This is a genomic window from Cuneatibacter caecimuris (assembly GCF_004216775.1).
Lineage (GTDB): Bacteria > Bacillota > Clostridia > Lachnospirales > Lachnospiraceae > Cuneatibacter > Cuneatibacter caecimuris.
On the sequence record NZ_SGXF01000007.1, the window covers coordinates 57,672 to 115,342 of the forward strand.

Genomic DNA, 57,671 nt, shown 5'->3' on the forward strand with positions numbered 1-57,671 from the left:
CCCCCTGGAGCACAGAAAGCCCAGTTTCCATTTCCAGAGATAGCCCGCTGCCGCATTGCTGTACGCTCAGAACCGGCGCAGGGTCTCTCCGCACCACATGGACCTTCCTGTTTTCGCCGTTTTCTTCCACAGTTACAGTCCTGCCTTCAAAACAGGGCAGAAACTCATCGGCATTGGATCGATTCAAAGGCAGGCAGCGCAGCTGCGGAAGGCGGCTGCTCCCTTTTCCTTCTTCCAGGCACTGACGCCAGGACACCAATGTTTTAATAAGCAGCTCTGCCGCCGGCCAGTCTTTTGCATGAAAAAATTCTTTTTCATGGCGCACTGAAAGCTGGCGTCCGTACTCTGTCTGTCTGTGATATAAGCAGTTATCCGCAAATTCCAGTAAATCCTGCACCACGTATTTCTTTTTTCTGCCGATTTTCAATTCCGCCGACCACTGACGGCGGCGCAGATGGATGACCGGGTCCAGTTCCACCGGTTCCGGCTCCTGTTCTGCCATGGCCCGGCTGAAGGCCTGGCGGGAATACTGTTCCAGCATCTGCCTGGCCGCCGGAGTGGTGGAGACCTCCGCAGTAGCTCCGTTATATCTTTTCAGGTAGGCAAAAGCCGCTGCCACGCAATGGGGGCAAAGCCCTCTTGCAGGGATAAAATCCGGACAGCTGCAGGCTGCTTCTGTCATCCTGTCCCCCGAGAGTTTTAGCCGGACCCTGTAATCCTCTGATTCCGCCTGCAGATTGATTTCTCCTTTCCAGAAGCTATCAGTTCTGTATAAACGGACGCGCCCCTGTTCCCAGAGGCGCCTTCCCTTTTGATAACTCTGAAAATCGGCGGCCATAGACTGAATATCCTTCGTCTCCAAAGACATCCGATTCTTCCTTTCTGTTACATCCTGTCAGGCGCAGAAAATCCCAGCAGGTCAATGGATTTTTCCAGCACCTGTTTTGCAAGACAGATCAAAGCGATATATCCGCTCTGGCGGTCTCTGTCCTGTTCTGCCAGGATTTTTGTTTCATGATAAAAACTGTTAAACGTGTTGGACAATTCATAGATATACGCGCACAGTTTATGGGGAGCCAGCTCCCGATAGACCTGATCCATCACATCCCCGAATCTGGCCAGCAGAAGCATCAGCGCTTTTTCGCTGCTGTTCACCGGCTCGCGAAGCTCGGCCCGCTCAGGATCTCCGCCGATATTTTCAGCATACTTGCGCAGAATAGATTTTATCCGGACAATAGTATACAGAATATATGGACCGGTATTTCCTTCAAAAGCAGTGAAGCGATCTACATCGAATATATAATCCTTAGACGCCTGATTGGACAAATCTCCGTACTTCAAGGCGGACAGGGCAATTTTCCCGGACATCTCCCAGGCCTCCTGCTCATCCACAGTACGGTTTTCCTGCACCTTATCATAAACCGCCTGAGTGATCTCTCCGATGAGAGTCTCCAGCCGCATCACGCCCCCCGCCCTGGTTTTAAACGGTTTCCCGTCTTTGCCGTTCATGGTGCCAAAACCAAGAAAACGCAGCTCTGTCTCGTCCGGCACAATGCCCGCCATCTTGGCACAGCGGAATACCTGGGTGAAATGGAGTTCCTGACGTTTATCCACCACATACAGCACCATGTCCGGATCAAACAGTTCTTCCCGTTCCACCAGCGTGGCCAGATCTGTGGTGGGATACAGGGTGGCCCCATCAGACTTCACCAGCATACAGGGAGGGATCTCCTTGGTATCGGATTCCTGTTTCACATCCACCACAAGAGCGCCCTGGCTCTCATGGGCCAGGCCTTTCTCCTTCATCCTCTGAATCATGCCAGGAATATAAGGCTGGGCGTCGCTCTCTTTTTTCCAAATGTCAAAAGTCACATTCAGCTTCTCGTAGTTTTTCTTCAGATCCTCAACGGATACCCGCATAATGTGTTCCCAGAGAGCCCAGTATCCCGGCTCGCGGTTCTGCAGGCGGAAGGTAGCGTCATGGGCACGTTTGGCGAAAACTTCGTCCTCCTTGGAACGGGCGCTGGCCGCGGGATAGATTTCTTCCAGTTCAGATATGGTGAAAGGCGCTTCTTTGGGATATTCGCCCCTATAGTTCTCATCAAAATAAGGCAGTTCCGGCTGGCGGTCCTTCAGTTCCTCAATAATCAGCCCCATCTGCAGGCCCCAGTCCCCCAGATGCACGTCACCGATCACCTCGTCCCCCATAAAACGGCAGATCCGCTTCAGACTCTCACCGATTACGGCAGAACGCAGATGTCCCACATGCAAAGGCTTCGCCACATTTGGCCCGCCGTAATCCAGCACCACTTTCCTGTGACTGTCCGCAGGCCCGCAGCCCAGCTTGTCCGACTGGGCTATTTCCGACAAATAGGAAACCAGATAAGCGCCGGACAGTTTTAGATTCAGAAAGCCAGGTTTCACTGCGCTCACTTCAGAAAACATCTCCAGCTTTTCCAATTTTTCTAATACTTCTTCTGCAATGACAATAGGGGCTTTATGATAGGCCTTGGCCGCTGCCAGCGCGCCGTTGCACTGATATTCGCAGAGATCCGGGCGGTTGGACAGGGTCACTCTTCCGTACCGCGCCTCATATCCGGCGTCGGCAAATGCAGCCTGTACCTGCGCTCCGATCAAGTCCAGAATCTTTTTCATTTCACTTCCTCCTAAAAATATGCTGATATAATATCATAGCACAAATTTTTGTTAATTTCCAGCAGAAAAAGTGAGTTCCGGGTTATTGTTTATTATCTTGCCTGCACTGATTTCGCGGCATACAATAGATATAACGGGACAATTAGCCGGTCTTAGTTTCCTGGAATAGGCTCTTCAAGAATGACTTCGTACTTGTTTTTTGCCTCTTTGTCCGGCATATTATAGTTAGAAAGATGGTGAATTTTATGAATTACGGATATATTCGGGTATCCAGCACAGACCAGAATGCAGACAGACAGCTGGTTGCTCTCCGAAAAAAAGGCATCCTCAAAAAAAATCTTTATACAGATCGGCAATCCGGTAAAAATTTTAACCGACCTAAATATCAGCGGCTGATTCAACGGCTAAAACCAGGGGATTTGCTGTATATTCTGAGTATTGACCGGCTAGGCCGAAATTACAAAGAGATACAGGAACAGTGGAAATTGCTGACCCAGGAAAAAGGAATTGATATCTGTGTACTGGATATGCCATTGCTGGACACCCGCCAGGGCAAAGACTTAATGAGAACGTTTATTGCAGACTTAGTGCTGCAAATTCTATCCTTTGTAGCCCAAAATGAAAGGGAAAATATACACAAACGCCAGGCGGAAGGAATTGAAGCCGCTAAGGCAAGGGGCGTAAAGTTCGGCAGGCCAGAAAAAGCTGTGCCAGAAGATTTCGCCCATCTTGTCCAGGCATGGAAAAATAATAAACTTCCACTTGAGGAAGTTTTGAAACGATGTAATATGAGCGAATCAACCTTTTACCGAAGGCTGAAGAAGTTTTAAAATCAATAATCCTGTCATAATGTGTACATTTTGACAGACACATATATATCTTACATTATACTCTTGAAAGCTCTTTAAATCAAGTAACTTTAGAGAATTATATCCATTTTTATCCAAGTCTATTTTTGAATTTCTATTATATCCTCTGAACCAGTTATGTCAAAATGTACACCTTTTGATTACGGAAAATATCATTGGGGAAGGAGGAATGACAATCTCTAGAGAATCATGTTTTACATATCTGTGATGATTTTGACAGAAGAAATCTCAAGCTGACGCGGAATAAATAATTAATAAGTATACAGCGAATTTGTTGCTTCGCTACAACAATGATGAAGAGGCATTTAAAAGTGCTGCAGAATATCTTTGTAAAATGTCCGATTATTCTTACAAGGTCTCGGGCCGCAAATTATACCAGCAATATAAACAGGAATTGACAAAACTGTACGCTTTAAAAACCCTTTTTGAAAATGCGGGAGCCGGCGCTGAATTTTCTGGAACGCAGATATTAAAAACGCAAAATTTCTACGCATCGTTGCCGAAGAAAATCGGCAGACATATTATAGCTGGGAAGTTGATACATAAAAACGTAATTATTTGATAATCGGCAACGCGCAGCTCTGTAATTAACTACATAATGAAACAAATGGTCAGCAAGTAACTAGTCAGATTGCTATGCAGGGAAATCGAGGTAAAAAGTATGAAATATACAAAAATATTTTTGTTTGCATTTTTGCTGTTATTATGTATGCTGCCAGCCTGCGCGGGGCAGGAAAAATCATCTGATATGAATAGGAACAAAGTATCTTCTCCGTCCGGGATTTCGGAAAAGACGCCAGCCTACCGGTATGATTTCTTATCTCAAAATGTTATCCTACGTAACGAGAATTATACAGATATTTTATGGGCTGATGCTATTCCCGAAAATGAACGGGAAAAATGCGGTTTCTGGCCTATAACAAATTCAGAAGAATGTTGGCAATATAAAACAATGGTATTCCGCATAAATGGAATACATATTGTCAGATATGATTCAAAGGGATCCAGGAAAGAATTGTTTAAATCAGACGGAGACTTAAAGCTGATTGCATGCGAGGATAATTCTCTCTATTTTTACAATTATAACTATGACACGAAAATGGAAAGCTATTACCGCATCAATGATTGTCTCTCAGATGGCTACACCATTGATTGTATTGCTGAACTCCCCACAGCTTCTGATACTGAAGATAATCTAAATAAACCAATAATAAAAAACGGCGAGTGGATTTACTTTTTATATACTGATCAGCCGGGGGAATCTCTGGAGTGGTACAAAAATCCAGAGATATGGCTGTACAGGCTTTCAGAAAAAACAGGAGAAACAGAACGGGTGGAATCTGTCTTTCGCAGCATGGTTTCCCAATGCCAGTCTATTTCAGATATATCCCAGCAGGGCGACATTTTGATTCTTGAAGGGGTGCCTCAGAACGGTAACCTCAAAGACTTCAAGAATCGTTGTTCTTTTCTCTATGATTATAAAAAGGACGTCTGTACATTGCTTTGTGATTCAACGATGGCCAGCAGTGATTGCATGATTGTGGACGAGGTTTATTATCATCGCCATATAAAGGAACAGGACCAAACGGTAACTATTGCAAAAAAAGTGATGAATAGCTCCGATGATTGTATTAGTTTCAATACTCTACTGAGTAAAAACACAGCTGCTGCTTCCTCGATATCAAATCTTGACGTGTACGGAAACAGTATTATTTATTTCGCTTACTCTTCTGTTCCTTTTCATAGTGATGGGGCTGAATCATGGTATGGATGCTGCGCTGATATATCCCAGGAAAAGACTGCACTTGAATTTTTATCTATCTTTTCGAAACCCGTGTACTCTTATTATAACGGTATTATATATATGTACATAAACGGAGCTGTCGTATATTCCGATGCCGTAACCCCCGGAACGTGGTATGATACGGGTATCCGTTACGCATCTATTGATTATGGTCAGGCTTTTTTTGAACAGGAACAAGGAAAAGTATATTTTGTAACCGTGGATGCTAATAAAGTTTCTGCACTTAAACCTGGAGAAGATATTACAAGTATAAATTTGAATGATGTTTATAAAAGCACTTTGATCGAACTTGATTTTTCTGTCGGAATTCCGGCAGATTCACCTATATTTAAACCTAATGCCGCTGTTCTTGCGCCGGTTAACAGGAATGGTACAAGGGTGATAACATCCGACTGGCATGATGTCAAGGACATTTATGGGAATTACTATTCTCCGGATTATGACAGTCATAATAATCCGGCGGGACCTATTCAGTTCATGCCGGTTTCAGGGGAAAATAGGTCCATTCAGTACGAAACAAATGAAAAATACAAATACATGTCAGGGATAATTGGTGTATCGGAATGGTCTCTGGCAAGCGGACAGCTTAAATTTTATGCAGATGAGAACCTGGTTTATGAAACCCCAATTATGCGCAAAGAATCTGCGCCCATCGTCTTTTCCATTGATATTAGTAACGCTAAAACAGTTACTGTGGAAGCAGTTTCAGAGGATGGATATTCAAGTATGTCTGCGGTAACCAGTGCTGAGTTGATATTAGACGATGTAATTTTCCATGATCTAGATGTATTTCCTTATAATCGTTGGCTGAAAAGTGAAATGAGCGAGTCTGAAAAGGACGTAACTGAATCGCCTGACCCTATAGAAGAATCGATTTATCTGGACCGCGGTTCGCTTAATACAGCCTTAACGGAATATACATGGGAATCTATTGGTTATCGTCTCAGCGATACATGGGATTTCAAATTCTATGACACAGGGCAGTTTAGCGGAACAAATGCCGCAGGTGCAGAACCTATCAGAGGAACCTACGTCTTAGAAGGAACCCTGTTATCTCTGCTGTATGAGCCGGGGCAGGAAGCATCCGAATATAGATATGATGAAACGCAGCAGGCGTTTATAAGCACAACAGATCAGACATTGGTTAAGCAGGATTATATGGACGAGTCGGGGATATACCATGAACCTGTATATGAATACAGAAAACTCGTGCCTCAAAAATGATGATTGCTTTACAGCATAAGGAGAAGAAATGAAAATAACAAAATTTGGGATTATCTTATTTATGGAGATTTTGACCGCATCTGTTACAGGATGTGCTTCAAAAGAGACAGGATCTGTACAGGGCATCAGAAACAGTCAATCCCCTTGTTAATATATTGTGTTTGTGGATAAAATGGAGGACTGTTCTGCAAAGAACTTTTGCATGATCACCGGATATACAGGAACAGAGGAAAACATCATCATTCCGCCTGGAATCGATGGCATGCCAGTGAAATGAAGGAGGTCAATTAAATGAAATGTAAAAAGTGTACGTATGAGAACGTGCCTGACGCCGATTTTTGTGTACAGTGCGGAGAGCCATTAGAAAAACCGCGATTTTGCAAATACTGCGGATCTCTCATTCCATCCAATGCCTGCTTTTGCCCAAATTGCGGGAAAAATTTAAACGGACAACAGACTGCGCCGGGCCCGCATGACTTCACAGATAAACAACCAACGGCCCATAAAAACAGGTTTTCGTTTTTGATGTTCGTATTTTTTGTATTATTAATAATTTCCGCGTTTGGAAAATGGATAACAGTACCTTCACAAAACCTATTAGGATACGAGTACATACATGAATCCTCTTACAGTTTATACGAAATTCCCAATTATTTGAAAAAATTAGAGGAAATAACTTTTGGATTGGCTGATTTTACGGATATTTCTGCTGTATGTAAATCTTTCGCAATCTTAAACACAGCAGCGGCAGTCCTTTTACTGTTATCAGCTTGTCTTTTCTGGAATAAAAAGAAGGCGTATAAATGGATTGGTCTTAGCTCATGCGCACTGTTTTTTTGGACGTCTGCCTTCACCTACATTTTAATATCGCAGCCGAACAGAAACATACAAGGGGGGACTTACGGCGATCCCACCCTCCTCCAGCCTGCCCCTTTTTTATATGCTACCTTTATAATGGCAATCGCAACAGCGATTGTGCTGTTTGCCGTAAGTTTTAATATATCAAATAACAAATCAAATGTAAAATCTCACGCAGCATATAAGCTGGGGTTTAAAGACACGGGAACTGCTCTTTTTAAGGGTTGGGAGGTTGTTGTTTTATTAGGGTGTATCATAGGCAATAATTTTTTGGTAGCCTGGAGATTTTCTGACTTTGTCTCATATGGTTGTCAGTCTGTTACATGGCTGCATATTTTTGAAAGAATCCTCCAAATACTATTTTCTGTATGGATCCTGCTTATCCTGCATCCCGCAGTGCGGGCAGCCTGGAGAAACGGCAAGCTGCAGGAACGCAGGCTGTATATCTCCACACTGGCGTTTTGCGGGGCTTCTTTAATCGTATACCTCGCAGCCTATTATCCTATTCTCTTGGACGTTAATGCAACGGCTCTTTTGGGACTTGTTTTCATTCTGACAATTGGCGGTATTATAGTCCGAAAAGAAAGAAAATGCAATGGTACAACTCCCTCCGAAAAACCGGCGCCGCATCCCTTATTGCGAATGTCCGCAGTTTTGTCAGGTGTTGCGATTATTGAGATCATCCTTCTGTTTGTATGCTGCCGCAGATTGACATCTGAAAAGTACTTTTTCTATAATATGCTGTCTATAATGTCCTTACCGATTCTTTCGCTTTGCTTGAACATAAGTTATCTTTTGAAAAAGGAAAGAAACAGCACATTAAAGTATTTTATTACTCCTTCAGCATATCTCTCGGCTATGCTGCTGAATATTCTGGGCATTATATGCTGTTTATTGGCCTCTGGTAATGGCTGGAATTTTCCTGAAAAAGCTGAGATTCTGGTCATTTTAATTCCATTACTCATCTCCTGTATTCTATTTAGTATTATGTGGATAGTAGTGACTTTTGGTAAAAAAGCTGCACATGATATACAGTAAAAATATTTTCACAGAGGCCGCAAGACATTCAGGACTGTGAGTATGACCAGAGCAAAGGCGCCCGCTGGGGGCGCCTTTCTTTCAATCATTTTCCTGTTTTTTTCTTCAGGTATCCCACTGAAAGAAATGTTGCTGCTATTCCTGAACATAAAACAATTACAATCAGCCACGCGGCAGGCGTCTGGTCTCCGGTGGGTACGCCGGCCCCCTGCGAGTCAGTGGCAGAAGGTATCATAGTTATAGTGCCCTGCTCACCTGCGAATTCGGATTCGCTACTCTCTGATTCCGGACTTTTTGTTTCTGAACTTTCGGTTTCTGTACTTTCGGGCTCAGAGTTTTCTGCTGTCTCTGTCCCTGACTCTTCAGCAGCAGTTCTGAACTCGTTCATTCCGCTCACTGCCAGACCACCTTCTGTGTTTTCAGCCACCGCATACCAGGTATATTCTCTTTCAGCTTCCAGACCCTCCCATATAACGGACGCCTGCTGCCCCTGGGCCTGTACGCTTCCAATAAGACTCTCAGTTCTGACACCAGCAGTAAATCCGCTGCAATCCAACGTTTTTTCTGTCAGATCAAAATCCACGTTCAGTTCAAAAATATCAATATTTTTTCCTTTGTTTCCTTCTTCATAGCTTTCATACTTAGCAGTATCATAGTAATTAAAATCATCGTGGAGCGGAGAATAGGAATTCATATACACTTTTCCCCCTTTCAGGTCAAAGTACAGGAATTTAATGTACTCTTCTCCCCCTTCAAAAGCAGACTGATAATCAGTACAGATCTGGTAAACCGTGCGCTCTCTGATACCATCCCCGTCATCATCAAAAGCCGCAGTTTCAAAGGAAGATCCATGATAATGGCCGTTAAGAACAGCAAAAACATTCGGATTCTTCGCCACCACTTCCTTTTGAATCACTTTTCCGGCATAATCCAGATAAGTGTTCTCTTTTTCGTTTACATTGGTATAACGATGCAGAAGAATAATCGCTTTTCTGTCCGGATACTGCTGAAGTACCTGATTCATCCAGTTGATCTCATCCTCGTAGATATCCCAGCTCATGTACAGAAGAAGGAAATCCTGACCATTCTGGCTGATTAAGTCATAGTGGCCCGCGTTATTATGATAGGAACCTCCGTAGCAGGAACTGTCAGCAAACCGCTGCTCACCGAAATAATTCCAGTAATTCTGATACAGCATATTTCCGGCAGCCACGTCATGGTTTCCTGCCAGTACACCGTAAGGCATCCCTGCATCATCAAATATCTTCATAGCTTTGTCCGCATTCTCCCACTGACTGATCATATCATATTCGTCTACAATATCTCCGGTGTGAATAACATATTTGATTTTCCAGTCTTCAGCATGGTCTACAATCCACTGGTTCTGATTCACATAATGTTCCGGCCAGCTTTCTGTGTAATACTGTGTATCAGTGATCCAGGCAAAAGAGAAATCATAATTTTCAGGCCTGCCGGTTCCGTCCCACTGAGCATCAGCGCTTTTTTGTACAACGGGATCATTATGAGAATTGTTTTGGGCATTCGGAGCGCTTTGTTGGGCGCGGCACTGCACTAAAACCATAGCTTTTCCTTCTTCTACATGACTGGCTGCGGCAAAAGAAGTTTCAATCCGTCCCTTTTCATCCACAGTCCCAATGCTTTCCCAATTATTTTTTTCCACATTCAGCACATACAGTTTCAACTGATGGTCTTCATCCGCATAATCAGCAGTCCCATCCCATTTTATAAACACACTGTCCTCTGCCTTTACCTCCCCGGCCTCTATCGTAAACAGTTGGTAAGGAAGCATTCCATCAGGAGCGGTCACTTTCAGGGAGCGGCTGCCCAATTTTACATCCAAAGGAGAATCTCCATAACCAGTTTTCACTGTTACTCCGCCGTTTTCCAGCGTCAGGTTTTTCCCTTTATAAAAGGACACCTGTGTATCCTGGGAATTTTCTTTTCCCAGTGAAACCGAGAGTCTGGCGCTGTCTTCTGTAATTTCAGCCGCTTCAGCTCCAGTAATAGACGGATCCGTCTGCCTTGTAACAAATATTGCCCGAGATATCGCTGTATTCCCCGCCCCATCTTCTGCCATCACAGATATTTCATGTTCTCCTGTCTGAAGCTCTCTCGCCGGAATCTGATAGGGAATCTCCAGTTCCTCTCCATCCAGCACCGCACTCAGATGGGCAATTCCATTCAAATCTGATACCTGAGGATTAATGGAAACAGTGCCTGTCACAATCTGTCCGTCTGTGATGCCCAGGTCAATTGCCGGAGCTGTATTGTCCACAATCACTTTTTTTTCCGTTCTCTTGCTGCCTGATACAGCGGTAATGGTGTGGAGCCCGTCTTCCAGCGCTCTGGTATCCAGTGTATTTCCTACTGCAGTAACTTCTGCTCCCGGAATTTCAAATTTCACTTCCAGTCTGGTGCACATTCCTGTACTGTCTCCGATGGTATGCACTGCGGAAAGTTCTGTATTGAGATTTGTCTTATCTTTTGTTGCTTCATCATCCGGCCCGATGGATACTGGAAGATATTCTCTGCCGTTGGCCAGAAGCATCCGCAGATTTGTCACAGTATAATCCTCGTGGTTTTCGCCGGGAAGAAAGATATCCTCAAAAGGGGTTCCGGAATCACCGGCCCACAGTGTCAGCGTCACTTCGTAACAGTCCTTTTCCTGATTATAAGAAAAGTATTTGTTGTCGATATGGATCACTTTACTGTCCAGATCCTGCCATTTGGCAATATACTGAATGATCTCCCTGCTGTTTTCTCCATAAGGAGCTGTCACCGCGTTTTTAAAATAGGAATCTCTTCCATTCGCGGTCAGAGCAAAAAAGGCTCCATTTTCCAGCAGGCGAACTGTATCTATTTCTTCTCCGTCCAAAAGTATTTTAGTCTCTGTGTTCTCCGCGCCGTCGTTTGCCGTCACTGTTACCTGGCCGCTGAGAATCTGCTGATCGGAAACATTCAAACGGATTCCTTTTGTCTCATTGAGACGGTCAATTCCAACCCGGTAAATATCAGTCCTGGAACTCCGGAAATTATTATATGCCTCTGCGTAAAATTCCACAGAATCATGTCCAAACAGGATATCTCCGGGAATCCGGGCAAAATAATAGTAAGGCACTCTGTTTTTGGCAGTGGAAATTTCCTCCCATCTCCCTTTCCCGTCCAGACGGTAATATAACTTAGTGCCGATCAGCCCTAATGTATCGGAAGTATCAAACGTCACAAACAATTCACTGCCTTCCTGTATGGAAGCAGGGCAGCTGCCGTGCAGCGTGAGAACAGGAGATGAACCATCATCCTCCGGATAGCCCGGATACCCCATAAAATGGCTCTGATCCCCGGGCACCTGCCAGCTTTCCACTGTTCCCGGACTGGGTTTTGTATCCGTTGTCACAATCAGACTCTGTCCGTCCGCAGTCCTGGGGTATGTATACTGTATCGACTGTGTTCCGCTCCGGTCCATGGTTGCCTTATTGTTTTCATTAAAAGAAGCTCTGGCAAAAATATTGTCCTGGCTCCTCCCAAATTTCAGGGTCCGCCACTGGCTTTCATGGAATCCTGAATAGTTAATTACTGCAATATCTTTATTTTCTTCCAGATCAGTTCCATAAAAACGGTTAAAATCCTCCACCGTATTTCCGTTGTTTGTTAGCCAGAGAACCAATGCCTTTCCCGGTTCCACCATCACCGCAGGGTCTGAAACAGTCCAGGTTTTATCTGCCGTCTGCGTCCCTGTATACTCGTAGAACAATTTATAATAGCTGAAATTAATGGCTGAATCTGTTCTGTTGTATAATTCCACATAGGAGAACTGATTGTTTCCGGAGAATTCGCCTGCAGAAATCGGAGGCGTTACTACCTCTGTCACCACCAGAGGTGCTTTTTCTTCTTCTGTCAGATCTGCATACTTTACAGCGGTGGTCTGGCTTTCTGAAGAAACAGTGCTGCCGTTTCCATAGCCGGCTTCTACTTTCCAGGAAATTTCATCACTCCATAGCTGATTTCTGGAAATGGATGCAGTATATTTACCGGCTGATTCATCCCAGGTCATCAGAATTTTTTTCTCCTGGGGTCCCTGCTGACAGCACAGATATGCCGGCACATATCCCTGGTTTCCTGAAAGATCCGCTGAAATGGTCAATTCCTGAGCATCCGTTTCTATTATCTGCGGCCCGTTCACTGTATGTAACGTCACTTCCGGCATATTCTCATAATGTACCGGTATATCTGGTACCTGCCAGTCTTCCACACTTCCCGGTGTGGCAGCAGAAACTTCTCTCTTTTCAGAAGTACTGCCTGTCCCGGCATATTCATACTGCACAGCCAGTTTTTTTGTTTTATCAGTGATATCCGCACCGTCTGCATTACATTCTGCATATGCAATAATGCTGTTTTCATTCCGCCCAAATGCAAAACCTCTTTTTGCGGTGGAATGAATTCCGCTGTAATTGATTTTATACAAATTCTTTCCCAGTTCTAAATTTGTTCCATAATAATTGTTAAAAGTATCCGCATTATCTGCTGCATTATTGCTCTGCCAGAGTACTGCGCATTCCCCGGGTTTCAGATAAAAATCACCGGTATTCCAGACTTTTCCCCCTCCTGTAGGGTACTGATAATAGAAAGTGTAACCTCCCAAATTGATTACAGCATCTGAGTTGTTATAAACTTCTGTATATGTCATTTTCTGCGTTGACGCAGGAACAACCTCAGTCACAATCAGCGGAGACGCTGCGGGAGATGCGCTTTGCTTCCATGTAGTTTTTGGTACGCCCGAAGATTCAGCTGAACTTCCTTCTGAATCCATTTCTCCGGCAGATGTTTCCCCCGCAGAAGTTTCTTCCAGGCTGTCCCCCTGCGGACCGGGTGTTTCAGTTCCTTTAGAAATATTTTCCGAACTTTCAATTTCCTCTGGTAACGCCATAGTCCCCGCGCCCGCCGCAGAGGAGTATGCCGGCGATATTCCCATAAGCACTGCCATTACTATCGCTGCAGCAGGTTTCAAAATCTTCTTTCTCATTATAATCTCCTTTCAGAATATTCCTTACTTACAGTATTTTACATCTCCTCTGTTAAACTTTCCCTCCAGCGATTGAAAAAAGTAAGTTAAGACTGTGTCAGAAATATAAAAATCAAATAGATTTCAGATCCAGCTTCCAGCCTATGAGCTCAGGAGTGTGAACTCCTGTATAACATTTTTCAAAAAAAGTTTGGAGAACTTTTCCATGGAATGAAAAAGAACCGTTTCCACCATAGTGGAAAACAGTTCTTTTTCATTCCGCAGTACAATAAAGATAGATGACAGGAAACTTCCAATCAGCCTTTATAATCCAGAGGAAGGCTCTCCCACCTCTTCTTGAAGTAGTACGCCGCTTCCTTGGGCTGACGCTGCCGCGTGAAGATTCCCTTCTTGTTTCCGTTCACACGCATGATCCCTTCCACGGTCTGGAAATCCGCAAAGTTCCATACCTGCTCCCCTTTCACGCACTCATAGGAATCGAATACCCGGTGGAACATCTCCAGATATTCCATCTCATATTCCGTGCTCCACTGCACGCTGGGCAGCTTGTGCTCTCCCTGAAGATTGTCGCACCCGTACTCGGTGAACACCATCGGGCAGTTCACTCCCTTGGCCAGCCATGCGTCCATTTCCTTCCGGAACGCTGTCTCCGCGTTCACCATCTCATAACCTCCCAGCAGATACCACCCGTAGTAGCGGTTCAGGCACAAAAAGTCGCAGAATTGGTGGCACTTGCAGTGCTCCGGTGAGGAATTCAGTTCCATCGCAAAGGTCCTGGGACGTTTCTGCACATCCAGCTCCTTTGCCCTGGCAAAGATCTCTTCAAAGTACGGCGCCGCGCTGTCTGTCATGGTGTCCGGTTCGTTGAACAGGCTCCAGGCGATCACACAGGCATGGTTTTTGTCCCTGGCGATCAGATCCTCCAGCATGGCCAGCTGGTTTTTCTTCAGTTCCGGCACTGTGGGCCGGTCAAAGAAGTTGGTGGTCTTTCCGCTCACCGCGTCCACAAAATTGGCCAGGCTCTCAAAGAACCCTACCGCAGGCAGCTCGTCGATCACCAGGAACCCTTCCCGGTCCGCCATCTGATAGATTTCCTCACTGTAAGGATAGTGGGAGGTGCGGAAGGAGTTGGCCCCGATCCATTTCATCAGCTCAAAGTCCCGCTTCATCACCCCGATGTTGAAGCCCCGGCCCACAATATCGCTGTCCTCATGCTTGCCGAAGCCTTTCAGGTATACGGGATTCCCGTTCAACAGGAAACGGTTCCCTTCCACCGCAAAGGTGCGGATTCCGATTTCATCATAGTATTCGTCCAGCACCTCTTCCCCGTCCAGCACTTTCAGCACAAAATGGTAGAGATAAGCGTTGTGGACTTCCCACAGATGCACATTTTCGATCTTCAGGCAACCTTCTTTTCCTTCTCCTCTGGCCACGGGCTTCCCGGATTCATCATAGACCTCCACTGTTACAGGATGGTCTCCGGTGGTCTCCACCTGATAGCTCACAGAAGCATCGTTTCCTTCCAGCGCATAGTTCAGGGTGAAATCTACAATAGATTCTTCCGGCAGCACCACCAGCTTTACCGGCCGCTGAATCCCTGCATAGTTGAAGAAGTCAAAAAAGGGCTTTGTCATTTTCCGGCCATTTTCCAGAGTAACGCTGATTCCGGCGGGAAGGGAAGTAAAGCTCAGTTCGTTATTTCCCTTCACCACCACCCGGTTGGGTTCATTCCAGTTCACCACTTCGTCAATCCTGGCGGAAAAGGGCAGAAAGCCGCCTTCGTGGGAAATAATCTCCTGACCGTTGACATATACCGTACAGCGGTGGGTAACAGCGGCAAAACGGACGTCAATATGGCGGCCTTTCCATTCCCCTGGCACGAACACTTCTGTCTCGTACCAGAAATCCCCGGTAAATTCCCTGGACTCCTTGTCCGTATAGAAGTCATTGAAGCTGGCGGGCACAGGGATCAGGTCGGCGCCGGGAATCCCGTTTTTCCAGCCCTGTTCCTCTCCTTCGTTTTCCTTGTCCAGACGGAATTTCCACATCCCATTCATGTCCGCCACACGCCTTGTGGATGTTGCGCGGGGGTAAAGCATTGACTGTTTCATCTGTAATCCTCCTCCTGAATTGTTTTTTCTGCTCCTATATGGAAAGCAAGCAGCTGGCTACAGCGCTTGCATTTGCAGCTGTCATAATAAACGCATATTTTGTCTCATAGTTTTTGATCTGGTTCACCACCGGCACATGTGCCAGCGCCAGACAGACCAGAGGTAAAAACGGATAGATATATCTGGTCTGCAGCCCTTCCACGCCCCATTTTCCCACCGGAGTGAAGCCAGCGTACAATGCCGCAATGGTCAGGCCGAAAATCACAATAGATATTAAAGATATTGTGCAGACAAAACGGTTCCTGTCCTTCCGGTTCTCCCATTGATACCGGTCCTTTGCCAGCACGGAACCCAGCACGACCCAGAGCCCTGTGAAATGTGCCACTCCGGATATCGATGAGATAGATGAATTCTCTATGTGCATCAGGATATTTTCAAAAAAGTATGTCCCAAAATTCCGGTATGATTCGTAAATATGATTCAAAACGTATTTGATCTGTTCTCCTACGTTCACATAACCGTTCCTGTCTTCTGTAAAAGGAAAGGCCTTAAGCAGATAGACCTGATATCCCATCATCACCAGAGAGACCAGAACGATCAGCGCGCTCAGCCATATTTTATGATGTTTTTCAAACCGTTTGGACGGGATCAGCAGCACCAGCAGGAATATGGGCGTATAGACCAGATATTTGATGGAAGCGATAAAGGGAACCATCAACACCAAGGGAAGCCACTCTTTGACCGAGATTTTTCTTTCTCTGTCCTTTCCCAAAATCAGGTCCAGGCAAATTGCAATGAAATACAGGCTGGCGCCGATCAGCACTGCGTCCTGGGTGCAGGAACCTGCCAGAAACATGCAGGTTGGAAGCAGGAGCACGCCAAAAAATATGGATTTATAGCAGGGCGCTTTCCTGATGGCCAGATACCCCAGCGCCACAAAGGCGCCCAGATCCATCAGACGGCTGAGCAGAATCACCAGCGCAGAACTCAAGTGGAAGATGCGCCCCAGCCAGATCCCCACAGCCGACACAGCATGGTCGATGGGAATTACGGAAGACATATACGGATTCGTATAGAAACTGCCTTCTCCTTCAAACGGCTGATTGTAAAGTTCACGGTTGGAATACCAGGAATACAAAGAAAACTCCGTGCCCAGCACTTCCCGGTAGTTTTCCGGCAAAACAGCGCCGATTTGCCCGCCTTCATTGATTTCATCATGCCAGTCTCCCTGGCTGATACAGAAGGACCGAAAAAAATGGGTGGATTCATCCAGCGGCTGGGGAAATGGATTGAACAGCAAAAACAGCATGCCCATAGAACAGGCGATCACCAGAAAATCCTTTTTAAAATCCCCGGAAACGAAAAAGATGCACAGATAAGACAATGCCAAAAGGCTAATCCACATAAGCGCCGTAATCAAAGCTGTTTTCCCATTCTGAAACAGCGCGCTGAAGTTGATATGATATCCGCTGTCAGCGCCGTTTATCCTGGTAGGAGATTCAAAGTCTGCCGGATTTGCATGTCCATATAGAAATATTCCATCATCCCCCTCTTTACTGAGGTTGACCAGCTTCAGCCGGTAGGATTTTTGTTTGGAATCTCCAATACGGTCAAATTCCTTTACATACTCCAGAGGGTCGTCCTCCGCCCCTACAGGGACAGTCTCCCGAAAAATCAGGTTCTTCCCGGCATCGTCCCACAATTCAACCTGTATTTTCTGTTCATTCTCAGAATGATTTTCAAAATTCAGTATCAAAGAATGAAATCCGTCAAAGGGCATGAAGAATTCCTGTTCCAACACCTCTCCGCCCTTAAAAGGCACCAGGGTATCCAACAGATATCCGTATTTTCGTTCTCCTGACTTTTCCTGGGTAAATGGGGCTGCAATAGACAGCAGCAGCGCCCAAAACAGGGTCAGCATTGCCAGAGCCTTCCACCGGGCCTTCAATTTTTGACCGCACCATTCCCGAACTTTTGTGATTTTCTTCGCTGCATTTTCTCTCATAACCGGTCTCCTGTGCTCATTTCTGCCTGCTCCTTTAATTTTTGAAGAAAATTAATCTGATACTGAAGCCTGTCCTGCCATAGCAGGCCGGCCGACTGCGTGGCCATAGGCGTCTTCATCGCCCGTTTCAAGCCTTCCAGCCTTTTCTGCAGCCAGTTTTTCTTTTCTTCCAGAGGCATTCCCCGGTATCCCTGTTCCTCCAGGGTCTCATAAATGCGGTAGGCGTCAAAACGGTCCAGATTGTCACAATCCCCGATGGAAAGGGCCAGAACAGTTTTCTCTCCGGCAAAGTCTGCCTCGTCATCCACATGTATAGCAATCCCATAACAGATTTGTTCCAAAATTTCTTTTTTCAGTCCCAGAGTTTCCAAAAACGGCCTGGCAATTCTGGCCGCATTTCTGCCATGGTTTTTCCAGTCCTCTTTGGAATTGATGGGATCTTTATAGCTGATATCATGGAGCAGGCCTCCGATAGCCATGGCCTCAGCATCCAGCCCTTCCTGTTCAGCCAGCCATTTCCCCAGGGCTGCAACCCGGAAGGAATGCTCGATCCGGTATTGCAGCCGGACTTCATCAGCTTTCAGGTTTTCTCCCTCTGAAAATTCCTTTTTCAGGAATTCTATGGTTTTCTGGATTCTTTCTGTCATCTTGTCCTCCTTTTTTGTCAACTCTTGATGTACAATCTGTGGTCCCGGCAGATTTTATCCAGCAGGGCTCGGCAGCCTGCATCAATATCCTGGTATGTTTTTTCAAAATCTCCGGTATACCAGGGGTCCGCCACATCTCTGGCTTCTTCTGTCAGATCCAGCAGCCGCAGCTGCTCTCCTCTGGAATTTTCCCCTAGAATCCGCGCCATGTTGCGCATATTCCAGGAATCCATCCCCACCAGATAATCGTATCTCTTCCCGTCGCTCCGGGTCAGCTGCACTGCCCGGTGATCTTTCATGGGAATCCCTTTTTCCTGAAGGATGCGCCTGGTCCCGCGGTGCACCGGGTTTCCGATCTCTTCTGTGCTGGTGGCTGCGGAATCCACGAATATCTGGTCCTCCAGGCCTGCCTGGCAGGCCAGGGACTGAAAGACGAATTGGGCCATGGGGGAGCGGCAGATGTTGCCGTGACAAATAAATAGTATTTTTATCATCTTGTTTATATCCCTTCATAAGCCTTCAAACCTTGATATAACGGGCTTTCCGGCGCTTTTTTAATTTTCGTGTTTTACCCCAAACCTACGCTAACCTTTTAAATCCACACAAATTCATGGGTAAATGGTGTAGTATGTAATATGAATTTTTCTCATTCTCAAATACGCTAATTTAGATTTTATATATTTTCTTCTAGCATAAGATCCTTCATATTAAAAATCTTAACTTTCTTATCTGCTTTAGCGTATCTGTATCGCAAAAACCATTCAAATTTCTGTTCATGTGTAATACAATTTCTATATATATTTGAATTTTATTCTTCACTTTCCATTAACTTTTTCAATTCTTCTTTGCTGGGCAATACAGTTAGATACTTACTTGCAAATATCTGGCTATTATCCTCCGGCAAAGTCATCTCTACTACTGCATCATTCTTATCTTTGCATAACAGGATTCCTATTGTCGGGTTTTCATCTTCGAGTTTTACCTTACGATCATAATAATTTACATACATCTGCATCTGCCCTATATCCTGATGCTTTAGTCGTCCAATCTTTAAATCAAAAAGCACAAAGCATCGCAATAATCGATTAAAGAACACCAAATCCACTCTGTAATGCTCATCTTCAAAAGTGAATCTCACTTGTCTTCCAACAAAAGTAAATCCTCTTCCTAATTCCAGCAAGAAATCCTGTAAATGATCAATTATCTTTGTTTCCAAATCTGTTTCTGAATATTTTGCAAGTTCTGGCAAGCCCGTAAACTCTAAAACATATGGGTCTTTCAATAAATCTTCGGGTTTCTCAATTATTTGTCCTTCTGTTGATAACCGATCTACACCCTCTTTGTCTCTGCTCAATGCTAACCGTTCATACAATGCACTGTCATATTGTCTCCCCAGCTCCTTTACGCCCCATCCGTTCCTAACCGCTTCAATTTCATAAAAATGTCGTTCATCTATATTAGGAATCCGCATAAGTGATACATAGCCTGTTTTCTGGCATTTTTTAGAACTTCTAATACTCTATCAAAAAAATTACCTTTCACCACATTTTCCATATTATCCTCCCAGTTGAATTGGGTAGAAACTGTCTACCCAATTCATATCATAACAAATTATCCCTCAAAAAACACAATAATGCAAAACTCATCTCATTCCTACTTTTCCTTGCCATATCAAGGCTCTAACTCAATTCAAAAACGGTGTAGTAGTGGTGTAGTAAACCTCTTCTTAATTATCCAGGCGTTCAAACTAATCTTAATATCATAAACTGCTGTAACTCTGGTATTACCCTCACAAAAAGTATGAATCTGCCCGATGCCCTAAGCAAACTTAGCCAAGTGCCTTACAGTCGATTTAATACGGAATTCTAAAATAATCCAAATACGCTTTGTATTTATCCTGTGCCGTCAGACATGTGTCCGTCAGGTAGCCTTTCTCATTATTCCATTCTTTCAATCCACGATAGTAGAATAGTTTCAAATTATCATCAATGATGAATGGAACGATATTATATTTCAAACACTCTTTAAACATGATCAGCCTGCCCACACGACCGTTGCCGTCCTGAAACGGATGTATTCTTTCAAATTTTACATGGAAATCCAAAATGTCCTCAAAAGTCTTTTCTTCCCTGGCGTTGTATTCTGTCAGCAGCATTTTCATTTTATCGGCAACTTCTTCCGGAAGCGCAGTGTCCATGCCGCCGACTTCGTTCGGCAATTTCTTATAATCACCAACAGCGAACCAATCCTTTCTGGAATCACTGGTACCATTCTTCAATAACAGATGAAGCTCCTTAATAAACTTCTCCGTCAGCGCCGCTTTTGCATGGTCAATAATCAGGTCGATGCAGCGGAAATGATTTACCGTTTCAATCACATCATCCACATTCAGCACATCATTCTCTACACTGATGGTATTGGTTTCAAAAATATACCTGATCTGATCATGGGTCAGGCGGCTTCCCTCAATATGATTCGAATTGTATGTCAAATCAACCTGTGTCTTATGATAAATTCCGCCGGGGTATTTACCTGCTTTCTGCTCCTTCAGAATATCCAGCAGAGTAATTGGCTGCTTTTTATTTTTGTTGGTACGCACTGGTTTATCGGCATTTTCAGGAATATTCCATGTCTTTCCGGTAAGAAATGCACCGTATACTCGTCCCTGCGCACAATAATTTCTCACGCTGCGCTCCGACACATTCCATTTTTTTGCTATTTCAGTAACTGAAAGATATCGCATCTGATTTCCTCCGTTAACACATAATCTATAGATACACAAGTCTACTGTATAGTATAGCACATTATCGGCAACAAATCCAATATTTTCTTGTCTATTACCAATGGTAATTTGCCGTCATAGGAAATACTTTTCTATCCACAGTCTCCGCTTCCTGCATCTGATCGATTATGATCTGCAACCTGTCCCGCACCTGCTCGTTCAAATCAGAAATGTTAATCTTTTAATTCACAGCTCAGTATACTTTTCCTTATTCCCAAAGGCTTTCTCTACCGGGTACTTCTGCGCATTTTGCTTTATTTTTTCCATAACGATTTCATCCAGATCCAGGCCGCAGGCATCCGCCATCAAAATACAATAATTGACCACATCAGCAAGTTCTTCTCTTACTTTGTCAAACTTCCCTTCACATTTCACATCTTCCGCGCTCCACTGGAACACTTCCAGCAGTTCCGCTGCCTCAAGACTGATAGATATCGCCAGGTCCTTTGGATTATGAAATTGTTTCCAGTTCCGATCATCTCTGAATTTGAGCACCTCGTTAACCGTATCTTGTGTCATATATACAATCCCTTTCTGCTTTTACTATTTTTTCAGGCATTCCTTCAGATACGCCGCCAGGTTTTCATCCACGCAATATACATAACAGCCTTTCATCCCTCTAGTCATAAGCGTGCGGTATGTATTCTTGATGATTTCATCAGCCAGGGCTTTTGCCTTATCCGGATCTTCTTTATATATCTTTTGGATTCCTCTCAGCGATTGGTCTGTTTTCGCTCTTTTGGTAAAATCCGTCACCACTTTTCCATTTTCATACCGCAGATCCTCTCCTATGATGACGCCTACATAGTCAAACTCCAGCCCCTGGGACGTATGAATGCAGCCCGCTTCATTTACGGAATCTTCATCAATAGCAAATGTTGACGTATTCTTTAAATTCCAGCTGATTTCAAAATCATCAATAATTATATCATGTACATCGGGATTATTTTGTCCTTCCTTTTTCCAGTTCCAGCAGTAACCTGCCAGAATCCTGGCCCTGTTATTGATTCGATTTCGCTCAAAAATAAAATTCCGGACTTCATGAGGCGAATCCATTATCTGAATCTCGTAATCAATGTCTTCCATATCCCAGTTAGCTGTTTCACGGATTTCCAATGTGTTATCCAGCCAAGCCAGATAACCGTCAGAGCCATTGCACCGGAATTGCGACACTAACTCCAACCGTTTTATTTCGGCCCCTGCTTCAACTGCCCATTTTTCGATCTCTGCCACGCTGCCGATATCGCTCAGCGTAACTCTTTGGCTTTCATCAATGAAAAACACGCTGCACCGGGAGGCATGGATGATTTCTTTGATCTGGTTTTCGCCCATATTCTGGAACAGGCCGGATTTCTTATTCAGCCGGTGCGCTTCATCCACCAGTATGGTATCTACAATGCCTTCGCCGGCATCCGTATAGATCCCAGAACCTTTAAACATATTATCCACGCTGCTTTTTCGGATTTCTCCTTTCAGCTTTTTCTGGTATACACAACGGGGAGCGCTGTTTTTAGAGACATACTGGCAGAACTGGTCTTCATTTGTCAGCTGCGCCAAAAGGTTTACTGCAACTACTGATTTGCCGGTTCCGGGACCGCCCTGTACAATAATCACCCGTTTTTTCTGATCCTCCATCGTGCGCCTTGAAGCGTATAAAATTTCCTCATAAACCACTTTCTGCTCATCCAGCATCACGAATTCCTGATTGCCTTTCAGCATTTTGGCGATTGATTCCTGAAGGCTTTTAGACGGCTTAATTTTTCCATTATCCACCGCATAAATCAGCTCTTTATTATCTCCCTTTACAACGCTTTTTTTGATAAACTCTCTGAGCTGATCTACCTGGCCGCGGGTAAATGCAGGCGCGTCCTCTAAATAGCTCTCATACTGCGGCCCGTCTAAAGGGTCTTTTTCCCTGCGTCTGTAATTATGTAAATAGGCACAGGGAAAAAGGCCGATTTTACCGTCCTGCACCGCCTGATTGTAATCTGTGATCAGCATGGCATAGGACCATGCCTGATAAGACGGATGTACCACCTGACGCAGGGCATTTCCTGTATAGGTCTCTACCAATGCGTCTCTTCCCTCTACCGCATCTATTTTATCCCATTGCTTCAGCTCAATAATCACCACATTGCTTTTAGCTTCCTGGTCATAGCCGGATATCAGGAAATCCACACGTTTTGAAGTCTGCGGAATATTGTACTCAATGGCAACGCCCGCATCCCGGGGAATTTCATGGTCATTCAGAACCTTATACATATATTCTAAAGAATTTTCCCAGGCCCTGAATTCATTTCGGGCAGTGCGGCGGTTCATTTTTTCGTAGATATTCTGTTCAATCTCAAACGCTATTGTGTCCATTTCAACACTTCTGAGGAACTCTTCCTTTATTCCGTCATACACTATCATATTTTGTCCTCCAGGCTGCTGCTCCGCCCAAAACCCGTGCGTACTTAAAGTGCTGCCGTAATTTTATCAATCAAAAACTTTCTTTTGTTCATAGTATTTTCCCAGCTATACCCTTACTTTTTATGCTGGTTATAAAATGCCTTTAATTCAGCCTTACGATCTTCCGGAAGTAATGTTTTTTTTACGCCGCAAATGGCTCCTTCCAGGGCCAGCAGCCGGTGAATGCATGCCGACGCGTCAATTTCCTGGATTTTCAGCCACGCCTGCTCCGCCCCCAGCTTTTTTAAGTCCTCACAGGTTCTGATTCCCGCCTCGTTTAACTGCCGCTCCACTTCTTTCCCAATATTGGGCAGCTGTGCTAATTCTCCCATTTTTCTCCTCCAGTTCATATAATTATTTAGTCAATAACAGGGCTGCCGCCGCCCCCGCAATCCCGCCTGTAAATTTCGCCGCCAGCAGAGGAACCACCAGATCCGGCTCTGCACCGAAAGTAAAGCCCATATGAGCGGCCATTGCCGAAGCCGCGCATACCGCAAACGCCGCGTTTACCACTTTTCCGCGGGCATCCATATTTTTCATCATTGCAATGGCCGGAACCACACTGACGGTTCCCATGAGCAGCCCCGCGATGCTGCTGGAATTCATACCAGTTTTTCTCCCAATCCAGGCCAGAGGTTTTTTCAAAAGCCGCTGCAGCAGTTCAGCCACAGGCAGGCTGCCCAACATCACTATGCCGATTGAAGAAACAACCTCCATGGCATTTTCAATAGATTCCATCTGAGCAATCGCTTTCCACCCGGTCATATAGGCTACCGCTCCCAGGACCAGCCCCACTGTCGTCAGAACCCTGATCAGGGCGGCAAACACTGAAAACCCGCGAAGCATCTTATCCGGAAATTTCCAGATCCCTGCCATCAACAGCCCCGCGGTCAGAAGCACCGGCAAACTCTGCAGGACAATAACGCCAGGAGCAAGAGAACACAAAATCCCTCCAACCAGCAGCCCCACAGGCAGGCATCCGGCGCCGATTAAAATCCCTTTTGCAAACCCTGCCCTGTCTTTTTTCTCCAGCATTCCCATGCCTACTGGAATCGTAAAAGTAACCGTACAGCCAAATGTGGCGGCTACGATGATTCCGGCATACCTTCCCACATCAGCATCTGCAGCCAGCTCCGTGGCCAGCTGGTATCCGCCCATATCGATTGCCAAAATTCCGCCCAAAATTGCCGGGTCCAGCCCCAGGCTCCTCCAAAGAGGCACAACCGCCATCTTCAGCCCGGAAGAAAGCAGCGGCGCCAGACAGATAATTCCCGCCATAGACAATGCGGTGGTTCCCAACAGCAGAAACCCTTCTTCAAACTTTTTCCCCAGGCCGAACCGGTTTCCCATCAGCCTGTCCAAGCCGCCGGCAACCGCTCCCGCAGCCATCATCCACATAATTGCCTGATTCATATCTGACTTATTCACTCCCGATGGATAGTCTGTCCCCTTCAATATTTTCTTCTGTATATTTTATCACAAATATTCGTTTTATTCCATAGCAATCCGTCTTTTCATTTATATCAGGCAGAGCCAAGTTTGTCTGCCAAAAACATCTGTACAGATTTTCTAAATTTTGATATGATAATAACAGGATAAAAGGGCTAAGGTTTTTACATGGAGGTACATAGATGGATTATGAAAATAATTTTAACTTTTTAACACCCTATATCGGGAACGACGAACAAATTTTATGGAAAGGAAAACCCGGGAAAGGAAATATTTTTTCCGGCAGAGACATTGTCATGCTGCCATTCAGTATTATGTGGCTGTCCTTTTGTCTGGTATGGGAGTATACTGCCATCAAAAGCGGATCGTCAATTTTCTTCATGCTGTGGGGGCTGCCGTTTATCGGTGTGGGTATCTATATGCTGTTTGGAGGTTTTATTCGAAAAGCCAGATTAAAGAATAAAACTTATTATGTCATAACCAATAAGAAGATTATTATAAAATCAGGAAACAATATAGAACTATATAATGGAAAAGATCTTCCGCCAATGCGTATTAAGCTTCATAAGAACGGAAGCGGAACTATTACATTCAATGAAGATATATATAACACAAGGGGCCGCGTACGTTCCACTTACTGTATGCTGGAAAATCTCGCAGATGTCGTTCAGGCGCAAAGAGCTGTAAGCAGGATGCTGGAAGAGGGTGCCGGAACAGTTGATGATATTTTTTGAGTTTGGGCATTGATGAAATCTATTACTCCGTCGGGGATAATCTAACTTGAAATATGGCAGGCAGGCATTACTTGAAAAAGACCAACACCACCGGTCCCAGCAAAAGGTTTGCCGTCAAAAACGAGACTATGAAAAAAAGGACCTGTTGACAAACTAAAGAAAAATAAAATGTTCTATTGTCAGGATTGGACGGGCGTTAAAATTTCAGAGTTCATTGACATTCTCAACAATTATCTGTTTTGGTATAACACAAAGCGGGTTAAAACATCACTTGGAAATATGAGTCCCAGGGAGTATCGGCAGAGCCTTGGTATGGTTGCATAACCAGTCCGACTTTTTGTCCGCACCCTTGTCTCTTCTCAATATAAACTCCAAAGAAAAAAACACTGTCATGGAAAATCCCCATTTTCCATGACAGCTTTAAATACCCGGACCATATTTCTGTAACCTACATTCTATATGATCCTCCCCCTATCAAAAAATTACAGATGATGTCATAATCAGTTCATTTCGCCCAACCGTCTGCGCAGATCCAGAATATATCTCCGCTGCATTTTCTGTACAGGCTTCCAAAACTGTGCCAGGAGCTGCAGGGCCGTACTGCTGAAATATATTTCTTCTGTAAAACGCACCTTAGTCCCTCCTGCCGGGACCGAAAAGAATTCTCCCTTCCAGGTTCCTTTTATGTTTTTATTCTTCATATCAAAGGCATATAATGTATATTCATCCCTAGCTGTAACAAAAAATTCTGTCGCAATCCCGTTCCTCCCGTACTCTGTAAAACGGCGGCTGTCGGGGTCTGCCTCAGATCTGTACACATCGCTTCTCCAGCTGCAGTCTCCCGCATTTGTTACCAGATTCCATACTTCCACCACACAGGTACAAAATTCAGCGGTAATTGTTGTCCTTACCATTGGCCCCCCTCCTTGTTATTTAGTATAACATAGCGAACGTCTACCGCCTAATGGTTTTATGGTGCACTTTGTTACTTGTGTTTATTAAAAATTATGATATACTATAAAAAGTGCCGGATAAAATAATATCCGGCACTTTTTGATTATTTGTTTTGCACAAAACTCTCTGGATTTCTTACTTAACATCCTTGAGGCTGAAACTGATCCTGCCCATCTTGTCCTTTCCGAGACATACCACTTTCACCACATCTCCCAGAGTCAGAACATCTTCCACGCGATTCACACGTTCCTTAGACAGTTTGGAAATGTGTACCATTCCTTCTTTGCCCGGCGCAAACTCCAGGAAAGCGCCGAAATCCTTGATGCTGATCACCTTGCCGGTCAGCACCTGTCCGGTTTCAAATTCAGCCACAATCGTGTTAATATAATTTACAGCTTTCTGCATCATTTCATGATCTGTACCGCACACCGATACAAAGCCGTCATCATCAATATCAATTTTTACGCCCGTCTCTTCGATGATCTTGTTGATCACCTTGCCCTGCTTGCCTACCACATCGCCGATCTTTGCAGGATCAATCTGCAGCTGGATAATCTTGGGAGCATATTTATTGACCTCAGCTCTGGGCTCGGAAATTGCTTTTGCCATTACCTCATCCATGATATACATGCGGGCTTCCCTGGTACGGGCAATAGCCTCTTCAATAATCGGTCTGGTCAGGCCATTGATTTTAATATCCATCTGGATGGCTGTGATCCCATCCCGGGTACCTGCAACCTTAAAGTCCATATCCCCGAAGAAATCCTCCAGGCCCTGAATATCAGTGAGAACAATATAGTCGTCATCCGTATCTCCGGTCACCAGGCCGCAGGAAATACCTGCCACCGGTTTCTTAATCGGAACTCCCGCGCTCATCAAGGACATGGATGATGCGCAGATAGAAGCCTGAGACGTGGAGCCATTGGATTCAAAGGTCTCGGATACGGTACGGATCGCATAGGGGAATTCCTCTACGGTGGGCAGCACCGGAATCAATGCGCGCTCTGCCAGAGCTCCGTGGCCGATTTCACGCCGTCCCGGGCCTCTGGAAGGTTTTGTTTCACCCACGGAATAGGAAGGGAAATTATAGTGGTGCATATATCTCTTCTCTGTTTCCATCTCATCCAGGCCGTCCAGACGCTGCGCATCGGACAGAGGCGCCAGCGTGGTCACTGTACAGATCTGTGTCTGCCCTCTGGTGAACATAGCGGAACCATGCGCTCTGGGCAGCAGATCAATCTCTGCAGCCAGATGGCGGATCTGTGTGATGTCGCGGCCGTCAGGACGCTTGTGATCCTTCAGGATCATCTTGCGCACAGTCTTTTTCTGATACTTATACAGCGCTTCTCCCAACATGGGAATCCACTCCGGATGCTCTTCTTCGTAACGCGCTGCCAGCATTTCCTTTAACTCATGAATATTGGCTTCACGCTTTTGTTTTTCATCAGTAAATACTGCCTCTTCCATCTGTTCTGCAGGAACAGCGGCAGTCATGTCAGCCCAGAGTTCTTCATCCACATCGCAGGACTGATAGCTGTGTTTAGGCTTTCCGCATTCTGCTACAATCGTGTCAATGAAGGCAATTACCTTCTGGTTCATCTCATGAGCTGCGAAAATTGCCTCAAGCATTTTGTCTTCCGGCACTTCATTTGCTCCCGCCTCGATCATGATCACTTTTTCCCTGGTGGACGCCACCGTCAGATTCAGATCGGAAACCTTTTTCTGAGGAAGGCTGGGATTAAAAATCAGTTCTCCGTCAATCATGCCCACCTGTGTGGCAGCGATGGGGCCGTCAAAAGGAATATCGGAAATTGAGGTGGATATCGAAGAGCCCAGCATAGCCACCACTTCGGGATTGCACTCAGGATCCACACACATTACAAGATTGCTCAGCGTCACATCATTGCGGTAATCCTTGGGAAACAGCGGACGCATCGGTCGGTCGATTACACGGGAAGTCAGAATCGCATGCTCACTGGCCTTTCCCTCTCTCTTATTAAAACCGCCGGGAATCTTACCCACCGCATACATTTTTTCTTCGTATTCCACGCTCAGAGGGAAGAAATCAATACCCTCCCTGGGTTCTTCTGACGCAGTGGCCGTAGACAGCACCACCGTATCTCCATAGTGCATAAACGCCGCACCGTTTGCCTGGGCCGCTACTCTGCCGATTTCCACCGTCAGCGTGCGCCCTGCCAGTTCCATTGAATAAGTTTTGAACATAGCAAGCTCCTTTCATTTTTCCGCCGCTGTAAAGCCTGCAAAGGAGCCGAAACTACTGAAAAGCACATAAACATCTGCTTATGTGTTTTTCAGCGGTCTCGGGCTTGGAACCCTCTGCCTTCTTTTTCTCTGCGGCTGTTTTACTGCAGACAACTAAAGATAGGGTGGAGTTTTCCTCCACCCTAAAACAGATTACTTTCTGATGCCAAGACGTGCAATCAGGTTACGATAACCCTCAATGTCCTTCCTCTTCAGGTAATCCAGCAGACCTCTTCTCTGGCCTACCATCATCAGCAGACCTCTTCTGGAATGATGATCCTTGGGGTTCTGTTTCAGATGTGCGGTCAGCTCTTCGATTCTGGCTGTCAGAATTGCGATCTGAACCTCCGGTGAACCGGTATCTCCTTCTTTTCTGCCATACTCAGCGATGATCTTATCTTTCTTTTCCTTTGAAATCATTTTGATTTCCTCCTTTAATATTTTTCTAACCGGATACCAGGCCGTGGCCGGAGTTGCCAGTGGCTGGGTAACGGCGTACACATACTTAATTATCATATCATAAATGGTTTATTTTGTAAACACCTTAATCGTATTTTTTTCAATCTCCATTGACTCTCAGAATTTTCTGAAACGCTGATATCTTCTTTCTGCCAGCGCCTGATTATCCATATTGCCATAGACTTTCAAAAAGCGCTCCAACTCTGTTTTCAGATTATCGCAAATTTGAGGCAGGTTCTCCTGTGTTGCCGGTTGGCACTCTTCTATTATGCGGTCGATGATCTCCAGTTTTTCTAAATCCGCGGCTGTAATCTGCATCACCTCCGCCGCTTCATCCGCGCGGCTGCTGTCTTTCCAGAGAATGGTTGCAAAGCCTTCCGGGGAAAGGATAGAATAAATGGAGTTCTGCAGCATCCATACCTCGTCTGCCACTGCCATTGCCAGCGCCCCGCCGGACCCGCCTTCACCAATGACCACAGACAGCACCGGTATCTTCAGATCTGCCATTTCAAACAGGTTTCTGGCAATCGCCTCTCCCTGCCCCCGTTCCTCCGCCTCCAGCCCGCAGAAGGCGCCGGGCGTATCGACAAAACAAATCACCGGGCGGCCGAATTTTTCTGCCTGCTTCATCAGCCGAAGGGCCTTGCGGTATCCTTCGGGAGAAGGCATGCCGAAATTGCGCCGGATATTCTCTTTTGTATCCCGGCCCTTTTGCTGGGCAATCACAGTCACCGGGCGGCCTTCAAACCGGGCCAGCCCCCCTACAACCGCAGGATCATCCTTACAGAACCTGTCTCCATGGAATTCCACAAAGTCTGTAAACATCTGACGGATATAATCCAGGCCGGTGGGGCGCTCAGCCATTCTCGACCGTTTCACCCGTTCCCAGGCTGACATTTGCTCTGCTTCCGCTTCTGACTCCTGCTGTATCCTTCCAGAAAAAGAACCAGTTTCCACCACAGCGGCTGAAGAAGCAGTGTCAGATAGATTAGCAGCCTTCTCATGCAGAGCCAGCAATTGTGCCAGTTTTACTTTCATATTGTCTCTGGTGACAATTGCGTCCACAAAACCGTGCTCCAGCTGGAATTCCGCACGCTGGAATCCTTCCGGCAGTTTCTGACGAATGGTCTGTTCAATCACTCTGGGGCCGGCAAAACCGATCAGAGCGCCCGGTTCAGCCAGATGAATATCCCCCAGCATGGCGAAACTGGCTGTAACTCCTCCGGTGGTAGGCTCTGTCAGAACGGAGATATACAGGAGGCCCGCTTCACTGTGACGTTTCAGCGCAGCTGCTGTTTTCGCCATCTGCATCAGAGAGATCATGCCTTCCTGCATTCTGGCGCCGCCGGAACAGGCAAAAATTATCACAGGAAGTTTTTCATCCGTGGCGCGTTCCACTGCCCGGGTGATTTTTTCTCCCACAATATGCCCCATGCTGGCCATCAGGAACCGGGCGTCCATCACGCAGAGCACCGCTCCATGCCCCCCTATAGACGCCTTTCCGGTGAGCACAGCCTCTTCCAGCCCGGTTCTTTCCTGAATCTCGCGGACCTTCCGCTCATAACCGCTAAACTGCAGAGGATTGGAAAAAGGAAGGCCTGCGTCCCATTCTTCAAAAGTACCATTGTCCGCTATCATTTCGACCCTTCTTCTGGCGTGCATCCTAAAATAGCCGCCGCATTTCGGGCAGATATAATGATTTTCCAGCACATCATCTGTATAAATAGCTGCGCCGCATTTATTACATTTACGCCACAGCCCCCTGGGCACTTCCGGTCCGCCGTTTTTTCCGTCAGGCTGCTGCGCGGTTTTTTTAAATAAATTCCTGAGAGTTGCCATAATCACTCACCTATTCAAAATATTTCTCAATAAACGCCGTATCCGTCCGCCCTTCCATATAGGCAGGATGACAGAGAATTTCATACTGAAATTCCAGGTTTGTATCCACGCCTTCTATGATCAATTCCCCCAATGCGCTCTTCATCTTGCGGATGGCAGCGTCTCTGTCGGGGCCGTGGACAATCAGCTTCAGGATCATGGAATCATAATAAGGCGGAATCCGGTAACCGTTATAAATAGCGCTGTCCACGCGCACGCCGTTTCCGCCGGGAAAATGAATGTTCTTAACTGTCCCAGGGCAAGGCATGAAATTTTTATCAGGATTTTCCGCATTAATGCGCACTTCGATGGCATGCCCCTTTAACCGTATCTCTTCCTGCCTGAAAGATAAGGGAAGCCCTGCAGCAATTCTGATCTGCTCCTGGATCATATCTACCCCAGTCACTGCTTCTGTCACAGGATGTTCCACCTGTATTCTGGTGTTCATTTCCATAAAATAAAAATTCCCGTCCGGCTCCAGCAAAAATTCGATGGTCCCCGCATTTGTATACCCCGCGGCTTTTGCAGCCCGCACAGCCGCTTCCCCCATCTTTTCCCTGAGTTCTTTTCCCAGTGCAAAAGAAGGAGACTCTTCGATCAATTTTTGATGGCGGCGCTGGATAGAGCAGTCCCTTTCTCCCAGGTGCACCACGTTTCCCAGCGAATCCGCCATAACCTGAAACTCAATATGGCGTGGATTTTGAATATACCGTTCTATATACATGGTATCGTCAGAAAATCCGCTGACCGACTCTCTCTGAGCAGTGAGAAACTGGTCTTCAAAATCTTCCGCGCATTCCACCACCCGCATCCCGCGGCCTCCGCCGCCGGACGCTGCTTTTACCATCACAGGGTAGCCGATCTCCTGCGCAACTGCCTTTCCCTGTTCCGGGGTATACACCGGCTCCCTGCTCCCCGGCACAACCGGCACTCCGGCAGCCATCATGGTATTCCTGGCCTCTGATTTATTCCCCATCCGGCTGATCACCTCCGGCTCCGGGCCGATAAAGGTTATTCCGCATTTTCTGCAGAGAGTGGCAAACTTGCTGTTTTCAGACAAAAATCCGAAACCAGGATGGATGGCATCCGCCTTCAGGGAGACCGCCGCGCTTAAAATACTTTCCATATTCAGATAGCTCTGGGACGAGGGAGCCGGGCCGATACAGATCGCCTCATCTGCCAGCATTGTGTGCAGCGCGTCTTTATCCCCTTCTGAGTACACGGCCACTGTCGGGATTCCCAGCTCCCGGCAGGCCCGGATAATGCGCACCGCAATTTCCCCTCTGTTTGCAATCAGTATTTTCTGAAACATTCCTTTTCCCTATCCAATCATAAATGTCAGCTCTGCAGTTACCGCAACCTTCCCATCCACTGTGGCGGTAGCTCTGCCGATACCTACAGGACCTTTCTGTTTGATGATTTCACATTCCAGCCTCAGTCTGTCTCCGGGAACCACTTTCCGCCGGAATTTCGCACTGTTGATGCCGCCGAAATAAGCTACTTTCCCTTTATTTTCTTCCACGCTCAGAATAGAAACCGCCCCTACCTGGGCCAGGGCTTCAATAATCAGCACCCCCGGCATCACGGGTTCCTGGGGAAAATGCCCCCGGAAAAAATCTTCATGAAATGTCACGCATTTATAGCCTACTGCGCGCACTCCCGGTTCCAGTTCTTCCACACAGTCTATCAGTAAAAACGGATGGCGGTGCGGGATAATTGCTTCGATCTCCTTAATTCCTAACATGGCTCCTCCTACCTGGAGATTCGGAACAGGGGCTGGCCATATTCTACAATCTGGCCGTTTTCCACCAGAACAGCCGCTATTGTTCCGTCATACTCCGATTCAATTTCATTCATCAGTTTCATGGCTTCCACAATCGCCAGCGTCTGGCCCTTTTTTATCTGATCCCCTTCTCTGACAAAGGCCGGAGCGTCTTCAGACGGGGATGCGTAAAAAGTCCCTACCAGCGGAGAAACCACCACTTCATCAGGCGCAGACGATTCATTCATTTCTGCTTTCTCAGGCTGCGCCGTATTTGAACCATACGCCTCACAGTCATTTCCCTTCGGCAGAATATCATTTGCCGCTGCTGTGCTGCCTCCAAAATCTGACGGCGCCGGATATTGTTCGGCTGCCTTTTCCTTTTTCAAAACCAGCCTGTCACCGTTTTCATCCAGCTCCAGCCCTGTCAGAGCTGATTCTGATACCAACTGCACCAATTTTGTGATCTTCTCATATTCCATTGTACTACCTCCTGTCAATCCCGGTACTTTCTGATCAGAATGCTGGCATTGTGTCCGCCGAATCCCAGTGAATTGCTCAGTGCATATTCTACCGGAACAGAAATCCCTCCTCCGGTCACATAATCCAGATCCAGCTCTTCATCAGGGATCCGGTAGCCCAGGGTCTGATGAACAAAATTTTCCTGTACAGATTTGACGCAGGCAATAAATTCCACTCCGCCGGCCGCGCCCAGCAGATGCCCGATCATAGATTTTGTGGAATTTATCTTCAGTTCAGACGCATGTTTACCAAATGCTGCTTTAATCGCTCTTGTTTCAAATAAATCATTGTGATGTGTGCTGGTTCCGTGGGCATTGATATAGGCCACCTGCCCGGGAGTTATTCCGGCGTCTGCCATGGCATTTTCCATGGCCCTTGCTGCCCCGCTGCCGTCTTCCGCCGGGGAAGTGATATGATATGCGTCGCTGGTGGAGCCGTAGCCTGCCACCTCGGCCAGAATTTCCGCCCCTCGTCTGCGGGCATGCTCCAGTTCTTCCAGCACCACAACCCCTGCTCCTTCTCCCATCACAAAGCCGTTTCTTTCTTTATCAAAAGGAATGGAGGCTCTGTCCGGATCTTCACTGGAAGACAGGGCGGTCAGCGCGGTAAAACCGGCTACTCCAATGGGGCAGATGCTGGCTTCAGTACCTCCCGCCACCATCACGTCCGCTTCCCCATACTGAATGGAACGGAACGCCTCTCCGATGGAATGTGTGCCAGTGGCGCAGGCGGTTACCACGTTGATACATTTTCCTTTCAGGCCGAACTGGATGGAAACGTTTCCCGCCGCCATATTGCAGATCATCAGCGGAACCAGAAGGGGGTTCACCCGGCCCGGGCCCTTTGACTTCAGTTTATCGTACTCTCTCTCCATGGCCTGCAGGCTGCCGATGCCTGAGCCCACGCTTACGCCCACTCGGAAAGGATCCTCTTTGCTCATATCCAGCTTAGACTGCTCCAGAGCTTCCCTTGCTGCGGCCACCGCATACTGGCAAAACAGCTCCATCCGCTTCGCAGCCTTAAAATCCATAAAGTCCTTTGGGTTAAAATCTTTTACCTCTGCCGCCAGCTTCGCTTTATACTCTGAAGTATCGAACCTGCTGATGGGTGCAAAACCATGTCTGCCCGCTTTCAGGCTCTCCCAAAACGATTCCGCACTGTTTCCTACAGGTGTAATCGCTCCCAGCCCTGTCACTACAACTCTTCTGCTCATGTTTCCACTCTCCTACATTGCCATCCCGCCATCCACACAGATGACCTGGCCTGTGATATATTTTGCCTGCTCTGACGCCAGGAAAGCAACTGCTTCCGCTACATCTTCCGGCTTTCCGAATTCTCCGAACGGAATTTGTGACGCTGCTGCAGCTTTCACTGCGTCTGAAAGCACTTCTGTCATTTCTGTATCAATAAAACCAGGGGCCACTGCATTCACTGTAATTTTTCTGGAAGCCAGTTCCCGGGCCGCGGATTTTGTCAAACCGATCAGCCCTGCTTTGGAGGCTGAATAATTTGCCTGTCCCGCGTTTCCCATCACTCCCGATACAGAAGAGATATTGACAATTCTGCCTTTTTTTTGCTTCAGCATCTGTCTGGCGCTGTGGCGGATGCAGTGAAATGCGCCCTTTAAATTCGTATCCAGCACTTTGTCAAAATCTTCTTCGCTCATTTTCATCAGCAGGCCATCTTTCGTGATACCGGCATTATTAACCAGCACATCCAGTCTTCCGAATTCTTTCACGATTTCCTGTATCATTTCCCCGCAGGCGGCAAAATCTGAAACATCACAGCGCATTGCTTTGGCGCTGCCTCCTGTCCGTTCAATTTCTTTTACGGTTTCTTCCGCCCTGGAAGCAGAACCGAAATAATTAACAACAACAAACATATTCTCTGCCGCCAGCCGCAACGCGATAGACCGGCCGATCCCTCTGCCCGCGCCTGTCACCAGGGCCACTTTCTGTTCCAGCATATCAATCCTCCTGCTGTGCCGTGATCTGGGCCAGCACCTGCTCCATGTCCTCAGGCTTTTCTACATTCAGCATCCGCGCCTGCCGGCTGATTTTTTTCACAAAGCCGGAAAGCGTTTTCCCGGGGCCGATTTCTATAAAGGTATCAACTCCGTCTTCCAGCATGGTTTCCACACTCTGCTGCCAGCGCACAGAAGAAGAAATCTGCTCTTTCAGCAGTTCCTTCACCGGGTCAGCCTCCGTGACATACGCAGCGTTCACATTCGCCACATATGGAATCGCAGGCCTGTTTATTTCCACAGCTTCCAGCGCTTCCCCCAGCTTCTCTCCCGCTCCTTTCAGCAGTCTGGAATGAAACGGGCCGCTGACATTCAGCAAAATACAGCGTTTGGCTCCTGCCTCTGCCAGCCTCCTGCAGGCTTCCTCCACTGCGTCCTTCAGGCCGGAAATTACAATCTGTCCCGGGCAGTTGTAATTTGCGATCTGAACATTTTCCAGACCGGAAAGCACACCTTCAATCTTCTCCGCAGCCAATGACAGCACCGCAGCCATAGCCCCTGTTCCCGGGGGAACGGCTTCCTGCATGAGAATTCCTCGTCTTCTTACGATACGGACAGCGTCCATCGGCGCCATCACTCCGGCTGCTGCCAGGGCACAGTATTCTCCCAGGCTGAGGCCGGCTGCAACGTCCGCCTTCAGGCCCTTTTCCTGAAGCACTGCCAGCATGGCGAGGCTGGTGGTAACCATTGCGCATTGTGTATATTCAGTCAGATCCAATCTGTTATTTTCCTCAAAACATAATTCCTTCATATCCAGTCCCAGAACCTGGCTGGCCTGATCATAAATCTCTCTGGCCGCCTGATACTGTTCATAAAATTCTTTTCCCATCCCTGCTTTTTGGGCCCCCTGTCCGGGGAATATCACCGCAATCCTGTTCATTGCTCCTCCTGCCGCTTTTCTCTGTAAACTTGAATGTATGGCGGGAAACCGCAGCAGCAGCGCCCGCCATAGCTGATTCTTCTGTTATTACGGTACTTCAGCCTTCCACACCTTTTTCTTTCAGATAGTTCATCACATCGCCTACAGTACTCAGATTTGCCAGATCCTCGGAAGGGATCTCCACATGGTATTCCTCTTCCAAAGCCATCACCAGCTCAAACAAATCCAGGGAATCCGCTCCCAGATCTTCTTTAAAAGAAGAAGCTTCTGTAATGGATTCTGCCTCTGCATTCAGCTGCTCCGCAATAATTTCTCTCATTTTTTCCAACATGTTTTTACTTTCCTTTCTTAGTCCCATTCATTTTTCTATGGTCATCCTGCCAGGTCAGCAGGGTTGCACCCCAGGTAAGTCCGGCGCCAAAGCCGGCCAGCACGATTTTATCCCCCTGCTCCAGCCTGCCCTCCCGGTTCATTTCATCCAGCAGAATCGGTATGCTGGCGGCAGAGGTATTCCCATATTCATTCAAATTTATTGGGAATTTTTCTATCGGTTCTCCGAGACGTCTGGCGGCGGCTGAAATAATCCTTTCATTTGCCTGATGCAGAAGGTACCAGCGGACGTCCTGTTTCCGGCATCCAGCCTGTTCCAGCAGGCTGTTAATGCAGGCGGGTACTGTTTTGACTGCAAATTTAAATACCGCCTGGCCGTCCATCTTCATATACGGCGTCTCTCCGGAAAGCGGGGCTGTGAGAAAATTGTGCAGCGTATTTCCGGCATAGGTCAGGACGTCTCCCCGCAGGCCGTCCGCCCCGCTGACAGTGGAAATCCATCCGTCGTCTGACGCCTGCAGGACACAGGCTCCGGCTCCGTCTCCAAAGAGCACGCAGGTCCCTCTGTCCGTCCAGTCTATCGTCTTTGACATATTCTCTGCGCCTACTACCAAAGCTGTGCTGCACAAGCCTGATTTGATCATGCTGTGCGCCACATTGAGACTGTATAGGAAGCCGGAACAGGCAGCGTTCAAATCGAAGCAGACAGCGCTACGGTTTCCCAATGCAGCCTGAACTCTGCAGGCCACAGTGGGCATCACTGTATCCGCACTGGAAGTGGCTGCAATAATCAGCCCTAGGTCTTCCGGTAAAATTCCCGCATCCAGCACCGCTGCCCTGGCAGCTTCCGCCGCCAGCTCCGAAGTCGTTTCTTTAACAGATATATGCCTCCGGCAGATCCCAGTACGTTCCTGGATCCAGCTGTCACTGGTGTCCACGACTCCGGCCAGTTCATCATTTGTCACAATTCTATCCGGCACACAAGACCCTGTGCCAATAATCTTTGTTGTTTTCATCAGGAATGCTTTTATCCTCTATTATTTTTATTTTCAATAATTTTGATATTCAAAGTATATAGGAACAGTTTCTTTTTGTCAAGCGCTTTTTACAAAAATGCAGGCTTCTTCACTGGTGTCGCGCAGGCGCTGGGATGGGGGAGTCGCGAAGAGGCGGCAGATAAAACTCCGGTAGCTCCATGCCTTGCGGCTATAGCCACCTCCGTTTTGTCTGCCGCCTCTTTGCCCGAGGGGATTCCTGGGCCTTGAAAAGAATCCCGCCTGCGGCGTGTTTAATATTTTATGCTGCTGTGCGCATCCCCCGGAGGGTTTTGTTTCATAGGAAAGGTGCTGTCAGGAAATAGATATATTTCCTGACAGCACCTTCGTTTTTCTGCCTGTTATTTGTTTTCTCCTGGAGCTGTCTGTTCCTGGGACCCGGAATCATCTTTACCGGCGGCCATTCTGCCGCCCATGAAGCCGGACAGCACTGCCTGCAGATCCACGCCCGTGGACTCTTTCAGGCCGTCTGTCACCTGGGTCAGGGTTCCCATAATATCCTTCATCAGCTTTGCAGAATTTCCCTCTCCATACATGGTGATCCGATCCACATTGTTCAACGGTTCCGCTACATTCTTCACAACTTCCGGAAGGGCCTTGAAATACATCTCCAGCACAGCCGCCCGGCCCATTTTTGTCATGGCTTCCGCCTTTTTCTCAATACCTTCCGCCTCTGCCAGGGCCTTTGCTTTAATCGCCTCTGCTTCCGCCAGCCCCTTGGTTCTCACGGCTTCCGCTTCCTGCTCTTTGGCATATTTATCCGCGTCTGCCTTTGCTTTCTGGGCTTCCGCCTCTTTTTCTGTTTCAAATTTCTTGGCTTCTGCATCTCTCTGGCGCTCATACAACTCCGCGTCCGCATTCTGCTGTCTGGCGAACTTTTCCGCTTCTGCCTTTTTCTTCACCTGAGCGTCCAGAGCCTGCTCCATAACTTCAGCTTCCTTCCGCTTCAACAGAATTTCTTTTTCCTGTTTTGCAATATTCGCATCCGCTGTGGTGATCTCAATCGTCTTACGCTGTTCTTCCTGCTGAATCTGATAAGCCGCGTCTGCTTCTGCCTGTTTGCTGTCCGCCACCCGCTTCAGCTCTGCTTTCTTAATGGCCAGGTCATTCTGCTTCATGGCGATTTCTGTCTGGGCGTTTACTCTGGCGTCATTGGCTTCTTTTTCCGCCTGGGCCTGGGCCTTTGCAATTTCCTTTTCGCTCTCGGCTCTGGAAATCGCGGCATTTTTCTGGATTTTCACAATATTGTCCACACCCAGATTCTCAATCACGCCGTTTCCATCCACAAAATTCTGCACATTAAAACTGACAATATCCAGCCCCATTGCCGCCAGATCCGGTTCCGCGTTTTCTTTTACCAGCGTCGCAAACTTCTGCCGGTCGGAAACCATTTCTTCCAGGTTCATCTTGCCTACAATTTCACGCATATTGCCTTCCAGCACCTCTCTGGCAACCTGAGCAATATAATCCACTGTCTTATTCAGAAAATTCTGCGCCGCCAGATTCAGGCGGCCCTCGTTATCGCTGATCTTTACATTCACCGCCGCATCCACCCGGATATTGATATAATCCGCTGTGGGCACCGCGCTGGAGGTCTTTACGTCAATGGGAATCAACTGCAGATTCAGTTCATCCTTCCGCTCAAAAAAAGGAATTTTAATACCTGCCTTCCCGATCAGAACCTTTGGCCTTTTCCTGATTCCTGAAATAATCAGCGCCGTGTCCGGAGATGCCTTCACATACCCTGTCACCAGCACCACAATCACCAATGCCAATACCACTGCCGCGCACACTATGATCCCCAGATTTTCCACCAATACATCCATTTTACTTTCCCCTTTCCCGTTCCACCGGTATCATTTGTATTTATTTAAGCATAGCATATTGTGCTAAAGTTGTCAAAGTTCTTCGCAGAATCTTGTTTACTGCTCCCCCTCAGTAAATAGTTCTGCTATGCACTGAGGCTCTTCATGTCTTTCTTTTATTTTTTCCAGCCTGCAGCCGTCCGGAGAGATGTTATTCACAGGATGTGTTTCCCAGAAAAAGAGCAGGGTCCCGTCCCCAATTTCTTCCGTGGTGTATTCTGCCCCAGGATAGGGCGGTTGATATATTTCAGTAATTTTTTCTTCCGGAAAATAGTATACCAGCATTTCATCCATATACAGGTCAGGACGATTGGAAACGCCATAGAAGATAACCTTGGAACTTTTTCCGATTCTCACGCCGTTATATCCGGTAAACGGCTTTATCTCGGCAGGTTCGAATAAAGAATTCTTATGAACAGATACGATATAAAACTTTTTACGGTTCTCATTCAGTGCGAAATAACATTTATCTCCTGTGCCAACTTCCTCTGTTATTTTTTCCAGATAAATGTAATCGCGATATCCTTCTATTCTCATTTGTCTCTGAAACGAGAAATGATATGCTGCTCCCAGAAATACCGCCACCGCTGACACGCAAATGCAAACCAGTTTTGTAATCACTTTTTTCATACAAAATTCTCCCTTAATCCCCTACTCAAAAGACCATAATCCAGCTTAAACCAGGGCCTCATTCCATTTTATATCTGTTCACGGTCTGCTGGGTTTCTATAATTGTGTTTGTCATGGTCCGCAGCTTTGTCAATTCTTCATTCATCCCTTTATGTCCAAAATCCGCAAGCAACATAACATCATCTTTTTCAGTATACCGCAAAACCTCATTTATTTCCAGCAAAAAAAGAACCCCTGATTCCTCAAGGGTTCCTGACGCGTGTGCGAGAAGATTCGAACTCCCGGCCTTCTGATCCGTAGTCAGACGCTCTATCCAGCTGAGCTACGCACACATTCTGCTGCGCTTGCAACGAATGATATATTATCATATTATCTGGTGCTTGTCAACTATTTTTCCAATGAAATTTCAATTTTTTCAGGCTTTCACACACTGACGCCACCGGAACGCTGCATTGCGGCTGTCTGCCATTCGGCGGAGGGCGCATCCCCCAGAGGTTTTTGCTGCATAGGAAACTGCATTCCCTATGCAGCAAAAAAGGGAAACATGCTGAGCACATTTCCCTTTCATTTTAATTTTATGATTTAGCCAACCAGGCTTACGCAAGCAACGGGAGTATTATAATGCCAGCTGGAAATCAGAATACCGGATCTCTCGGAAGCGGCGTGAATAATCTGACCATTGCCGATATAAATTGCCACATGATTAATCGGTCCGCCAATATTGCTATAGAACAACAGATCCCCAGGCTGTGCCTGAGAAGGGTCGATCCTTCTGCCGTAGCCGGCCTGCGCGGAAGAACTATGAGGCAGACTGATGCCAAATTTAGCCATTACCGCCATGGTAAAGCCGGAACAGTCAACTCCCTGTCCAAGAACTGTACCGCCCCACTGGTAGCCATTAGGATTCTGCCACTGCACGGCAAAATTTACAATCTGCTGCCTCAGTGAAGTATTATTAGCCGGAGGCTGTGTGGGCGCCTGGGTAGGAGCCTGAGTCGCTCCCTGGGTAGGGGCCGGAGCCTGGGTCGCTCCCTGATTTTGAGTATTTCCACCCTGAGCAGCCTGGCCGCCGGCCGCCGCCTGAGTGGGCTGAACCGCACCGCCATCTGCAGCGCCTAAATCAGTCAGCTCTGTAAAAGTCACAGCATCTTCCAGGAAATAGTCTACCGTCACGCAGTCAAGACTTACATAACCGATGGAACCCTGAATATTCAATTCTACCCAATCGCCGTATACGGCATTGGCTTCATACTTTTCTTTATTGCTCAGCTGAGTCAGAACCTGAGAATCAGTGCTCATCCCCTCGCGGAAATTCAACCCGTCCACACGGACCTTTGCGGCAAAATATGCCTTTTCCACAGCGATCTCTTCTGCTTCTTCCTTTGTAACTATGTATTCTTTTGCCACATATCCCACAACAGGACCAGATGCGATCTGATACCAGCCTGTGCCCGTATCCACAATCACTTCCATGCCGGCGTACTTGCTCATACGGCCGATTACTTTGGAATCAGTGCTGGGCTCTTCACGGATATTTAAGTAACCATTCGTAGGCATGGCCACACCGAGATTATAATACTGGGTTAAAACGCTGGCTTTCTTATCAGTCTTATAAGCCGGCTCTTCAGCTGCCGGCTCGGTTGCTTTCTCTGTCTCTGCCTCAGTGGTGCCGGCGTCCTCATTGGACAGCACCATTATATTGGACCGGCTGTTTTTCAGCATGCTGTTAATGGACTCTGTCACTGATTTGGAAGCAATTCCATTCGCTACCGCAGTATAATAATCAGACAGAGAAACAGCCATACCGGCCACGGGAGCTCCGGATACTGCGTCGGACTTTCCGGCTGCCTGGGAAGCAATCCCGATCCCTGCCACAAGGATCGTACATGCTGCAATATATCCTATCCTCTTTACTGATTTTTTCATTTTAAAACCTCTCTTGTTCATCTTGCGTACATTTGTTACATAAATGTTACAAATGAATTATAACAAGGAGGTTTTACATTGTCAACCCCTTTTTAAATAATTTCGTAACATTTTTGTAAAGATTTAACAGGATATTTTTTAAAATATTCCTTGCCAAAGGCAATGTCGGAGGCGATCTGTTTTTTCAGAAGGTCCACAGATTCAAAACGATGTTCCGGCCTGACATGGGATAGCAGCATCACTTCTACATCTTTGCCGTACAGGTCCCCGTCAAAATCAAACAGATAGGATTCCACTCCCCTGATCCCCGCATCGCTTACCGTCGGTTTATATCCAATGTTCGTGATTCCCGGGCGTACTACTCCGTCCACTATGGTACAGGAACAATAAACACCGCCCGGCGGCAGTTGTTTATAAGGATCCGGCTGCAGATTGAGGGTGGGCATTCCCCACTGTCTCCCCAGCTGAGCGCCATGGATCACTCTTCCTGATACAGTAAACGGGTATCCCAGCAGGGCATTGACTTTTTCCATATGACCGGCCGCAAGTTCTTCCCGGATATAGGTGCTGCTGATGGCGCGGTTCCCATCCATGGCTTTTTCCACCACTTCACATTCATAGCCGTATTTTGAGGCCAACCTTAAAAGCAGTTCCGCATCTCCGCTGCGCCGGTATCCAAAACGGAAATCTGTGCCGACCGCCAGGTAAGACGCATGACAGCAGCCGCAGAGAATCTGCTCCACAAAGCCTTCTGGCTCCATATGGCAGACCTGGTCATTAAATGGGTAGACAATCAGATAATCCAGCCCCTGCCGTTCCAGCCTCCTGGCCCGTTCTTCATTGGTATTCAGCTGCTGCCTGGTCCTTCCGGTAATCAGCGTGCTGGGGGGCATATCAAAAGTAAAAACCATGGAATCCAATCCATTTTTTTTCTGATCTTCTATTTTATCCAGCAGAATCTGGTGCCCCCTGTGAAGCCCGTCGAATTTACCCAGGGTCACGGCAGTCCCGCTGCTTTCCACCTGAAACCACATTTTTTCTTCAATACATTTCATCTCTTCAGCTCCCCAAAAACATTTTCACAGGCTTCCAGGAATCTTCTTCCAGCTCCCGCCCGTAGATTCCCATAAAGGTTCCGGCGCTGTCATAGACTCTGGCCTGTCCTAAAAGATTCCTGCACTGCAGAAAATTTCTGTCCTCCAGCCGGTTTCCGTTATGGACCAGCCTGTCCGCAGCCTGATTCGTCTGAAGCGCAGGAAGGTCTTTTAATATATCATCCGAAGAAATGAGCCGGCTTTCCAGCTTTCCTTCGGACTGCAGCCGTTCCACTTCTGAGAGGCGCAGAGCGCTGTCTGCTGTAAATCCACAGGCAGCCAGCCGCTCCAGCTTCTCCATACACCCGCCGCATCCTAAGCTGTTTCCAATATCCTGGCACAGAGCCCTGATATAAGTCCCTTTTCCGCAGTGAACAGTCATAACTACCCGCGGGCAGGAAATTTCTTCTATACAAATATCGTATATTTCCACCCGGCGGGGGGCCCGCTCCACTTCTTTTCCCTGCCTGGCCAGTTCATAAAGTTTTTTTCCATTTACTTTCAGAGCCGAATACATTGGGGGGACCTGATCATAGCCTCCCACAAAACGCAAAATAGCAGCGCGCACCTCGTCTGCCGATGCTTTCACAGGACATTCATGCAGCACCCGCCCGCTGGTGTCCAGGGTATCAGTCGTAACCCCCAGAAGCAGAACAGCACGGTATACTTTATCTCTGTCTGTCAGCATATCGCATAACTTTGTGGCGCTGCCAAGGCATACCGGCAGCACGCCTTCGGCATCCGGATCAAGTGTACCGGTATGTCCGATTCTGCGCTGCTTCAGTATTCCTCTTAATTTTGCAACTACATCATGGGAGGTGTATCCTGCTTCTTTATATATATTCAGAATTCCATCCATCCGCTTATCTCCGGCAGCTGTTTTCATGGTCCAGCAGCTGCTTCTCAATTTTTTCAGATAAATTGTTGACCACATCATGGACACTTCCGTGCATGGTGCAGCCTGCGGCTCTCACATGGCCGCCGCCGCCGAAGGCTGTGGCAATCTTGCTCACGTCTACGATTTCATTTGCCCTCATGCTCACCTTATATTCCTGTGTCCCGGTTTCATATAAGAATATGGCGCACTCCACTCCGGAGGTCAGCCTGAGCTGGTCTACAATACCATCCAGATCTTTTGGCTCCACCTGGTAAAAATCCATTTCCTTCCGGCTTACATAAGTAAAGATGCATTTTCTATCTAAAAACAGAATACTTTCCAGCAGCGCGCGCCCTGTAATTTGATTCTGCACATATGTTTTTTCCTGGAAAGTCTCCCTGATTATTGTGGAAAAAGGAATCCCTTTTCCGATCAGGCAGCCTGCGGCCTCCATGGTCCGCTCTGTCACATTGGAATGACAGAACACTCCGGTATCATGCACGATGCCGGTATAGAGGCACTCCGCGGCATCAGCGCTGATTTTTTCAGAATCCATCATATAAAACAGCACTTCAGACGTAGAACTGGCATCCGGCACCACATGATGAATATCTCCATAACCCGGGTTGCTGATGTGATGGTCCACGCAGGCAGTCCTCCCTGCCGCGGCAAACGCTTCCGCGCCTGCTCCGATCCGTTCTTTGTCTCCGGAATCCAGAGCAATGGCCAGGTCATAGACCGTTCCGTCATAAACGGAACGGACCTGGCTGATGTCTTTCATAAAACGCAGAGGCTCCTGGAAGTTTTCCAGATAAACCGTAACCTGCACGGAATTCATGTTTTCCTTCAGGTAATGATACAGCCCCATACAGGAACCCACGCAGTCTCCGTCTGGCCTGGTATGGCCCATGATCGCCACGGTTTTGGCATTGCCTATTAAATCTTTAATCTTCATTTTCACCATTCCTGTCTTTTGCTGTCACCTCATCGATCAGCTTTGACATATGCACGCCATACTCAATGGACTGATCCAGCACAAAGGTGATCTGCGGCGTATTGCGCAGATTAACGCTCTGAGCCAGTTTAGTGCGGATATAGGAAGACGCGTTTTTCAGCCCCTGTATGGTGCTTTTCTGCGCCTCCTCATCTCCCAGCACGCTGATATATGCCTTACAGAATTTCAGGTCAGGCGCTACTTCAGCTGCTACTACGGAAGTCATCGGATGGATTCTGGGGTCTTTAATCTCATTCCGGATAATATTGCTCAGTTCTTTCTGCACTTCCGCATTGATCCTTGTATTTTTAATACTGTTTTTTCTCATTTACTCACCTTTGGAAGCTGCTCAGCGCGGCACCTCTACCATGGTGTATGCTTCGACGATATCTTCTTCTTTAATATCGTTGAATTTCTCAAACACCAGGCCGCACTCGTAGCCTTCCTTCACTTCCTTCACATCATCTTTGAAACGCTTCAGCGATGCAAGCGCGCCCTCAAAGATCTGCACGCCGTCTCTGGTAATCCGGCAGCTGCAGTTTCTCTGGAACACACCGTCTGTGACATAGGAACCGGCAATCGTTCCCACACCGGACGCTTTAAAGGTCTGGCGGACCACCGCATGGCCCAGAACCTTTTCTTCAAAGACAGGATCCAGCATACCCTTCATCGCAGCCTCAACATCTTCAATAGCCTGATATATTACACGGTACAGGCGCATATCCACCTTTTCCCGTTCTGCCACGGATTTTGCTGTAACATCCGGACGGACGTTGAAGCCGATAATAATCGCGTTGGAAGTTGCCGCCAGAGTCACGTCAGATTCGTTGATTGCGCCAACACCGCCGTGGATCACTTTCACCACTACTTCTTCATTGGACAGCTTCACCAGAGACTGCTTCACTGCCTCTACAGAGCCCTGTACATCTGCTTTAATAATGATATTCAGTTCTTTCACATTGCCTGCCTTGATCTGAGAGAACAGATCGTCCAGGCTCATCTTCGCTTTTGTATCCTCTATCAGCTTTTCACGTCCTTCTGAAATGAAGGTTTCCGCAAAACTTCTGGCCTCTTTCTCAGTGGGCGTGCAGACAAAAATCTCGCCTGCATTGGGCACATCGTTAAGGCCCAGGATTTCTACCGGCACGGAAGGGGATGCTTCTTTAATTCTTCTGCCCTTATCGTCGATCATTGCGCGGACTTTTCCGTAGCAGGAACCCGCAGCAATGGAATCTCCCACATGGAGGGTACCCTTCTGAACCAGCACGGTTGCCACAGGGCCCCGTCCCTTATCCAGCTGAGCCTCCAGCACCAGGCCTCTCGCCGTACGGTCCGGATTTGCTTTCAATTCCTTGACCTCTGCCACCAGAAGGATCATATCCAGCAAGTTTTCCAAACCTTCTCCGGTTTTTGCGGATACCGGCACGAAAATTGTATCTCCGCCCCAATCCTCAGGAATCAATTCATATTCAGACATTTCCTGCTTTACTCTGTCCACATTTGCACTGGGCTTATCAATCTTGTTGACAGCCACAATGATCTCCACTCCGGCCGCCTTGGCATGATTAATCGCCTCCACTGTCTGGGGCATCACGCCGTCGTCTGCAGCTACTACCAGAATCGCAATATCAGTGGACTGAGCGCCGCGCATACGCATGGCTGTAAAGGCTTCGTGGCCGGGCGTATCCAGGAAGGTCACTTTCTGTCCGTGGGCTGTAACCATATATGCACCGATATGCTGGGTAATTCCGCCTGCCTCTTTATCAATCACATGGGTCTGACGGATAGCATCCAGCAGAGAGGTTTTGCCGTGATCCACATGGCCCATAACACAGACCACCGGCGGTCTGGGTGTCAGAGAATCTTTGGAATCTTCCACATCCTTCAGCAGCTCTTCGATTACATCCACCTTCACTTCTTTCTCACAAATACAGTTGAAGTCAAGAGCGATCTCCTCTGCCGTATCGTAGTCGATCTCTGAATTAATTGTAACCATTTTTCCCTGTAAAAATAACTTCTTTACCAGGGCGGAAGGCTGCTGCTTCATCTTATCCGCCAATTCCTTAATTGTAAGGATTTCAGGAAGCACCAGCGTACGGATTGTTTCTTCTTCCTTTTTCTCCTGCCTCTGCACTGCAGGAGCTTTTATCTTCAGATTCCTGGTATTTTCCTGGAATTTCTTACCACTGTCTCCATACTGCTTGCTCTTTTCACGCATTTCGCGCTCTTTTTTATTAACCGGCTTTCCGCCTCTCGTCTCTGTATTTTTTGCCACTACAGGAGTGAGGGTTTCGCCGGTGCGCGGCCTGCCGCCGTCACGGTTCTGGCCAGGACGGTTCTGACCGTCTCTGTTTCCATAGCCCCCAGGACGATTCTGACCGTCTCTGTTTCCATAGCCCCCGGGACGACTCTGACCATCGCGGTTCCCATAGCCGCCGGGACGACTCTGGCCGTCTCTGTTTCCGTAACCACCGGGACGATTCTGGCCGTCTCTGTTTCCGTAACCACCGGGACGATTCTGACCGTCGCGGTTCCCATAGCCCCCGGGACGACTCTGGCCGTCTCTGTTTCCGTAACCACCGGGACGATTCTGGCCGTCGCGGTTTCCATAGCCACCGGGACGATTCTGGCCGTCGCGGTTCCCATAGCTGCCGGTTCTCTGCTGGCCGTCTCTGCTCTGACCGTCACGGTTTCCATAGCTGCCGGTTCTCTGTTGGCCGTCGCGATTCCCATAACTGCCGGTTCTCTGCTGGCCGTCTCTGCTCTGGCCGTCGCGGTTTCCGTAGCTCCCGGTTCTCTGCTGGCCGTCTCTGCTCTGACCGTCGCGGTTCCCGTAACCACCGGTTCTCTGCTGGCCGTCTCTGCTCTGACCGTCGCGGTTCCCGTAACCACCGGTTCTCTGCTGGCCGTCTCTGCCCTGGCCGTCGCGGTTTCCGTAACTCCCGGTTCTCTGCTGGCCGTCGCGGTTCCCATAGCCTCCGGTTCTCTGCTGGCCGTCTCTGCTCTGACCGTCACGGTTTCCGTAGCTCCCGGTTCTCTGCTGGCCGCTGCGATTCTGGCTGTCGCGGTTCTGGTTTTCTCTGCGATTTTCATCCTGCGGTCTGTTTTCTTTGGACGGAACCGGCGCCTTTTCATTTTCTACAGGCTTCTGCACTGCTTCTGCCGGTTTCTCTGTTTTTACTTCCATCACTTTTTCTTTCGTCTCCACTGGCTTTACCATCTGCGCCTCTAATACTTTTTCTTTCACCTCTGAAGGCTTAGCAGCCGGCGCCGCTGCTTTTTCTTCCGCCGGTTTCACCGGGGGCTTCTTCCCAGCCGGCTTACGGTCACCCTGACCGCTGCGCACAGGCTGAGAACCGTTCTGCGGACGAAATACCGCAGCAAACCGCTTTTTCTTTGGAATCTCCTGAGAAGGTTCCTTCGCATCCCCGGACGCGGGACTGGCTGTCTTTTCAACCGCAGCTTTCTTCTCCTGGGCTGCCGGCGCAGGTTTTCCGGCTCTCGCAGCGGCGCGGGCCACCGACACCTGTTCCTCTGTCAGCCCTGCCAGCTGACTCTGAACCTCAATATTTTTACTCTTCAGAATTTCCATCAGTTCTTTATTGCTTTTGCCAAGCTCTTTTGCCAGCTCATGCACTCTCATTTTTGACAATTCTCACTACCTCCGTTTTACTGCTCATCTTTCAGCTTCTTTAAAACAGCCTGTGCAAACCCTTCATCCAGAACAGCTGCAGACGCCCGCATTTCCTTACCAATGGCGCGGCCCAGCGTTTCCTTATCGAAACAAATAACAACAGGCACTTTATAATAAGCGCATTTATCCGTGAACAATTTCTTCGTGTTATCCGAAGCCGTTTCCGCTACGATCACCAGACGCGCGCGCCCAGCCCTTATCATTTTTTCCGTGGAAAACTCTCCGCTGGCTACTTTACCGGCCCGTTCAGCCAGGCCCAGCAGTCCAAGCGCCTTACTGTTCTGTCCCAAGTTCAGCCAGCTCCTTTCTAAGGGTCTCGTATACATCCTGGGGCACCGGCATTTTCAAAGATCTCTCAAGGCCTTTGGATTTCTGCGCTTTTTCCAGGCATTCCATACTTCTGCAGATATATGCGCCCCGGCCGTTTTTTTTGCCTGTGGCATCTATCATCAGCTCATCCTCTGTGGTTTTCAGGATGCGGACCAGTTCTTTTTTGCTTTTCATTTCCCGGCATCCCACGCACTGCCTCAATGGTACTTTTTTCATCATTTATTCCTGTTCCGGCTCCCCGGCCTCTTCCTCATATCCGTCCTCAGCCTCATAATAACCAACATATTCCTGATCGTCTTCCTCATAAATGATCTCATCAAACAGCCCCAGCTCCCGAGCCTGGCTTTCGCTCTTAATATCAATTTTATAACCTGTCAGGCGGGCTGCCAGGCGGGCATTCTGCCCTTCTTTGCCGATCGCCAGAGACAGCTGATAGTCCGGTACAATCACCTGAGCTGTCCTCTCATCTTCATCAGCCCATACAGAAATCACTTTCGCAGGGCTCAGGGCATTCTCAATCAGCAGCGCAGGATTGTCATTCCAGTTGATAATATCAATTTTCTCGCCGCGCAGCTCATCCACGATGGCATTGACGCGGGCTCCGTTCACTCCGACACATGCGCCTACCGCATCCACATTGGGATCATTGGAAGCGACGGCAATCTTGGTTCTGGACCCGGCTTCACGGCTGATGGCTTTAATTTCCACAGTTCCGTCCTTCACCTCTGTAACCTCGGCTTCAAACAGACGCTTTACCAGTTCAGGATGAGTCCTGGATACCATGATCCTGGGCCCCTTCGTGGTATCCTTTACCTCCAGGATATAGACCTTGATACGCTCTGTGGGTTCAAAATGCTCGCCCTTTACCTGTTCCGTATCCTTCAGCACTGCGTCAACCTTACCCAGGTTGATACTGACATTGCGGCCAAAATAGCGCTGCACCACGCCTGTCACAACCTCCTTTTCCAGGCTGTAGTACTGGTCGTACAAAACTTTGCGCTCTTCTTCACGGATTTTTTGAAGGATTACATTTTTAGCGTTTGTTGTGGCAATTCTGCCGAACTCCTTGGACTTGATCTCCACATGCACCATATCCCCCAGGCAATATTTAGGATTCAACTCTCTGGCCTTTTCCAGCGTAATCTGCAGCATCGGATCTTCTACTTCTTCCACAACTTCTTTCTCCGCGTACAGCTCATAATCGCAGGTTTCATGGTTCATATTGATCTTAATATTATCAACTTTTCCAAAATGGTTCTTGCAAGCTGTCAAAAGGGAGTTCTCGATGGCTTCCAGCAGTGTCTCTTTGCTGATATCTTTTTCTTTCTCCAGAACATTCAGCGCTTCCAACAGTTCCTTATTCATTTTTCTCTTATCCTCCTAATGTTAAAAATCAAGTGCCTGACGGATCAGCGCAATGGCAGTCCGTTCGATTGTCAGTTCCTCGTTTCCTGTGTCAATGGTTACGGCGGATTTATCATACGCCTTCAGAATCCCCGTGAATTCCTTACTCCCATTCTGTGCCTTATACAGCCGGATTTCCACCTCGCTGCCCATGTTCCTGTCAAAGTCCTTATCCTTTTTCAGAGGCCGGCCCAGACCCGGAGAACTCACCTCCAGAATATAGCTGTCTTCAATAAAATCCTTTTCATCCAACAGATCGCCAAAGGCACGGCTCACGATCTCGCAGTCGTCTACTGTGATGCCGCCCGGCTTGTCGATATACGCGCGAAGATACCAAGAACCGCCTTCCTTGACATATTCCACATCCACCAGTTCAAATCCATTTTGTTCTATAATCGGCAGGACCAGCGCTTCTGCCTGCTGTTCATAACTCTCTCTTTTGCTCATTTCTTCACCACCTTCATGTGCCCCGGAACACTGAGCGTTTTTCTCCGGAGCTTTCTGCAATACAGCAGAATTCAAAGAATTTTCCCATATCACATAGAAAGAGTGGGCTTACGCCCACTCTTATATCTTAATACTCTAGTCTTGTATAGTATAGCACACCAATGATTGGATTGCAAGCATTTTTTCCATAATGTACTATTTAATAATTTTCTCCGGCCGCGCGTCTCTCTTTTTCAGCTTATCCAGCCCATACCGCCTGCTGCCCAGCTTAATTTTCACCGATTCTCCCGGATCGGCCTGAATGATCTGGCAGACTGCATCACCTTCGGCCAGCTTCATTCCCCGCACGCCCGCGGATGCCTTCTTCATTTCCGGTATCTCTTCTGCCGCAAACCGAAGATAGGTCTTATCCTGAGAAACCAGGATCAGTTCTGATTTTTCCAGAAATTCCACAGAGACCAGCTCGTCACCCTCTCCCAATTTCGTGGAAGCAATCGTCTTTTTAATCGTTTCAAACTCGGAAGCGTCCACAATCTTCACCAGCCCCCGCTTTGTTGCAAATAAAAGTTTTCTTCCGCTCATAGCTTCTGAGGTGGTAAAAAGCAAACCGCTTTCATTCTCCCCGTTAAAATTGCTGATATTTTCTATAGGCACGCCTTTATCCTTTGGTTTCCCCGAGGGAATGTCCTGCACTTTAATCTGATGCAGGTTCCCCTGACCTGTGAAGAGGCAGATTTTACCGGTGCTCATGCAGGGCAGGGCCAGTTTATGTTCCGCCATCACGGACTCTTCGTTCTTCTGAAAAAGGCTTTCTTCCATGGTTTTCACATACCCGAAACGGTTCATTAAAAATACTGCAGGCACCTCTTTCTCAGGCTCTTCTTCATATACTGCTGACTGGGCGTCCAGTATTTGGGTTTTCCTGGGCAGGCCGTATTCTTTCTTGATATGGTCCAGATCCCCCTTGATGGCGTCCAGCATTGCCCGGCGGCTGCCCAGAAGTTTTTCATACCGGGCAATTTTCTTTACTGTCTCCCCATGCTCTTTTTCCAGCGCCAGGATTTCCAGACCAATCAGTTTTGACAGGCGCAGTTCCAGAATTGCGGTAGCCTGCGCTTCAGTAAAGCAGAGTTTTCTGGCCTGCTGCTCACTGGTCTTATGACGGAAGGTGATGCCCTGAGTCTCTCCAGTTATCAGGCAGTTTTTTGCAGTTTTCAGTGTTTTGCTGCCGCGGATGATCTCAATGATCAGGTCTATGATATCCACTGCCCGGATCAGTCCTTCCTGTATTTCCTTACGGGCTGTTTCCTTTTTCAGCAGCGTTCTGTATTTCCGGGTGTTGACTTCCATCTGGAACTGTACATGCTCCTCCAGCACCCGCTTCAGGCTCAGAGTTTCAGGCTTGCCCCCCGCGATGGCCAGCATATTGACTCCGAAGGTATCCTCCAGCTTTGTCTTCTTATACAAAGCCTGAAGAATCCGCTCCGCGTCCGCCCCTTTGCGCAGCTCCAGCACAATCCTGATCCCCTCCTTGGAGGACTGATTGGAAATATCCAGAATATCCGGCAGTTTTTTATTTTCCACCAAAGCCGCCACGTCTGAAAGAAACTTGCTGATATTCGCGCCTACCATGGTGTAAGGAATCTCTGTAATCACAATCTGATCCTTGTCTGTTCTGCGCGTTCCTCTCTGAATTTCGGCTTTTCCCCTGACTTTGATGCGCCCTCTGCCGGATTCATAAATCTCTTTCAGATCGGATTTATTGATAACGATTCCTCCGGTGGGAAAATCCGGCCCCTGGATCACCGCCATCAGATCTTCTGTGGTAGCTGCCGGATTGTCGATCAGCAGTTTCACGCCGTCGATCACTTCGCCCAGATTATGGGTTGGCACAGAAGTGGTCATGCCCACGGCAATGCCCTCTGAACCGTTGACCAGGAAGTTGGGGACGCGGACCGGCAATACTTCAGGTTCTTCTTCTGTCTCATCAAAATTCGGTTTAAAATCCACTACATCTTTATCCAGGTCTGCCAGATAGACTTCCTGGGTGAATTTTTTCAGCCGCGCCTCTGTATAACGCATCGCCGCGGCCCCGTCTCCTTCTATGGATCCAAAATTGCCGTGCCCATCCACCAGCGCCATGCCCTTCTTGAAATCCTGGGACATCACCACCAGCGCGTCATAGATGGAACTGTCTCCGTGGGGATGGTATTTACCCATGGCATCTCCCACAATACGCGCTGATTTTCTGTGAGGCTTGTCCGCGTTCAGCCCCAGTTCATTCATCGCAAACAGCACGCGGCGCTGTACCGGTTTAAGCCCGTCCCGGATATCCGGCACCGCCCTGGCCATGATCACAGACATGGAATAGTTAATATATGCCTGCTGCATTTCAGAAGAAAATTCTGTTGTCGTAATTGATTCTGCCATACTCTACTCTGTCTCCTTGTGCTCAGATGTCCAGTTCCGCTTCCCGGGCATGTTCATATATAAAGACTCTCCTCGGTTCCACATCGCTGCCCATCAATACTTCCGTCACTTCATTGGCCATCCGCGCGTCTTCAATTTCTACTCTTTTCAGATTTCGGGTCTCCGGGTCCAGCGTGGTCTCCCAGAGCTGGTCCGCGTCCATTTCTCCCAGCCCCTTATAGCGCTGCAGCGTAAAATTTTTGTGCGTCTTCCTGTATTTTTCCAGAGCGATATCATCATAGAGGTATTCTCCCTCTCCTCTGGAGGGCACTGTTTTATACAAGGGCGGCATAGCCAGGTATACATGCCCTTCCGTGATCAGCTCCGGCATGAAGCGATAGAAAAAGGTGAGGAGCAGCGTGCTGATATGAGCGCCGTCCACATCGGCATCCGTCATAATAATAATTTTGTCATACCGCAGTTTGGTGATATCAAAATCATTTCCATATCCTTCAGAGAATCCGCAGCCAAATGCCTGCACCATGGACTTGATTTCCGCATTGGCCAGCACCTTGTCCATGGTCGCCTTCTCCACATTCAGAATTTTTCCCCGGATCGGAAGAATCGCCTGGTATTTCCTGTTTCTGGCTGTCTTGGCAGAACCGCCTGCGGAATCTCCCTCTACAATAAAAATTTCACATTTTGAAGCATCCCTGCTTTCACAGTTGGCCAGCTTGCCATTTCCGTCAAATGAAAACTTGGGCCTGGATAAAAGATTGGATTTCACCTTTTCTTCAGCCTTACGGATTCTGGCCGATTTTTCCGCGCAGCCGATAATATTTTTCAGTGTTTCCAGGTTTTTGTCAAAATACAGTTCCAGCTGTTCTCCTGTCACTCCGGCTGCTGCCTTCGCCGCATCCGCGCTTCCCAGCTTTGTTTTGGTCTGCCCCTCAAAAATCGGGTCCGGATGGCGGATCACCACAATGGCAGTCAGCCCGCAGCGGGTGTCCGCGCCGGTAAAGTTTGCGTCCTTCTCTTTTAAAATCCCCAGTTCTCTGGCATAGGAATTGATAATCTGAGTGAATTTCGTTTTGAAACCAGTCAAATGCGTTCCGCCGTCCGAGGTATAGATATTATTACAGTATCCCAATATGCGCTCTTCAAAGGTTTCCACAAACTGGAACGCTACTTCCACCTCTATATCTTCGTTCCTGCCCTGATACAGAATGATATCATGCACCGGTGTTTTTCCTCTGTTCAGCTCCCGGATATATGCGCTGATTCCTTCTGTTTCATGGAATACCACCTCTTCTTTTTCCCCTTCTCTTTGATCGGAAAAAGCAATGGTCAGCCCGGGATTCAGGTAGGCGGTTTCATGCAGGCGGCTTTTAATTGCAGACGCGTTGAAATGAGTTTTTTCAAAAATCTCTGCGTCCGGCTTGAAGGTGATGGTGGTGCCTGTCTCTTTCGTCCTGCCGATCCTGGGCAGCAATCCATCCTTCAATTCTGCTGTGGGAACGCCTCGTTCATAGCTGTCATAATGGATATATCCGTCCTTGCATACTTTAATTTCCAGATATTCTGACAGCGCATTGACTACGGAAGACCCTACGCCGTGCAGACCTCCGCTGGTTTTATATGCCTTATTGTCAAATTTTCCTCCCGCATGCAGGGTGGTAAACACCACTCTCTCCGCAGAAACGCCTTTCTGGTGTCTGTCCACAGGGATTCCGCGGCCGTTGTCCGACACGGTCACAGAGCCGTCTGTTTCCAGCGTCACCTGAATACGGCTGCATGCCCCGGCAAGATGCTCGTCTACCGCATTGTCAACAATTTCATAAACCAGATGATTCAGGCCTGAAGTGGAAACACTGCCGATATACATACCGGGGCGTTTTCTCACTGCTTCCAGGCCTTCCAGCACCGTGATACTCTCTGCATTATAAGATGCTGCCATAGATACCTCCTGAGTCCATAGTTTCCATGCAAAACATAAAGCCCGATTGCGGACTTATGAAACAACAAAACTGCAGGGCCAGGTGCTCTCGCCTACTCTGACCCTGCCGCTTCCTTTATTCTGGAAACATCATATAGGAAAAAATTAAAAATGTCAAGCTGTGGGACTTTGATCAGAAATAATCAGAAAAGTAAGGCTTTCCAACTGGAATCAGTTTTTCCAGCACCTGCACCATATAATATTCCGTTTCCAGATATTCATGCTCATAGAGGTATCCGGGACGTTTATAGCCCATCATCATGGTAGTCAGCGTCCGTATATCCAGCTCCACCAGGTTCACATACGGCGCGTCTTCAATCTGCTCGCAGACTGTTTCCCCCTCCTGCCAATATACCACAAAGTCTCCATTATTCCATGGCGCCGCAGCGTCGCGGATTCGGAAATGCACCTTGAAATCAGGCTGTTCCTGAAAAGGATATTCTTCCATAAAGGTTTTTACATCCACAATGCGGGCCATGATATAGGGTTCGATGTTCTCCACCATCTCGCTGTCCTCAAAAGCAAATGCCATGGGTTCTCCGGAATAATTAGAGCCGGTAACGGTATTCAGCATGGATTTATGCGCGCTGATATAATTCCAGATCCCATGCCGCGCCTCAGCATTCAGCGTCACAAGTTCTTTGACCTGGAATACCTCATTTTTCAAATAATAGACCACATATCCTAAAGGCTTGTGTTTTTCATTGTAATATATGGCAGCAATCACATCATCGCTGTCCCAGCGCCAGTATTCTTCCCACTCCAGCTCATTGCGGACCAGCGCTCCGTGGCTCTGGGCGGAAAAATAATCATACACATTCTTCAGATCCTCACTGTCAGTATCCACCCGTTCCATCATTCCAGGCACGGGCACAGCCCTGGGGAGCTGGGAGTCCTTAATGGTAAAAGTAATCTTATCTGACACAATTTCCCAGCCAAATTTCCGATACAAGGGAATAAAGTAAGGATACAGAAAGGAAAGCTTCTGCCCGCTTTCTTTCATATGGGCCAGCACCCGCAAAAGTAAAGAGCTGATCAGCCCGCGGCCCACATATTCCGGATAGGTCGCCACCCCAGTGACGCCGCCCATGTCCATCAGCGTATCATGGACATTTACCTGCATGGGATAGACCACAATCATGGAAGCCAGCTTCTCATGATAGAACCACCCCAGCACGTAAGACGACTGAAGAACCGGCATCTTCGCATACATCATTTCATTTTCCGTCCACCCTGATTTCACCAGCTCATCGGCAGTTACCTGAAAAGCATAGCGCAGAAGCGCGTTAAACTGTTCCAGGTCTCCGCCGTCCAGCCGCCGCATTTTAAAATCTCCTTTCACCTCCAGATACTCTTTTTCTTTTTTCTGATCGCTCATGCAGCACCTTCCTTGCTTTCCTTACCTCATCCTGTCAACTTTCCTGCCTGTCACATATACCGCTTCTGTATCCAAATTTTCCGGATTCAGCAGCACAAAGTTCGCCAGTTTTCCGGGCGTCAGACTCCCGCACCAGCCGTCGATTCCAATGCATTTCGCGGGATTCACCGCCGCGCACCATACCGCAGTTTCCAGAGGAATCCCCATGCCCACGGCGCTGCGCATGCAGTCCGTCAGGTTTGTGGCAGACCCGGCTATAGTCCCGTCCTTCAGCTCCGCCCTGTTTCCTGTCACAGTCACCGCCTGGCCTCCCAAAGAATATTCTCCGTCCGGCATTCCTGCAGCCATCATGCTGTCGCTGATCAGGATTACCCTTTCCCTGCCGAACATGGCAAAAGTAGCCCGCACCATGCTGGGAGCCACATGAATCCCGTCGCAGATCAGTTCCGGCATACAGTCCGGCGCGTCAAAGGCGGCGCCCACCACGCCGGGAGCCCGGTGAGAAAACGGGAGCATGGCATTGTAGAGATGGGTCACATGGCAGGCTCCACGGCGCAGCGCGGCAGAAGCGGTCTCATAGTCCGCCGCCGTATGCGCCAGGGAAACAATGGTTTCATCTTTTACAGAGTCAATAAATTCCATTGCGCCCTCAATCTCCGGCGCCAGGGCTACCAGGCGCATCATTCCGCCCGAAGCCTTCTGAAGGCGGGAAAACATCCCTGCATCCGGCCTGCGGATATAGGCCTCATTCTGCGCGCCTTTCTTTTCTTTGGAAACAAAGGGCCCTTCCATATTGATGCCGCAGAGCACCGCGCGGCCCCCGGCTTCCGGCGC

At 47.7% G+C, this 57,671-nt stretch carries 46 protein-coding genes, 1 tRNA gene and 1 pseudogene (2 of these 48 cut by a window edge); 5 read left to right on the plus strand and 43 right to left on the minus strand.

What is annotated here, in order from left to right; genetic code table 11:
• Both EV209_RS14060 and argS read right to left on the minus strand, forming a co-directional pair.
• On the minus strand, window positions 1-868 hold the beginning of the coding sequence (locus EV209_RS14060) for a DEAD/DEAH box helicase (protein WP_130436114.1). 2,321 nt of this gene lie to the left of the window's left edge; the window shows 868 of its 3,189 coding nt (coding positions 1-868); the start codon lies at window positions 866-868; its stop codon lies off the left edge, out of view.
• Window positions 869-885: 17 nt separating this feature from the next.
• Window positions 886-2,655 (minus strand): arginine--tRNA ligase, encoded by a 1,770-nt coding sequence (gene argS, locus EV209_RS14065; protein WP_130436115.1) that lies wholly within the window; start codon window positions 2,653-2,655, stop codon window positions 886-888.
• 245 nt (window positions 2,656-2,900) lie between these two features.
• Between argS and EV209_RS14070 the strand changes: the two genes are divergently transcribed.
• From EV209_RS14070 to EV209_RS14080, 3 genes are all read left to right on the plus strand, one after another.
• Window positions 2,901-3,485 (plus strand): recombinase family protein, encoded by a 585-nt coding sequence (locus EV209_RS14070; RefSeq protein WP_130436116.1) that lies wholly within the window; start codon window positions 2,901-2,903, stop codon window positions 3,483-3,485.
• 700 nt (window positions 3,486-4,185) lie between these two features.
• Window positions 4,186-6,552 carry an NPCBM/NEW2 domain-containing protein gene (locus EV209_RS14075; protein ID WP_130436117.1) on the plus strand — a complete coding sequence of 789 codons (2,367 nt, stop codon included), beginning with the start codon at window positions 4,186-4,188 and terminating at the stop codon, window positions 6,550-6,552.
• Between the two features lie 291 nt (window positions 6,553-6,843).
• Window positions 6,844-8,448 (plus strand): zinc ribbon domain-containing protein, encoded by a 1,605-nt coding sequence (locus EV209_RS14080; RefSeq protein ID WP_130436118.1) that lies wholly within the window; start codon window positions 6,844-6,846, stop codon window positions 8,446-8,448.
• 85 nt (window positions 8,449-8,533) lie between these two features.
• On the opposite strand, the gene EV209_RS14085 is transcribed toward EV209_RS14080, so the two are convergent.
• The 11 genes and pseudogenes from EV209_RS14085 to EV209_RS14135 all read right to left on the minus strand — a co-directional run bounded on the left by EV209_RS14085 (window position 8,534) and on the right by EV209_RS14135 (window position 24,898).
• A complete protein-coding gene (locus tag EV209_RS14085) occupies window positions 8,534-13,489 on the minus strand; it encodes a metallophosphoesterase (protein WP_130436119.1) in 4,956 nt (1,651 codons plus the stop codon).
• 296 nt (window positions 13,490-13,785) lie between these two features.
• On the minus strand, window positions 13,786-15,600 hold the full coding sequence (gene uidA / locus EV209_RS14090; RefSeq protein WP_130436120.1) for a beta-glucuronidase: 1,815 nt from the start codon (window positions 15,598-15,600) through the stop codon (window positions 13,786-13,788).
• Window positions 15,601-15,634: 34 nt separating this feature from the next.
• A complete protein-coding gene (locus tag EV209_RS14095) occupies window positions 15,635-17,605 on the minus strand; it encodes a DUF2142 domain-containing protein (RefSeq protein ID WP_130436121.1) in 1,971 nt (656 codons plus the stop codon).
• Window positions 17,602-18,252 carry an HD domain-containing protein gene (locus EV209_RS14100; RefSeq protein ID WP_130436122.1) on the minus strand — a complete coding sequence of 217 codons (651 nt, stop codon included), beginning with the start codon at window positions 18,250-18,252 and terminating at the stop codon, window positions 17,602-17,604. The genes EV209_RS14095 and EV209_RS14100 overlap by 4 nt, the downstream gene beginning before the upstream one ends.
• Before the next feature lie 17 nt (window positions 18,253-18,269).
• A complete protein-coding gene (locus EV209_RS14105) occupies window positions 18,270-18,746 on the minus strand; it encodes a low molecular weight protein-tyrosine-phosphatase (protein ID WP_130436123.1) in 477 nt (158 codons plus the stop codon).
• A 314-nt stretch (window positions 18,747-19,060) separates the two neighbouring features.
• Window positions 19,061-19,735: pseudogene (locus EV209_RS14110) on the minus strand (PDDEXK nuclease domain-containing protein); the annotation flags it as partial.
• A 369-nt stretch (window positions 19,736-20,104) separates the two neighbouring features.
• Window positions 20,105-20,995 (minus strand): Fic family protein, encoded by an 891-nt coding sequence (locus EV209_RS14115; protein ID WP_130436124.1) that lies wholly within the window; start codon window positions 20,993-20,995, stop codon window positions 20,105-20,107.
• 225 nt (window positions 20,996-21,220) lie between these two features.
• Window positions 21,221-21,553, minus strand: a complete 333-nt coding sequence (locus EV209_RS14120) for a nucleotide pyrophosphohydrolase (protein ID WP_130436125.1) — start codon at window positions 21,551-21,553, stop codon at window positions 21,221-21,223.
• A gap of 24 nt (window positions 21,554-21,577) precedes the next feature.
• Entirely contained in the window at window positions 21,578-23,446 is a 1,869-nt protein-coding gene (locus EV209_RS14125) for a DUF2075 domain-containing protein (RefSeq protein WP_130436126.1), read from the minus strand.
• 113 nt (window positions 23,447-23,559) lie between these two features.
• A complete protein-coding gene (locus EV209_RS14130; RefSeq protein WP_130436127.1) occupies window positions 23,560-23,817 on the minus strand; it encodes a TfoX/Sxy family protein in 258 nt (85 codons plus the stop codon).
• A 22-nt stretch (window positions 23,818-23,839) separates the two neighbouring features.
• Entirely contained in the window at window positions 23,840-24,898 is a 1,059-nt protein-coding gene (locus EV209_RS14135; RefSeq protein ID WP_130436128.1) for an ethanolamine utilization protein EutH, read from the minus strand.
• Between the two features lie 218 nt (window positions 24,899-25,116).
• Between EV209_RS14135 and EV209_RS14140 the strand changes: the two genes are divergently transcribed.
• Complete coding sequence (locus EV209_RS14140) at window positions 25,117-25,668, plus strand: hypothetical protein (RefSeq protein WP_130436129.1); 552 nt, start codon at window positions 25,117-25,119, stop codon at window positions 25,666-25,668.
• A 168-nt stretch (window positions 25,669-25,836) separates the two neighbouring features.
• Complete coding sequence (locus EV209_RS17000; RefSeq protein ID WP_130436130.1) at window positions 25,837-25,992, plus strand: IS3 family transposase; 156 nt, start codon at window positions 25,837-25,839, stop codon at window positions 25,990-25,992.
• 176 nt (window positions 25,993-26,168) lie between these two features.
• On the opposite strand, the gene EV209_RS14150 is transcribed toward EV209_RS17000, so the two are convergent.
• The 30 genes from EV209_RS14150 to nagA form a co-directional block, all read right to left on the minus strand.
• Window positions 26,169-26,582 carry a hypothetical protein gene (locus EV209_RS14150; protein WP_130436131.1) on the minus strand — a complete coding sequence of 138 codons (414 nt, stop codon included), beginning with the start codon at window positions 26,580-26,582 and terminating at the stop codon, window positions 26,169-26,171.
• 175 nt (window positions 26,583-26,757) lie between these two features.
• The gene (locus EV209_RS14155) at window positions 26,758-28,845 is read right to left on the minus strand and encodes a polyribonucleotide nucleotidyltransferase (RefSeq protein WP_130436132.1); all 2,088 of its coding nucleotides are present in this window, start codon (window positions 28,843-28,845) and stop codon (window positions 26,758-26,760) included.
• Window positions 28,846-29,037: 192 nt separating this feature from the next.
• Window positions 29,038-29,304: a 30S ribosomal protein S15 gene (gene rpsO / locus EV209_RS14160; RefSeq protein ID WP_130436133.1), complete on the minus strand. Its 267-nt coding sequence runs from the start codon at window positions 29,302-29,304 to the stop codon at window positions 29,038-29,040.
• A 156-nt stretch (window positions 29,305-29,460) separates the two neighbouring features.
• Window positions 29,461-31,182 (minus strand): acetyl-CoA carboxylase carboxyltransferase subunit alpha, encoded by a 1,722-nt coding sequence (locus EV209_RS14165; RefSeq protein WP_130436134.1) that lies wholly within the window; start codon window positions 31,180-31,182, stop codon window positions 29,461-29,463.
• A gap of 10 nt (window positions 31,183-31,192) precedes the next feature.
• Window positions 31,193-32,533, minus strand: coding sequence for an acetyl-CoA carboxylase biotin carboxylase subunit (locus EV209_RS14170; RefSeq protein WP_130436135.1), 1,341 nt, complete (start codon window positions 32,531-32,533; stop codon window positions 31,193-31,195).
• Between the two features lie 9 nt (window positions 32,534-32,542).
• Complete coding sequence (gene fabZ / locus EV209_RS14175; protein ID WP_130436136.1) at window positions 32,543-32,965, minus strand: 3-hydroxyacyl-ACP dehydratase FabZ; 423 nt, start codon at window positions 32,963-32,965, stop codon at window positions 32,543-32,545.
• An 8-nt stretch (window positions 32,966-32,973) separates the two neighbouring features.
• Window positions 32,974-33,465 carry an acetyl-CoA carboxylase biotin carboxyl carrier protein gene (accB, locus tag EV209_RS14180; RefSeq protein WP_130436137.1) on the minus strand — a complete coding sequence of 164 codons (492 nt, stop codon included), beginning with the start codon at window positions 33,463-33,465 and terminating at the stop codon, window positions 32,974-32,976.
• A 14-nt stretch (window positions 33,466-33,479) separates the two neighbouring features.
• On the minus strand, window positions 33,480-34,718 hold the full coding sequence (fabF, locus tag EV209_RS14185) for a beta-ketoacyl-ACP synthase II (protein WP_130436138.1): 1,239 nt from the start codon (window positions 34,716-34,718) through the stop codon (window positions 33,480-33,482).
• 12 nt (window positions 34,719-34,730) lie between these two features.
• The gene (gene fabG, locus EV209_RS14190) at window positions 34,731-35,471 is read right to left on the minus strand and encodes a 3-oxoacyl-[acyl-carrier-protein] reductase (RefSeq protein ID WP_130436139.1); all 741 of its coding nucleotides are present in this window, start codon (window positions 35,469-35,471) and stop codon (window positions 34,731-34,733) included.
• A 1-nt stretch (window position 35,472) separates the two neighbouring features.
• Window positions 35,473-36,408 (minus strand): ACP S-malonyltransferase, encoded by a 936-nt coding sequence (gene fabD / locus EV209_RS14195; protein WP_130436140.1) that lies wholly within the window; start codon window positions 36,406-36,408, stop codon window positions 35,473-35,475.
• A gap of 97 nt (window positions 36,409-36,505) precedes the next feature.
• Window positions 36,506-36,739: an acyl carrier protein gene (acpP, locus tag EV209_RS14200; RefSeq protein WP_130436141.1), complete on the minus strand. Its 234-nt coding sequence runs from the start codon at window positions 36,737-36,739 to the stop codon at window positions 36,506-36,508.
• A gap of 4 nt (window positions 36,740-36,743) precedes the next feature.
• Entirely contained in the window at window positions 36,744-37,754 is a 1,011-nt protein-coding gene (locus EV209_RS14205; RefSeq protein WP_130436142.1) for a beta-ketoacyl-ACP synthase III, read from the minus strand.
• 380 nt (window positions 37,755-38,134) lie between these two features.
• On the minus strand, window positions 38,135-39,619 hold the full coding sequence (locus EV209_RS14210) for a flotillin family protein (RefSeq protein WP_130436143.1): 1,485 nt from the start codon (window positions 39,617-39,619) through the stop codon (window positions 38,135-38,137).
• Window positions 39,620-39,715: 96 nt separating this feature from the next.
• Window positions 39,716-40,288 carry a hypothetical protein gene (locus EV209_RS14215; protein WP_130436144.1) on the minus strand — a complete coding sequence of 191 codons (573 nt, stop codon included), beginning with the start codon at window positions 40,286-40,288 and terminating at the stop codon, window positions 39,716-39,718.
• A 58-nt stretch (window positions 40,289-40,346) separates the two neighbouring features.
• On the minus strand, window positions 40,347-40,511 hold the full coding sequence (locus tag EV209_RS16410) for a hypothetical protein (protein WP_165388940.1): 165 nt from the start codon (window positions 40,509-40,511) through the stop codon (window positions 40,347-40,349).
• 35 nt (window positions 40,512-40,546) lie between these two features.
• A tRNA-Arg gene (locus EV209_RS14220) sits at window positions 40,547-40,620 on the minus strand.
• Window positions 40,621-40,870: 250 nt separating this feature from the next.
• The gene (locus EV209_RS14225; protein WP_243647602.1) at window positions 40,871-42,214 is read right to left on the minus strand and encodes a C40 family peptidase; all 1,344 of its coding nucleotides are present in this window, start codon (window positions 42,212-42,214) and stop codon (window positions 40,871-40,873) included.
• Between the two features lie 92 nt (window positions 42,215-42,306).
• Window positions 42,307-43,269 (minus strand): bifunctional riboflavin kinase/FAD synthetase, encoded by a 963-nt coding sequence (locus EV209_RS14230; protein ID WP_243647603.1) that lies wholly within the window; start codon window positions 43,267-43,269, stop codon window positions 42,307-42,309.
• Between the two features lie 4 nt (window positions 43,270-43,273).
• The gene (gene truB / locus EV209_RS14235) at window positions 43,274-44,167 is read right to left on the minus strand and encodes a tRNA pseudouridine(55) synthase TruB (RefSeq protein WP_130436175.1); all 894 of its coding nucleotides are present in this window, start codon (window positions 44,165-44,167) and stop codon (window positions 43,274-43,276) included.
• A 4-nt stretch (window positions 44,168-44,171) separates the two neighbouring features.
• Window positions 44,172-45,140, minus strand: coding sequence for a DHH family phosphoesterase (locus EV209_RS14240; protein ID WP_130436145.1), 969 nt, complete (start codon window positions 45,138-45,140; stop codon window positions 44,172-44,174).
• Window positions 45,130-45,507, minus strand: coding sequence for a 30S ribosome-binding factor RbfA (gene rbfA, locus EV209_RS14245; RefSeq protein ID WP_130436146.1), 378 nt, complete (start codon window positions 45,505-45,507; stop codon window positions 45,130-45,132). Before rbfA ends, EV209_RS14240 begins: the two co-directional genes overlap by 11 nt.
• 21 nt (window positions 45,508-45,528) lie before the next feature.
• Window positions 45,529-48,822: a translation initiation factor IF-2 gene (gene infB / locus EV209_RS14250; protein ID WP_130436176.1), complete on the minus strand. Its 3,294-nt coding sequence runs from the start codon at window positions 48,820-48,822 to the stop codon at window positions 45,529-45,531.
• Between the two features lie 26 nt (window positions 48,823-48,848).
• Window positions 48,849-49,163, minus strand: a complete 315-nt coding sequence (locus EV209_RS14255; RefSeq protein ID WP_330521353.1) for a L7Ae/L30e/S12e/Gadd45 family ribosomal protein — start codon at window positions 49,161-49,163, stop codon at window positions 48,849-48,851.
• Window positions 49,147-49,422 (minus strand): RNase P modulator RnpM, encoded by a 276-nt coding sequence (gene rnpM / locus EV209_RS14260; RefSeq protein WP_330521354.1) that lies wholly within the window; start codon window positions 49,420-49,422, stop codon window positions 49,147-49,149. Before rnpM ends, EV209_RS14255 begins: the two co-directional genes overlap by 17 nt.
• A complete protein-coding gene (gene nusA / locus EV209_RS14265; RefSeq protein ID WP_130436148.1) occupies window positions 49,423-50,568 on the minus strand; it encodes a transcription termination factor NusA in 1,146 nt (381 codons plus the stop codon).
• Between the two features lie 21 nt (window positions 50,569-50,589).
• Window positions 50,590-51,054, minus strand: a complete 465-nt coding sequence (locus EV209_RS14270; protein WP_130436149.1) for a ribosome maturation factor RimP — start codon at window positions 51,052-51,054, stop codon at window positions 50,590-50,592.
• Window positions 51,055-51,249: 195 nt separating this feature from the next.
• Complete coding sequence (locus EV209_RS14275; protein WP_130436150.1) at window positions 51,250-53,484, minus strand: DNA gyrase/topoisomerase IV subunit A; 2,235 nt, start codon at window positions 53,482-53,484, stop codon at window positions 51,250-51,252.
• A 22-nt stretch (window positions 53,485-53,506) separates the two neighbouring features.
• Window positions 53,507-55,420, minus strand: coding sequence for a DNA gyrase/topoisomerase IV subunit B (locus EV209_RS14280; RefSeq protein ID WP_130436151.1), 1,914 nt, complete (start codon window positions 55,418-55,420; stop codon window positions 53,507-53,509).
• Between the two features lie 172 nt (window positions 55,421-55,592).
• A complete protein-coding gene (locus EV209_RS14285) occupies window positions 55,593-56,837 on the minus strand; it encodes a GNAT family N-acetyltransferase (protein WP_130436152.1) in 1,245 nt (414 codons plus the stop codon).
• Between the two features lie 21 nt (window positions 56,838-56,858).
• A protein-coding gene (gene nagA, locus EV209_RS14290) for an N-acetylglucosamine-6-phosphate deacetylase (protein WP_130436153.1) crosses the window boundary here: on the minus strand, window positions 56,859-57,671 show its 3' portion. It continues 381 nt past the right edge of the window; the window shows 813 of its 1,194 coding nt (coding positions 382-1,194); the start codon falls outside the window, past its right edge — the gene reads right to left on this strand; it ends in the stop codon at window positions 56,859-56,861.

Coding starts and splice junctions, on each gene's coding strand:
- EV209_RS14120 (WP_130436125.1), bottom strand. CDS start 21,553: ATGACACAAGATACGGTTAACGAGGTGCTCAAATTCAGAGATGATCGG.
- rnpM (WP_330521354.1), bottom strand. CDS start 49,422: ATGATGAAAAAAGTACCATTGAGGCAGTGCGTGGGATGCCGGGAAATG.
- EV209_RS17000 (WP_130436130.1), top strand. CDS start 25,837: ATGTTCTATTGTCAGGATTGGACGGGCGTTAAAATTTCAGAGTTCATT.
- EV209_RS14205 (WP_130436142.1), bottom strand. CDS start 37,754: ATGAAAACAACAAAGATTATTGGCACAGGGTCTTGTGTGCCGGATAGA.
- rbfA (WP_130436146.1), bottom strand. CDS start 45,507: ATGAGAAAAAACAGTATTAAAAATACAAGGATCAATGCGGAAGTGCAG.
- argS (WP_130436115.1), bottom strand. CDS start 2,655: ATGAAAAAGATTCTGGACTTGATCGGAGCGCAGGTACAGGCTGCATTT.
- fabF (WP_130436138.1), bottom strand. CDS start 34,718: ATGAGCAGAAGAGTTGTAGTGACAGGGCTGGGAGCGATTACACCTGTA.
- infB (WP_130436176.1), bottom strand. CDS start 48,822: ATGAGAGTGCATGAGCTGGCAAAAGAGCTTGGCAAAAGCAATAAAGAA.
- truB (WP_130436175.1), bottom strand. CDS start 44,167: ATGGATGGAATTCTGAATATATATAAAGAAGCAGGATACACCTCCCAT.
- rpsO (WP_130436133.1), bottom strand. CDS start 29,304: ATGATTTCAAAGGAAAAGAAAGATAAGATCATCGCTGAGTATGGCAGA.
- EV209_RS14210 (WP_130436143.1), bottom strand. CDS start 39,619: ATGGATGTATTGGTGGAAAATCTGGGGATCATAGTGTGCGCGGCAGTG.
- acpP (WP_130436141.1), bottom strand. CDS start 36,739: ATGTTGGAAAAAATGAGAGAAATTATTGCGGAGCAGCTGAATGCAGAG.
- EV209_RS14100 (WP_130436122.1), bottom strand. CDS start 18,252: ATGACAGAAAGAATCCAGAAAACCATAGAATTCCTGAAAAAGGAATTT.
- EV209_RS14135 (WP_130436128.1), bottom strand. CDS start 24,898: ATGAATCAGGCAATTATGTGGATGATGGCTGCGGGAGCGGTTGCCGGC.
- EV209_RS14080 (WP_130436118.1), top strand. CDS start 6,844: ATGAAATGTAAAAAGTGTACGTATGAGAACGTGCCTGACGCCGATTTT.
- EV209_RS14225 (WP_243647602.1), bottom strand. CDS start 42,214: ATGAAAAAATCAGTAAAGAGGATAGGATATATTGCAGCATGTACGATC.
- EV209_RS14215 (WP_130436144.1), bottom strand. CDS start 40,288: ATGAAAAAAGTGATTACAAAACTGGTTTGCATTTGCGTGTCAGCGGTG.
- EV209_RS14075 (WP_130436117.1), top strand. CDS start 4,186: ATGAAATATACAAAAATATTTTTGTTTGCATTTTTGCTGTTATTATGT.
- EV209_RS14275 (WP_130436150.1), bottom strand. CDS start 53,484: ATGGCAGAATCAATTACGACAACAGAATTTTCTTCTGAAATGCAGCAG.
- EV209_RS14165 (WP_130436134.1), bottom strand. CDS start 31,182: ATGGCAACTCTCAGGAATTTATTTAAAAAAACCGCGCAGCAGCCTGAC.
- nusA (WP_130436148.1), bottom strand. CDS start 50,568: ATGAATAAGGAACTGTTGGAAGCGCTGAATGTTCTGGAGAAAGAAAAA.
- EV209_RS14170 (WP_130436135.1), bottom strand. CDS start 32,533: ATGTTTCAGAAAATACTGATTGCAAACAGAGGGGAAATTGCGGTGCGC.
- EV209_RS14085 (WP_130436119.1), bottom strand. CDS start 13,489: ATGAGAAAGAAGATTTTGAAACCTGCTGCAGCGATAGTAATGGCAGTG.
- EV209_RS14095 (WP_130436121.1), bottom strand. CDS start 17,605: ATGAGAGAAAATGCAGCGAAGAAAATCACAAAAGTTCGGGAATGGTGC.
- EV209_RS14150 (WP_130436131.1), bottom strand. CDS start 26,582: ATGGTAAGGACAACAATTACCGCTGAATTTTGTACCTGTGTGGTGGAA.
- EV209_RS14280 (WP_130436151.1), bottom strand. CDS start 55,420: ATGGCAGCATCTTATAATGCAGAGAGTATCACGGTGCTGGAAGGCCTG.
- EV209_RS14285 (WP_130436152.1), bottom strand. CDS start 56,837: ATGAGCGATCAGAAAAAAGAAAAAGAGTATCTGGAGGTGAAAGGAGAT.
- EV209_RS14130 (WP_130436127.1), bottom strand. CDS start 23,817: ATGGGAGAATTAGCACAGCTGCCCAATATTGGGAAAGAAGTGGAGCGG.
- fabD (WP_130436140.1), bottom strand. CDS start 36,408: ATGAACAGGATTGCGGTGATATTCCCCGGACAGGGGGCCCAAAAAGCA.
- EV209_RS14230 (WP_243647603.1), bottom strand. CDS start 43,269: ATGAAATGTATTGAAGAAAAAATGTGGTTTCAGGTGGAAAGCAGCGGG.
- fabG (WP_130436139.1), bottom strand. CDS start 35,471: ATGCTGGAACAGAAAGTGGCCCTGGTGACAGGCGCGGGCAGAGGGATC.
- fabZ (WP_130436136.1), bottom strand. CDS start 32,965: ATGTTAGGAATTAAGGAGATCGAAGCAATTATCCCGCACCGCCATCCG.
- EV209_RS14105 (WP_130436123.1), bottom strand. CDS start 18,746: ATGATAAAAATACTATTTATTTGTCACGGCAACATCTGCCGCTCCCCC.
- EV209_RS14240 (WP_130436145.1), bottom strand. CDS start 45,140: ATGAAGATTAAAGATTTAATAGGCAATGCCAAAACCGTGGCGATCATG.
- EV209_RS14140 (WP_130436129.1), top strand. CDS start 25,117: ATGGATTATGAAAATAATTTTAACTTTTTAACACCCTATATCGGGAAC.
- accB (WP_130436137.1), bottom strand. CDS start 33,465: ATGGAATATGAGAAGATCACAAAATTGGTGCAGTTGGTATCAGAATCA.
- EV209_RS14070 (WP_130436116.1), top strand. CDS start 2,901: ATGAATTACGGATATATTCGGGTATCCAGCACAGACCAGAATGCAGAC.
- EV209_RS14155 (WP_130436132.1), bottom strand. CDS start 28,845: ATGTTCAAAACTTATTCAATGGAACTGGCAGGGCGCACGCTGACGGTG.
- uidA (WP_130436120.1), bottom strand. CDS start 15,600: ATGAAACAGTCAATGCTTTACCCCCGCGCAACATCCACAAGGCGTGTG.
- EV209_RS14125 (WP_130436126.1), bottom strand. CDS start 23,446: ATGATAGTGTATGACGGAATAAAGGAAGAGTTCCTCAGAAGTGTTGAA.
- EV209_RS14270 (WP_130436149.1), bottom strand. CDS start 51,054: ATGAGCAAAAGAGAGAGTTATGAACAGCAGGCAGAAGCGCTGGTCCTG.
- EV209_RS14115 (WP_130436124.1), bottom strand. CDS start 20,995: ATGCGATATCTTTCAGTTACTGAAATAGCAAAAAAATGGAATGTGTCG.